This is a genomic window from Novosphingobium sp. KN65.2 (genome assembly GCF_001368935.1).
In the GTDB taxonomy this organism is placed as follows: Bacteria; Pseudomonadota; Alphaproteobacteria; order Sphingomonadales; family Sphingomonadaceae; genus Novosphingobium; species Novosphingobium mathurense.
The window spans coordinates 1-56,035 of sequence record NZ_CCBH010000002.1; the positions used below are offsets into that span (position 1 = coordinate 1).

Annotated in this window: 55 protein-coding genes (1 of these 55 cut by a window edge); 37 read left to right on the forward strand and 18 right to left on the reverse strand. The window is 62.9% G+C overall.

The window, feature by feature from the left end; translation table 11 throughout:
* Window positions 1-279: 279 nt before the first annotated feature.
* Genes SPHV1_RS00010 through SPHV1_RS00020 form a run of 3 tightly spaced genes read right to left on the reverse strand, consistent with a single transcriptional unit; the run spans window position 280 to window position 4,281 of the window.
* Entirely contained in the window at window positions 280-2,661 is a 2,382-nt protein-coding gene (locus tag SPHV1_RS00010) for a TonB-dependent receptor (protein WP_197277586.1), read from the reverse strand.
* Window positions 2,658-3,632 (reverse strand): FecR domain-containing protein, encoded by a 975-nt coding sequence (locus tag SPHV1_RS00015; protein ID WP_082430682.1) that lies wholly within the window; start codon window positions 3,630-3,632, stop codon window positions 2,658-2,660. The genes SPHV1_RS00010 and SPHV1_RS00015 overlap by 4 nt, the downstream gene beginning before the upstream one ends.
* Complete coding sequence (locus tag SPHV1_RS00020) at window positions 3,616-4,281, reverse strand: RNA polymerase sigma factor (protein ID WP_082430684.1); 666 nt, start codon at window positions 4,279-4,281, stop codon at window positions 3,616-3,618. Before SPHV1_RS00020 ends, SPHV1_RS00015 begins: the two co-directional genes overlap by 17 nt.
* Window positions 4,282-4,608: 327 nt before the next feature.
* Here SPHV1_RS00020 and SPHV1_RS00025 point away from each other — a divergent pair, with 327 nt between their 5' ends.
* On the forward strand, window positions 4,609-5,559 hold the full coding sequence (locus tag SPHV1_RS00025) for an endonuclease/exonuclease/phosphatase family protein (protein ID WP_054944107.1): 951 nt from the start codon (window positions 4,609-4,611) through the stop codon (window positions 5,557-5,559).
* A 270-nt stretch (window positions 5,560-5,829) separates the two neighbouring features.
* On the opposite strand, the gene SPHV1_RS00030 is transcribed toward SPHV1_RS00025, so the two are convergent.
* From SPHV1_RS00030 to SPHV1_RS00055, 6 genes are all read right to left on the reverse strand, one after another.
* Window positions 5,830-6,990: a glycosyltransferase gene (locus SPHV1_RS00030; protein WP_054944108.1), complete on the reverse strand. Its 1,161-nt coding sequence runs from the start codon at window positions 6,988-6,990 to the stop codon at window positions 5,830-5,832.
* 13 nt (window positions 6,991-7,003) lie between these two features.
* Window positions 7,004-7,522, reverse strand: coding sequence for a DUF2141 domain-containing protein (locus SPHV1_RS00035; RefSeq protein WP_054944109.1), 519 nt, complete (start codon window positions 7,520-7,522; stop codon window positions 7,004-7,006).
* Window positions 7,503-8,441, reverse strand: coding sequence for a hypothetical protein (locus SPHV1_RS00040; RefSeq protein ID WP_054944110.1), 939 nt, complete (start codon window positions 8,439-8,441; stop codon window positions 7,503-7,505). Before SPHV1_RS00040 ends, SPHV1_RS00035 begins: the two co-directional genes overlap by 20 nt.
* 47 nt (window positions 8,442-8,488) lie before the next feature.
* Window positions 8,489-9,640 carry a glycosyltransferase gene (locus SPHV1_RS00045; protein ID WP_082430686.1) on the reverse strand — a complete coding sequence of 384 codons (1,152 nt, stop codon included), beginning with the start codon at window positions 9,638-9,640 and terminating at the stop codon, window positions 8,489-8,491.
* A gap of 226 nt (window positions 9,641-9,866) precedes the next feature.
* Window positions 9,867-11,213, reverse strand: a complete 1,347-nt coding sequence (locus SPHV1_RS00050) for a chloride channel protein (protein WP_054944112.1) — start codon at window positions 11,211-11,213, stop codon at window positions 9,867-9,869.
* Between the two features lie 219 nt (window positions 11,214-11,432).
* On the reverse strand, window positions 11,433-12,035 hold the full coding sequence (locus SPHV1_RS00055; RefSeq protein WP_007014878.1) for a hypothetical protein: 603 nt from the start codon (window positions 12,033-12,035) through the stop codon (window positions 11,433-11,435).
* A 495-nt stretch (window positions 12,036-12,530) separates the two neighbouring features.
* Here SPHV1_RS00055 and SPHV1_RS00060 point away from each other — a divergent pair, with 495 nt between their 5' ends.
* The 3 genes from SPHV1_RS00060 to SPHV1_RS00070 all read left to right on the forward strand — a co-directional run bounded on the left by SPHV1_RS00060 (window position 12,531) and on the right by SPHV1_RS00070 (window position 16,256).
* A complete protein-coding gene (locus SPHV1_RS00060) occupies window positions 12,531-14,069 on the forward strand; it encodes a phospholipase D-like domain-containing protein (protein WP_054944190.1) in 1,539 nt (512 codons plus the stop codon).
* Window positions 14,066-14,674, forward strand: a complete 609-nt coding sequence (folE, locus tag SPHV1_RS00065; protein ID WP_054944113.1) for a GTP cyclohydrolase I FolE — start codon at window positions 14,066-14,068, stop codon at window positions 14,672-14,674. The genes SPHV1_RS00060 and folE overlap by 4 nt, the downstream gene beginning before the upstream one ends.
* 166 nt (window positions 14,675-14,840) lie before the next feature.
* On the forward strand, window positions 14,841-16,256 hold the full coding sequence (locus SPHV1_RS00070) for a hypothetical protein (RefSeq protein ID WP_231634326.1): 1,416 nt from the start codon (window positions 14,841-14,843) through the stop codon (window positions 16,254-16,256).
* A 6-nt stretch (window positions 16,257-16,262) separates the two neighbouring features.
* On the opposite strand, the gene SPHV1_RS00075 is transcribed toward SPHV1_RS00070, so the two are convergent.
* Together SPHV1_RS00075 and SPHV1_RS00080 are read right to left on the reverse strand one after the other, a co-directional pair.
* Window positions 16,263-16,943, reverse strand: a complete 681-nt coding sequence (locus SPHV1_RS00075) for an SDR family NAD(P)-dependent oxidoreductase (protein ID WP_054944114.1) — start codon at window positions 16,941-16,943, stop codon at window positions 16,263-16,265.
* A 199-nt stretch (window positions 16,944-17,142) separates the two neighbouring features.
* On the reverse strand, window positions 17,143-17,622 hold the full coding sequence (locus SPHV1_RS00080; protein WP_054944192.1) for a peroxiredoxin: 480 nt from the start codon (window positions 17,620-17,622) through the stop codon (window positions 17,143-17,145).
* A 179-nt stretch (window positions 17,623-17,801) separates the two neighbouring features.
* Between SPHV1_RS00080 and SPHV1_RS00085 the strand changes: the two genes are divergently transcribed.
* From SPHV1_RS00085 to trxA, 9 genes are all read left to right on the forward strand, one after another.
* Complete coding sequence (locus SPHV1_RS00085; protein ID WP_054944115.1) at window positions 17,802-18,332, forward strand: hypothetical protein; 531 nt, start codon at window positions 17,802-17,804, stop codon at window positions 18,330-18,332.
* A gap of 241 nt (window positions 18,333-18,573) precedes the next feature.
* Window positions 18,574-19,995, forward strand: coding sequence for an adenosylhomocysteinase (gene ahcY / locus SPHV1_RS00090; protein WP_054944116.1), 1,422 nt, complete (start codon window positions 18,574-18,576; stop codon window positions 19,993-19,995).
* A gap of 191 nt (window positions 19,996-20,186) precedes the next feature.
* Window positions 20,187-22,541 carry a PAS domain-containing sensor histidine kinase gene (locus tag SPHV1_RS00095; protein WP_054944117.1) on the forward strand — a complete coding sequence of 785 codons (2,355 nt, stop codon included), beginning with the start codon at window positions 20,187-20,189 and terminating at the stop codon, window positions 22,539-22,541.
* Window positions 22,538-22,984 carry a tRNA (adenosine(37)-N6)-threonylcarbamoyltransferase complex ATPase subunit type 1 TsaE gene (tsaE, locus tag SPHV1_RS00100; protein WP_054944118.1) on the forward strand — a complete coding sequence of 149 codons (447 nt, stop codon included), beginning with the start codon at window positions 22,538-22,540 and terminating at the stop codon, window positions 22,982-22,984. Before SPHV1_RS00095 ends, tsaE begins: the two co-directional genes overlap by 4 nt.
* A complete protein-coding gene (locus SPHV1_RS00105; protein WP_054944119.1) occupies window positions 22,981-23,976 on the forward strand; it encodes an aminoglycoside phosphotransferase family protein in 996 nt (331 codons plus the stop codon). The genes tsaE and SPHV1_RS00105 overlap by 4 nt, the downstream gene beginning before the upstream one ends.
* The gene (locus tag SPHV1_RS00110) at window positions 23,973-24,698 is read left to right on the forward strand and encodes a nucleotidyltransferase family protein (protein ID WP_054944120.1); all 726 of its coding nucleotides are present in this window, start codon (window positions 23,973-23,975) and stop codon (window positions 24,696-24,698) included. The genes SPHV1_RS00105 and SPHV1_RS00110 overlap by 4 nt, the downstream gene beginning before the upstream one ends.
* The gene (gene addB / locus SPHV1_RS00115) at window positions 24,691-27,687 is read left to right on the forward strand and encodes a double-strand break repair protein AddB (protein WP_054944121.1); all 2,997 of its coding nucleotides are present in this window, start codon (window positions 24,691-24,693) and stop codon (window positions 27,685-27,687) included. Before SPHV1_RS00110 ends, addB begins: the two co-directional genes overlap by 8 nt.
* On the forward strand, window positions 27,684-31,184 hold the full coding sequence (gene addA, locus SPHV1_RS00120; RefSeq protein WP_054944122.1) for a double-strand break repair helicase AddA: 3,501 nt from the start codon (window positions 27,684-27,686) through the stop codon (window positions 31,182-31,184). Before addB ends, addA begins: the two co-directional genes overlap by 4 nt.
* Window positions 31,185-31,260: 76 nt before the next feature.
* Window positions 31,261-31,581 (forward strand): thioredoxin, encoded by a 321-nt coding sequence (gene trxA, locus SPHV1_RS00125; protein ID WP_007014895.1) that lies wholly within the window; start codon window positions 31,261-31,263, stop codon window positions 31,579-31,581.
* Window positions 31,582-31,657: 76 nt separating this feature from the next.
* Here trxA and SPHV1_RS00130 read toward each other — a convergent pair whose 3' ends face one another.
* The 4 genes from SPHV1_RS00130 to SPHV1_RS00145 are packed head-to-tail and all read right to left on the reverse strand — an operon-like array spanning window position 31,658 to window position 35,432.
* Window positions 31,658-32,467, reverse strand: a complete 810-nt coding sequence (locus tag SPHV1_RS00130; protein WP_054944123.1) for an inositol monophosphatase family protein — start codon at window positions 32,465-32,467, stop codon at window positions 31,658-31,660.
* Complete coding sequence (locus tag SPHV1_RS00135; RefSeq protein ID WP_054944124.1) at window positions 32,464-33,087, reverse strand: glutathione S-transferase family protein; 624 nt, start codon at window positions 33,085-33,087, stop codon at window positions 32,464-32,466. The genes SPHV1_RS00130 and SPHV1_RS00135 overlap by 4 nt, the downstream gene beginning before the upstream one ends.
* Window positions 33,087-34,313: a bifunctional glutamate N-acetyltransferase/amino-acid acetyltransferase ArgJ gene (argJ, locus tag SPHV1_RS00140; RefSeq protein WP_054944125.1), complete on the reverse strand. Its 1,227-nt coding sequence runs from the start codon at window positions 34,311-34,313 to the stop codon at window positions 33,087-33,089. The genes SPHV1_RS00135 and argJ overlap by 1 nt, the downstream gene beginning before the upstream one ends.
* A 57-nt stretch (window positions 34,314-34,370) precedes the next feature.
* Window positions 34,371-35,432 (reverse strand): acyltransferase, encoded by a 1,062-nt coding sequence (locus tag SPHV1_RS00145; RefSeq protein ID WP_054944126.1) that lies wholly within the window; start codon window positions 35,430-35,432, stop codon window positions 34,371-34,373.
* Between the two features lie 196 nt (window positions 35,433-35,628).
* Here SPHV1_RS00145 and SPHV1_RS00150 point away from each other — a divergent pair, with 196 nt between their 5' ends.
* From SPHV1_RS00150 to SPHV1_RS00170, 5 genes are all read left to right on the forward strand, one after another.
* The gene (locus SPHV1_RS00150; RefSeq protein WP_231634329.1) at window positions 35,629-35,958 is read left to right on the forward strand and encodes a hypothetical protein; all 330 of its coding nucleotides are present in this window, start codon (window positions 35,629-35,631) and stop codon (window positions 35,956-35,958) included.
* Window positions 35,959-36,066: 108 nt separating this feature from the next.
* Window positions 36,067-38,805 (forward strand): preprotein translocase subunit SecA, encoded by a 2,739-nt coding sequence (gene secA / locus SPHV1_RS00155; RefSeq protein ID WP_054944127.1) that lies wholly within the window; start codon window positions 36,067-36,069, stop codon window positions 38,803-38,805.
* Window positions 38,806-39,026: 221 nt separating this feature from the next.
* Window positions 39,027-41,126 (forward strand): TonB-dependent siderophore receptor, encoded by a 2,100-nt coding sequence (locus SPHV1_RS00160; protein ID WP_054944128.1) that lies wholly within the window; start codon window positions 39,027-39,029, stop codon window positions 41,124-41,126.
* Window positions 41,126-41,704, forward strand: coding sequence for a hypothetical protein (locus SPHV1_RS00165; protein ID WP_054944129.1), 579 nt, complete (start codon window positions 41,126-41,128; stop codon window positions 41,702-41,704). The genes SPHV1_RS00160 and SPHV1_RS00165 overlap by 1 nt, the downstream gene beginning before the upstream one ends.
* Entirely contained in the window at window positions 41,701-43,008 is a 1,308-nt protein-coding gene (locus SPHV1_RS00170) for a PepSY domain-containing protein (protein ID WP_054944130.1), read from the forward strand. Before SPHV1_RS00165 ends, SPHV1_RS00170 begins: the two co-directional genes overlap by 4 nt.
* Window positions 43,009-43,223: 215 nt before the next feature.
* Here SPHV1_RS00170 and SPHV1_RS00175 read toward each other — a convergent pair whose 3' ends face one another.
* Window positions 43,224-43,658: a hypothetical protein gene (locus SPHV1_RS00175; RefSeq protein ID WP_156367163.1), complete on the reverse strand. Its 435-nt coding sequence runs from the start codon at window positions 43,656-43,658 to the stop codon at window positions 43,224-43,226.
* A gap of 70 nt (window positions 43,659-43,728) precedes the next feature.
* Window positions 43,729-44,724 (reverse strand): glycosyltransferase family 4 protein, encoded by a 996-nt coding sequence (locus SPHV1_RS00180; RefSeq protein WP_054944132.1) that lies wholly within the window; start codon window positions 44,722-44,724, stop codon window positions 43,729-43,731.
* 396 nt (window positions 44,725-45,120) lie between these two features.
* On the opposite strand from SPHV1_RS00180, the gene SPHV1_RS00185 reads away from it, so the two are divergent.
* The 19 genes from SPHV1_RS00185 (at window position 45,121) to SPHV1_RS00265 (ending at window position 55,461) form a co-directional block, all read left to right on the forward strand.
* Window positions 45,121-45,798: a hypothetical protein gene (locus tag SPHV1_RS00185; protein ID WP_054944133.1), complete on the forward strand. Its 678-nt coding sequence runs from the start codon at window positions 45,121-45,123 to the stop codon at window positions 45,796-45,798.
* Window positions 45,799-46,402: 604 nt separating this feature from the next.
* Window positions 46,403-46,666 (forward strand): hypothetical protein, encoded by a 264-nt coding sequence (locus SPHV1_RS00190; protein WP_156367164.1) that lies wholly within the window; start codon window positions 46,403-46,405, stop codon window positions 46,664-46,666.
* On the forward strand, window positions 46,663-47,382 hold the full coding sequence (locus SPHV1_RS00195; protein ID WP_156367165.1) for a methyltransferase: 720 nt from the start codon (window positions 46,663-46,665) through the stop codon (window positions 47,380-47,382). The genes SPHV1_RS00190 and SPHV1_RS00195 overlap by 4 nt, the downstream gene beginning before the upstream one ends.
* Window positions 47,379-47,576, forward strand: a complete 198-nt coding sequence (locus tag SPHV1_RS24725; RefSeq protein ID WP_156367166.1) for a hypothetical protein — start codon at window positions 47,379-47,381, stop codon at window positions 47,574-47,576. Before SPHV1_RS00195 ends, SPHV1_RS24725 begins: the two co-directional genes overlap by 4 nt.
* Window positions 47,577-47,579: 3 nt before the next feature.
* A complete protein-coding gene (locus tag SPHV1_RS24730; RefSeq protein WP_156367167.1) occupies window positions 47,580-48,209 on the forward strand; it encodes a hypothetical protein in 630 nt (209 codons plus the stop codon).
* A gap of 109 nt (window positions 48,210-48,318) precedes the next feature.
* The gene (locus SPHV1_RS00205; RefSeq protein ID WP_054944136.1) at window positions 48,319-49,131 is read left to right on the forward strand and encodes a hypothetical protein; all 813 of its coding nucleotides are present in this window, start codon (window positions 48,319-48,321) and stop codon (window positions 49,129-49,131) included.
* The gene (locus tag SPHV1_RS00210) at window positions 49,128-49,331 is read left to right on the forward strand and encodes a hypothetical protein (RefSeq protein ID WP_054944137.1); all 204 of its coding nucleotides are present in this window, start codon (window positions 49,128-49,130) and stop codon (window positions 49,329-49,331) included. The genes SPHV1_RS00205 and SPHV1_RS00210 overlap by 4 nt, the downstream gene beginning before the upstream one ends.
* Window positions 49,332-49,403: 72 nt before the next feature.
* Window positions 49,404-49,769, forward strand: a complete 366-nt coding sequence (locus tag SPHV1_RS00215) for a hypothetical protein (RefSeq protein WP_054944138.1) — start codon at window positions 49,404-49,406, stop codon at window positions 49,767-49,769.
* A gap of 327 nt (window positions 49,770-50,096) precedes the next feature.
* A complete protein-coding gene (locus SPHV1_RS00220; RefSeq protein WP_054944139.1) occupies window positions 50,097-50,342 on the forward strand; it encodes a hypothetical protein in 246 nt (81 codons plus the stop codon).
* A 3-nt stretch (window positions 50,343-50,345) separates the two neighbouring features.
* A complete protein-coding gene (locus SPHV1_RS24735; RefSeq protein WP_156367168.1) occupies window positions 50,346-50,519 on the forward strand; it encodes a hypothetical protein in 174 nt (57 codons plus the stop codon).
* Window positions 50,520-50,522: 3 nt separating this feature from the next.
* Window positions 50,523-50,648, forward strand: coding sequence for a hypothetical protein (locus SPHV1_RS25945; protein ID WP_255352242.1), 126 nt, complete (start codon window positions 50,523-50,525; stop codon window positions 50,646-50,648).
* A 2-nt stretch (window positions 50,649-50,650) separates the two neighbouring features.
* On the forward strand, window positions 50,651-50,920 hold the full coding sequence (locus tag SPHV1_RS00225; protein ID WP_054944140.1) for a hypothetical protein: 270 nt from the start codon (window positions 50,651-50,653) through the stop codon (window positions 50,918-50,920).
* A gap of 3 nt (window positions 50,921-50,923) precedes the next feature.
* Complete coding sequence (locus tag SPHV1_RS00230) at window positions 50,924-51,181, forward strand: hypothetical protein (RefSeq protein ID WP_054944141.1); 258 nt, start codon at window positions 50,924-50,926, stop codon at window positions 51,179-51,181.
* A gap of 88 nt (window positions 51,182-51,269) precedes the next feature.
* Window positions 51,270-51,953, forward strand: coding sequence for an antirestriction protein ArdA (locus tag SPHV1_RS00235; protein ID WP_054944142.1), 684 nt, complete (start codon window positions 51,270-51,272; stop codon window positions 51,951-51,953).
* 100 nt (window positions 51,954-52,053) lie between these two features.
* Window positions 52,054-52,353 (forward strand): hypothetical protein, encoded by a 300-nt coding sequence (locus SPHV1_RS00240; protein WP_054944143.1) that lies wholly within the window; start codon window positions 52,054-52,056, stop codon window positions 52,351-52,353.
* 116 nt (window positions 52,354-52,469) lie between these two features.
* Entirely contained in the window at window positions 52,470-53,726 is a 1,257-nt protein-coding gene (locus SPHV1_RS00245; RefSeq protein ID WP_054944144.1) for a hypothetical protein, read from the forward strand.
* A gap of 59 nt (window positions 53,727-53,785) precedes the next feature.
* Window positions 53,786-54,073 carry a hypothetical protein gene (locus SPHV1_RS00250; RefSeq protein WP_156367170.1) on the forward strand — a complete coding sequence of 96 codons (288 nt, stop codon included), beginning with the start codon at window positions 53,786-53,788 and terminating at the stop codon, window positions 54,071-54,073.
* The gene (locus SPHV1_RS00255; protein ID WP_054944146.1) at window positions 54,070-54,744 is read left to right on the forward strand and encodes an ATP-dependent DNA ligase; all 675 of its coding nucleotides are present in this window, start codon (window positions 54,070-54,072) and stop codon (window positions 54,742-54,744) included. Before SPHV1_RS00250 ends, SPHV1_RS00255 begins: the two co-directional genes overlap by 4 nt.
* A gap of 372 nt (window positions 54,745-55,116) precedes the next feature.
* Complete coding sequence (locus SPHV1_RS00265) at window positions 55,117-55,461, forward strand: hypothetical protein (RefSeq protein WP_054944148.1); 345 nt, start codon at window positions 55,117-55,119, stop codon at window positions 55,459-55,461.
* Window positions 55,462-55,749: 288 nt separating this feature from the next.
* Here SPHV1_RS00265 and SPHV1_RS00270 read toward each other — a convergent pair whose 3' ends face one another.
* Window positions 55,750-56,035, reverse strand: the end of a protein-coding gene (locus tag SPHV1_RS00270; protein WP_054944149.1) for a hypothetical protein. Its footprint extends 515 nt past the window's final position; only the last 286 of its 801 coding nucleotides appear in the window; the start codon falls outside the window, past its right edge — the gene reads right to left on this strand; its stop codon occupies window positions 55,750-55,752.

Consider the following 56,035-nt stretch of genomic DNA (forward strand, 5'->3'; position numbering starts at 1 on the left):
CGTTCCGGGCGCGCCACTTCACTGAAAAGATACGAGCGCCTCGCGCTGCAGCGTCCCTATGCCAATAGCCGCGGACCAGGACCCGCTTTCGGGCTGGTCTTTAAGACGGCGGACGAATGGGTATCCGATCGAGTCGGGTGGCGCTGCAAGTGATTGTGCGCGGCGAACATGGCAAAGCGGGAACTTTGAATTGTCCCCGCGAGCGGTCCGGCGAGCAGGTCGATTTTCTGTTCGAATCTTGGGCGGACGTAGTGAATCGACGCACCACGCAAGAGATCGTCAGAACCTGGCATCGATCCCGAGCCGGATTGTCCTTGGCCTCAGAGGCGTTCGCTGATCCCCGTTCGCTACGGAAAATGGATTGCCATAGGAGAAGCGATTGGCTCGGCTGTCCAACAGGTTTTCAATATCCAGTGAAAGGCCCCAGCGTCCAAAGTCAGCCTTTGCACCGATGGCCGTATCGAGATAATTTCCCTGCGGAATATCGAATGGAGCGCTGACACCCAGAACCGAGGTGCCGACGTAACCGACCGATCCATCCAGCGTGATTTTGGTAGTCCCGATCCATGGCTCATAACGACCGGAGAGCCGCCAGCCGCCATCGGCGACATTGGGCAGGGCTTCTTCTTCCTCGCCTTCGAAATTGGGTGATGGGCGATCAAGAACGCTGATCGTTTGAAAGCCGGATAGTTCCAGGCCAAGTTCCGATGAGGGCTTCCAGACGAGATCTGCCGAAATATAGTGCACATGCGCCGAGCCGAGATTGGCGACATAGGGAAAACCGGTGCTCGTCACGAGATCGGCTTGGACTCTGTTCCACCTTGAGTAGGCATAAGACAATCCGCCCGACAGCTGCGAACCGGCATTTTGCCCGAAGCGCGAACCGATTTCGAACGTCCGGATCTCGTCGGGCTGGAAGCGGGTGACTGCGGCCTGATCACCGCTTCCTGTCAGTTGCTGGGCGCCGGATCTAAATCCTTCCTGATAGCGGATGTAGCCAATCGTCCCTTTCCAAGGCTTCCAGGAAAGGGCAGCGGTCGGCAGAAAGCGCATCTCGGGACTGGGCGGTTCCACCACGGCCTGGTTCGATTCGATATTGAAGGCATCGGTTCGCCGAAATAGCGACAACCTTCCGCCCCCGTTGATGGAGAAGTTACGCCAGACACGAAGCGTTGCCTCGCCAAACAGGGCGGCGTCCAGGGTTTCCGAATGAATGTTGGCGATGGTTGCAGGCGCATCTGGGGGACCGAGAAACCGGTCTATTCGGTTGGTGTTGCGGGCGATCGAAAAGCCCGAAACCCAGTTCGAAATCCAATCCGATGACCCCGAGATTCGCGTTTCATGCGTTAGCAGCCTGACCAGCATGCTCTCTTCAAATATCGAGGGAATCTTGGCTACAGGCGATGTCGCGTCGAAAACCGTGTCGATCGTGTGATACGTGTAGGATGTGTTGGACACGAGCTTGGCAAAGCCCAGATCGGCCCGAAATGTCCCGAATGCGAGGCGATAGTCATTGTTGAAGGGTTGAGCGACAAGGGACCGACGCGTCAGCGTCGACGAGGGTGGACCATCGATGTACTGACTGTCCCGGCTCCCGGTATCCTGCGTGACGATACCGGCGTCGATGCTAAGGCCATCCCTGAACTCCATCCGCATGCTCGCCCTCAGTCCCGAGACGCTCGTGCGATTGATATCGGACAGGTTGCGTTCGACGTCGTCGATGTAGCCAGGACGCACAATGCGATATCCCACAATTCGAAGTGCAGCGTGCCTACCGATCGGGATGTTGGTAACCACGGCGCTGTCCCCGCCGACCTTACCGCCAGTCGCTCCCATCGCTGCCGTTCCGCTGAGGCTGAACTCGCCCGGTATGGGAAGATGCGGCACGACACGGATGACACCGCCCAGGGAACCCGCTCCATAAAGGGTCCCTTGAGGACCCTCGATCACTTCGACCTTCTCTATATCGTACAGTGCGAGGTCTGGATCGGGAGCGCTGTACGTGAGTCGGCTTTCACCGAAATACTGGCTGACTGTCGACTGCAATTGCCCATTGAAACTGCTGTCGGCAATGCCCCTGATGAAGATCTTGTTTCGCCCCGAACCCAGGTTGGTTGAAGTCAGGTTGGGAAGCTTGCGCAGCAATACTTCGCTGCCGCTGCCGCCGGCGTGAAGGCTTTGCGCTTCTGTGAATGAGGTGACATGGAATGTACCAGGGTAGTCGACCAGCGCGACATTCTGTTTGCTCGACGTGACAATGATCTCCGCCGACGGTGGCGCTTGAACGCCCGGACGCGGGGACGAAGGAGAAGTTGCGGCCCTTCCTCGATCAGGCGCCACCCGCTGTGGAGGATGGTTAGTCTGGCGAAGAACCCTGACCACGTTTCCGCGTGAAACCAGATAATCGTAGCCTGTGCCCTTAAGCAGCCGGCGTAACCCTTCGCGAAGGGAAAAGCGCCCTTTCAGACCGCCAACCCGGATCGACCGTAATGCCGGGTCACTGGTATCAATGGAAATGCGTGCCTGAGAGGCATATGACAGCAGGGCGACATTCAATGGCCCGGAAGGAACATCAAAGCTGATTTCGTCGGCCGCATACGCGGGGCAAGCTGCCGCTGCGCACACGATCGGCGCGCCCAGCAGAAGCCCCTTGCCGCTCACCGGGCTTCGACGGACCAACGTGCCCCGTCAGCGACGATTTTCGCATCGATCAGTACTTCCAGCCTCGCGCGCACCGCATCCCTGTCTCCATTGGTCTGGATCACGCCTGAAAAGCGCCTCGAGTCCATGCCAGGAGGAAGCTTGAGCGAAATCCCGGTTGATCGGTACAGATCGTCGGTGACCTGTGCCAAGGGAGTCTGATCATAGACCAGTTCGCCATCGGCCCAGCTCCCAATGGAGGCAACCGGGCTCTGCGAAATTTCGATCTTTCCCCGGCCGTCAGCGGCAAGGTTGTCACCGGCGCGAAGTTCGACGGTCCGGGCCGTGCCTTGATAGCGCACGGCGCCTTCCGCGACACCGACGCGGAGGTGTCGATCGGTGCGGACCACATTGAACACGGTGCCAATATCGACCAGACGCTGATCGCCGGCAACGACGGTGAAAGGGTCGGTCTCATCGTGCTTTACGGCAAACCGGGCTTCGCCTCGCGCAATCTCCACCAGTCTGGCGTCGTTTCTATCGAGAATAACCTCGGTATTGCCATTGAGGAGGATTTCGCTCCCGTCCGCGAGTGAAACGGTTCGAGTCTCTCCTACAGCAGTTGCGATCGCATAGGAGGTATCCCGGTTGGACAGCATTTGGACGGCAAAGACGCCAGCCACCGCCATCGAAGCTGCAATTGCACCCCAGCGCCAGTGGCTGCGGCGAGCAATGCCATCCCCTGGTTCATGAGCGTGCGCGTCTTCGTCCGGTGCCGGCTCGTGTTGATCGCTTGAAGGGAAAGTCGCCTTTTCGAGTGCGGACGACAGATACGCATCGCGGTTTGCAACGGCTTCATAGGCGTCGTTATGAGCAGGATCGGCGTTCAGCCACTCGGCGAATTCAACCCACGTATCCTCATCGGCATCCTTGAGCCGAAGGTGCCAAGCTATCGCTTGCTCCAGCATTGCGGGATCAGGAAAAGCCAACATCGTCCGCCTCCCTTAGCGAAAGTTGCGGAGATCCATCCAATTCTTCCTTCAGAAGCAGAAGCTTTCGATAAGCGCGCTGGAGGTGTTTTTCCACCGCGCTCAAGCTGAGGTTCAAGTTGTTGGCGATAGCCTTTTGCGAAACGCCGTCGAGACGATACATCTTCAAAATCTGCGCGGTTCGCTGTGGCATCGAAGCAATCGCCCTATTGACCCGCTCGAGTTCATCGCGCGCGATTGCGCTCTCTTCCGGCGAAGGGGCACTTTCCTTTTCAAGATCGGGTCCGATCCGACTGCGCGTCCAGTGATCGTCCCGTTCCTGCTGTCGGCGACGCCCTCGCCGGTGGTCGTGGAGGAGGTTGTTTGCCATCTGATAAAGATAGGCGCGCGGGTTGCTTATGGGGCCGGTACGGATATTCGCCAGTTTCACGTAAAGGTCCTGAAGCAAATCTTCGACTTCGGCGGGATTGCATTGGCGCGCCAGCATGAAGCGCAACAGATCCGATCGCATTTCGCCCAGCAGTTGCAGCAGGCCCGCCTCGCCTGTGCCCGACTCTTCGCATCCGCTTAACATACGAACTCCATAAGGGCGGGGCGGCCACTGGAGCAATGTATTAGGTGATGACTCGAGTTTTTGAACGGCTTTGGGCATCAGAAGTTCTTTGCGCGTGATTTGATCGAGGCTCGCTTCGTTGCGCCCGTATTCGCCAGCGCCGGCGCGGTGCCTCCCGTTGTGGAGAGCGGCAGGAACCCTGCTGCAGATCTGCCGATCCCATTGAAGCTGTCCATGCCTGATCTCCGCTGCTGCTTAGGCAGCTAGACGCCGGGGAGTGCGCAGAACCGCACATGCAAGGAAACTGTGCGGAAATCGCCAGAGAACGGCGTCTTGCGCCCACGATTTGCTGGGGACGCAAGCATTATGATCAGGTTCAGAACTCTTGCGCTATTCACCGCAGCGGCTCTTCTAGGCGCGTCAGTTATGTCCTCGCCCAGCTATGACATCGAACTGGATCACAGTGCCACTTGGCCGGGGCCGGCCGGCCCGCTGTCGATCTTGTCATATAATATCAAGGGATTGCCCTGGCCAATCGCCTTTGGTCGCAAGGAAGCCAATTCCGCTATCGGACAGCGTCTTGCTGCGATGAGGTCCAGCAATGCGCAGCCACGCATCGTTCTGTTGCAGGAAGCCTTCGGAGACATCTCCAATAAGCTCGCCAAGGTCGGCGGTTATCGATTTGTGGTCAATGGCCCTCAATTTGCGAGTTCCCATGAGGCTCAACCCTTGGGGCGCTCGTTTGCCAAGGGTGCGCAATGGATCAAGGGAGAAGGGGCCGGGAGCCTGATCGATAGCGGCCTCGCGATTCTTTCCGATTACCCCATCATCAAAGTCGAGCGCTACGCGTTTCCCGAAGGCGCATGCGCGGGTTACGATTGCCTTGCGGCGAAGGGCGTTATTGTGGCGTGGATAGATGTACCCGGCGCCGGGGAGCCAATCGCAATTGTCAACGCCCATCTGAATTCGCGCGGCGCTGCACACGTGACGAGCGAAAGGGCCGATCGGGCCTATTCCTGGCAAGTCGCCGCAGTTCGGGAATTCTTGTCTAAAGCGCTTCCGAACGACACCCCGGTCATCTTCGGCGGAGATTTCAATACGGGTGATGTGTCCATACGCGTAGCGTCGGTAGCGCAGCCGCTTCTCCATGGCGCCCAGGTCGATGGTCTCAGGACTGTTCTTGCCAAGGGAAATGTAGTGTCCGGTTCGCAAGATGAGGCGCGGCGGATCGTTGTCCGAAACAAGGACAAGATTCTTTTCCGTGGTGGAAGAAGGGTAGGGCTCCTGCCCGAACGGGCTTGGGTTCCGTTCCCGCTCGCCACGCAAGAGCCTCTTTCTGACCATGCGGGCTTCGTGATCGACTTTTCGTTCGAATGATGATGAAGCGAACCGTCCGCGATTATTCGGGACCTGATTCCGTCTGCGCGTGAAGCCATTGCAGGGATGAGGCCAGTACCGATCTGCGCCGGGATTCGCCATGAGCTACGCACCCGGCTGACGGACATTCTTGGGAATTCGCCTGGGCCAGGGATCGGCAAAGCCATGACCGGAGACATTCTCCGGCCAGGCCAACCGCCAGCAAGTTAGCCGCGAAGCGGTTGCCTGCCGAGGATCAAAGCCGGCATAGCCTTCGCCCTATTGCCGCGCTCAAGCGGCGCGTGAGAGTTCGCTCAAGTGCAATTCCCGATAGATTGCAAACAGGGCGGCGAAATGATCGTTCATTGCTTGCACCGTGCCGCCGTTCGAGCGCGTCGCAAAGCGGTCGGGCAAGGCGAGGATGGCACGAACCAGGTCCGCACGATCGGCAGCGCGATAGGACAGCCCCATCCTGTCCCTGGCGAAGTCAGCCGCGCCACCACGATTGGGTACGATCACTGGTATGCCGCTGGCGCTTGCCTCCGCTGCCGTCATGCAGAAGGTTTCGGCCTCGCAGCCGTGCAGGAGAGCATCGGCGCTTGCAAGGATGCAGGCAAATCTTTCCCGGTCGCATTCCGGGCGAAACAACCGGATATGGGGATTTCGGCAGATCGACCGCAGGATGTTTGTATCCTCTCGTCCTTCGCCGAAGATTGCGAGACCGATCGGGCGATGCCTGCCTGCGATCGTCACCGCTTCTACCAGCATCGGCAAGCGCTTTTCTGGCGCAAGTCTGCCGGCCGCGATGAGCAATGTCGCGTCGGGGGCCAGGTCGCATTGGGCAAGCAGGCTTGCGCGCAGATCTTCATTGCGTTTGCTCGCCGAAAAGCGGTGCGCTTCGACTCCCATCGGGACTGTTACGACATTGCCGACGCCGCCTGCCTTCAACCGCGAGGCCAGATCATCGCTGGCGCATACGACTGCGGCATAGCGCTGTCCCAGCTGGCGCAAGTGAGCCCAGTATTTCACGAATTTGCGGTCAATCGTCTCGCGAGTGACAAGAGGTTCCAACCACCGATAGGCATAGGCGGACAGAGGATCGGCGTGCATGACAATCGCCTTGGGCGTCTCCGGCCGCCAGTTCGCCACCATGAGCGGGCTGCGCCATGGTGAGGACGCCTCGACGAAATCCGGGGCCAAGATGTCGAGCGCGGCATGGAGCGCCGGTTCATCGTTGAAATACCAGTATTTCCGGTCAAGCGGGAAGCGTGGCGAGGCGATCGTCTGGATGCGGGCGCACGAGTTGAACTCGACAATCGCATTGTCGTCGCCAGGTGCGAGAATGGTAATATCATGCCCCATGCGTTCGGCGATCGCCAGCTTCTGGCCGACATAGGTTTTTACGCCACCGCCTCTGGGAGAATAGAAAGCGCAGACATCGACGATTTTCATCGGCGGTTTCCCATTATCGGATGGGGCGCATGCCGAGGCCGCGCCGATAATTCATGACAATCTCGACCGGCGTCGGGCCCGAGAGGGCTACCGAGCTTGCTGCGGTAGCGTCAGGTTTGCTCCATCCAAGCTTGGGGTTGCCTGCAAATCCGATGCCATCGACGCGCCAGTTGAACTTTCGGTTGCCGTCCCGGTCGTGCAGCAGACTTACCGCGTAGCGTCCTGGCGAGGGAACCCGCACACAGAGTTGGACCGCGCCCGAAGCAGGGACAGACGCTTCAACCCTGCGAAAGGTCTTGCCCGCCGAAATCAGGATATTGTCGTCTTCCAGGAAGTCCACGCGATTAGCCGGATAGACTTCAAGCTTGAGTTTGCCTTTGCGGTCCTTGAGCCCGGTGACATCGACCAGAAACGAGGGCCCGAGCTCATTGGCACGGCATCTGCCTTCCGCCGTTCCAAGGTCAGGGGTGGATGGGATGGTAGCGGCAACCAGCAGGGGACTGGCCGCAAGACTAAAAAGCAGGCGCTTCATTGCTTCTCCCTTTTGAAAGCAGGTCTGCCAACGCGAAGCTGAGGCCGACAACCACATGAGCCGAGAGGATCAGTCCCGCCATGAGCGCCATCAGTGCCGATATTTCGACTTCGCCGCCGAGTGCGAGCACGGCTATTCCGGCGAATACGACATCCTTGTTCGGCACGAAGGGCAGTCGAGAGATCAAAAGGCGGATGGTCACCAGAATGAGCCACCAGCCAAGGGCAACATCCGGCAACACCAGGTGCCACAAGGCAGCTGAAGTCACGGTCGTTGCAAGAATTCGCAAGATATGGACTGCGAAGATCATCTTGAGTTCCGTTTTCTCGAGCGAGAAAAGGGAACGGCGCAGCAGCATGACAGCCAGCGAGATCCCGATGACGAACGCGAGCGAACAAGCAATTGCTGTCAGATGGTCATGGAGTGGCAGCAGCCTCACGAAAGGGAACGCCACAGCCAGGAAGAAGAGAGTCGTTACATTGCCTGCAACAGCCGAAAGCACGGCCACGTCCTTGACGGCTCCGAACGGAGTGGTCACGAATTTCAGATTCTTGCGGGCCCAACCGTAGAAATAGACCTCGCCGATGTAGCCGACCAGCAGTTCGTTGTAGATGAGCTTGCGGATCAATGCGCCGAAGGCGCCGGCTCCAATCGCCCAAAGACGGTGAAAAATGAACCAGTCGCTTGCCGGTCCGATCAGATAGCTGATGACGAACAGGCCCCAGAAGGTCGGCGAAGTTGGCACAAGCGCAAGGATCTTCGCAAAATCGAGGTCGCTCACTTGGTAGATTGCTGCGCCGGCGACGACCAGCGAGAGGAGCGTCCCGAAAACGCTGCCAGAAGCCGGTCTCGTCTTACGATCCTGTGGTTCGAACGTGAACGTTCCACTCGGCGCAAGCGCTAGGGTTTGATCGGGCATTCCTTGGCCTTGATCGTTATTGAGGCCCGCTAGACTCCGCCCTCATTTTAAACCCGCACACTATTGGGCGAATTCTCCCGATGCCGACGATTGGCATTGCCGACCAGGGCCGCGAAGGCGGACAGATAGAGCTGCCCGGAGCTTTCCAATGTGAAGCTTGCGGCAAGGCGCTGCATGGCCGGCTGATCCGGTCGCAGATGCTTGGCCGCGTTCATCGCAAGGCCCAAAGCATCGGGATCGCCGGGGGGAACCACCACGCCAAACTGGCCATATCCGGTCAGCCACTCCATGCTGACGCAGCAGTTCGTTGCAGCGATCGGCAGGCCCGCGGCCAAGGCCTCCAGAATAACTGCGGGTGCTCCTTCATAATGGGACGAGAGCACGAAGACGTCCGCTTTTGCATAAAGGGAAAGAACGTTGTCCACGTGACCGACAAACTGGACTCGCGACTGCAGTCCCAAGGCACTTGCACGTTCGACCAGTCTGTCGCGCTCGGGGCCATCGCCAGCAATGACGAGCGTGTCGTCGGGCCAGGCGTGGCGCGCAAAGGCCTCCAGAAGCAGTATCTGGTTTTTCTGCGAAGCAAGCCGGCCGATCGTAAGGAAGCGGCAACCGACCTGCGAATGCCTGGCCAATCCCGAACCGAAAAGCTCATGCAGTTCGGTTTCGGAAAGCGCCGGGTCCGGAATGACGCTGACGCTGTGTTTCGGGAGAGCCAGTTCGCGTTCTATTTCGGCCCGCATTGGGTGTGCAATGCCAACGAAGCGCTCCAGGACGGCTCCTTGTGCTCTAAGCCACCATCGATAAAACGGTCGAACGAATGTCGGTAGGTCACTGCGCTTCAGATCGTTGCTGATCTTGACCAGAACGGGAGGACATCGGTCCCCGAGGAGAAGCTTCACGGCAACGCATACGACGGTGTAGGTATTGCCCGGACAGAAGATGGCGTCGACCTGTTCCTTCCGAAGGAACCGAAAGAACGACCAGATCATCCAGATGGTCTCCCATCGGTCGGTCGGAAAGGGTTCTCTCGTGAAACGATAGTCAAGGTCAGGGGCGGGGCCGATACAGGCTCCGCGGCTTCGGCCAAGGACGATGACAGGATCATGGCCAGAATCTTGCCAATATTCAGCAAGACGCAGCGCGACGCGCTCAACCCCTCCGGGTTCGAAGCTATGGATAGGAATGGCAATCCGCATACCGCTAAGACGCCGACCTAATCCAAAACCCGTAATGCCTTGCCGTGCATTTTAGGTGGTGGCTTCCAAACCGGATGCGGGCGCGTAATTTCGCCTCCTACGGTCGGTTTCCGTGCTTTCGAAATGACAGGCCGCACCTGCGGGGTGAGGACGGATCGATGGTTAGAAGGGTCAACGGCAGCGCATTGTGCGTATCTTTGTTCGATAATTGTCCTGAGCGGCCCTGTCAGGCCTGCTTGGCTGTGGAATCGCCCTGGTCGCTGCGCTGGACCACGAAGCCCTTCGACAGGCCGTGGTAAAGCTTCTCCCGGCACACCAGCTTACTGACTGCGTCGGCGATGATCGCTGTCATGAACAGGGGCAGGATCATGCCGCGGCTGGCCGTCGTTTCCATGAGAATGATGACTGCGGTCAGCGGCGCGCGCACGACGCCTACAAAGTAGCCGGTCATGCCAAGCAGCACGATGGCCGCCATCGGGTCGTCCGGGAACAGGAACGAGAGCAACTGGCCGAAGCCTGCGCCCACGGAAAGTGAAGGGGCGAAGATGCCCCCCGGTGCACCCGAAACGGCCGTCGCGGTGGTGACGAGAAACTTGGCGGGGCCGAACCAGATCGAGGAATCGCCCTGGCCTTCGACGAGCTGCTTGGTGGTCTCGTAACCGGTGCCCCAGGTTGACCCGCCGGTGAGCCAGCCGGCGATCGCAACGATCAGTCCGCAGACGAAAGCTGCAAGCACCGGGCGCTTGCGCACTGCGACGAACCAGGCGTGGCCGCTGCGGGCAAACGCGAGCAGGCAGCGGGAGAACAGGCCGCCGAGCGCACCGCCGAGAATGCCTGCGACCGGCGCGGCGAGGATGACCGAACTGACCGGCAGCGTCTCGCGCATGACGCCGAAGTAGATGTAGTCCCCGGCGATCCCGAGGCTGACAAGGCCCGAGGCGACGACTGCGGCCATCACCAGCACGGCAACGCGCTGCTCGAAGGCCGAGGCGAGTTCCTCGATCGCGAACGCGACCCCGGCCAGCGGCGTGTTGAACGCGGCGGCGACGCCTGCGGCGCCCCCGGCAATCAGGACTCCAGCGGTCATCGGTACGCGCAGGATCTTGTGGCAGGTGATCATGATTGCGGCGCTGACCTGCACCGTCGGTCCTTCGCGACCGACCGATCCGCCGACCAGCAGCATGACGACTGTCAGGACCAGTTTGGCCATCGCGGTCGGCAGCGAAAGCAGCTTGGAGTAGGCGAGATCGAGATCCTTGCCGGCGGCAATGACCTGCGGGATGCCCGAACCCTTGGCGGCAGGCGCCCAGGTGTTGGTGATCCAGACGACGCCGGCAAAGACGCTGGGGGTCAGGATCAGCGGCAGATAGGGGTAGCTGCGCGTGATCGAGAGGAAGATCTGCTGCGCTTTGTCGCCGCTCCAGGCGAAGACGATTGCCAGAAGGCCCAGGGAAATGGCACCGATGGCAGTGGCCGCTCGGCGGCGGGCAAGGTCGAAGGAGGTGTCAAAGCCGGGAACGGCTTTTGCGAAGTGTTTGAAATGCTCCTGAGGAGACAAGGCGCCGCAGCTCACTGTGTTGGATCTGGAAAATGCCGCGCGGGTACTACACGGCGGGATTCGCGGACCCTATTGGGCTAACACACAGGTCGACCGCAAGGATTTTCCCCGGAAATCTTGTCCCTGCACGAAATGGGGCGGACATAAGAACAGGGCCGGGAGCGCCATCGTCGTCCCGGCCCTGCTGCATGTGCCGAGGCAGGCTAATTCGTGCCTGCCGCAAGCCCGGAGCGATTACTCGCTTTCGGTGGAGGCGTTCTCGGCCTGCGCGCCTGCCGGGGCAGCGGCATCGGCACTGGCCTGCGCCGTGCCGGCTGCCGACTGCGTGGCGGCGGCAAAGTCAGCCGCGGTCATGCCGAGGGCAAGCGAGCTGTCAGCGGTCAGGCCGATCGAGGCCTTCTTGAGGGCGACAGCGGCGCCATCGCTGAGGGTCAGGGTTACGTCGTCACCCTCGACCTTGGTGACAGTGCCGAGCACGACGCCGTCGCTGCTCTTGATCGGAGCGTCGACGACAAGCGCGGCGTCCTTGGCTTCGGTCGACTGGGCGGCAGCGCCGTTAACGGCGGCTTCGAGCTGAGCTTTCGTCATGCCGATGGTCAGGCCCTTTGCGCGCATCGCAAAGGCGCTGGTCGGAAGACCGGCGCGTGCCGTACCGGTCGAAACCGTGATCACGTCGCCCTGGACGGCTTCAACGGTGCCAACTTCATTGCCTTCGGGGCCGAAAACCTTGGCTCCCACCGTCGGGGCGACGGCAGTAGCGGCTGCGTCCTGCGCCACCGCGGCGACGGGAGCCAGGCTCGCTGCAGCAATCGCGGCGGCGATGAGCGAATTCTTCATGTGTTACTCCTTCTCGTGCAGGACCGTCATGCGATCCCAATGCCGGCTCCCGGTCATGCGGGAGCGCGAAAGGGGTCCGGAAAGTTGCCGGACGACTGACCCGACCCGAAGGGCCAGGGGTCCGTTTCTGGCGAAATGATCGCTCAACGAAACGAACTGCGATGGTGCAATAGTTACACGCGCCAAGACGAATGGCGGCTGAATGAAATGAGATCAACCGCAGAAAGTGCCATTTTCTGACAAAAATCAGCCGGAATCCGCCATGCGGAGAGAAATTCTCGACGATCCGCGGGCGATTCGCGATGCCCGCTTCGTGAAGATGCGGCGATTTCCTGCCGTAGACTGCTAGCCGGACCTGATGGCCGAATCGGCGCCCCTCGTCGCAATTTGCGCCTTGGACGGTTCAGGGTGCCGCTGCATTGTATCCGTGGCGGGGGAACTAGCGGACATCTGGGGACTTGATCGTCGGAGCAGGGTAATCCAGCAAGGCGGATGATGAACGAACAGGGAGGCAAGGCGGTACAAGATGCCGAGGGCGAGGGGCCTTCCGTCTGGCGTTTCGCCATGGCCAAACGCGCCCATCTGGTTATCGATGCCGCCGATTATTTCGACGTCATCCGCGAAGCCATGGTCGATGCACGCCAGCGCATTTTCCTGATCGGCTGGGATTTCGATTCGCGCATCCTGCTGTCATCCGGTCGCCGCTGGTGGCAGCGCGGCCGCAAGATACGCTTCCCCGCGCGGCTCGGGTCTTTCATTCTGTGGCTGGTACGGCGCACGGATACCCTCGAGATCCTGCTGCTGAAGTGGAACTTCTCTCTCATCCGTTCGCTGTTTCGCGGGACGATGCTGATCGATCTGCTGCGCTGGGCAGTGCACAAGCGCATCGATTTCAAGTTCGATTCCGCCCATCCCATCGGCTGCAGCCATCACCAGAAGATCGTGGTGATCGACGATGTTCTTGCTGTCTGCGGGGGAATAGACATGACTTCCGACCGATGGGACACGCCCGAGCATCGGCCCCGGGATATCCGTCGGCGCCGGCCGACAGGAAGACTTTACGATCCCTGGCATGACGTGACGATGATCATGGAAGGGGAGATCGCGCACGCACTGGGTGAACTGGGGCGAGACCGCTGGGAGGCGGCGGGCGGCAAGCCCATACGTCCTTGCGCGCCGCAGGATGAATCGCCCTGGCCGGACAACCTCGACGCTGAGTTCGAGAACGTGGAGATCGGCATAGCGCGCACGCGCGCGAAATGGGGTGAGTGTTCGCAAATCGCCGAGATCGAGGAGCTGTTCATCGAGCAGATCCGGCGGGCCAGGCGCTTCGTCTATGTCGAGACACAGTACTTCGCGTCGAGGGCGATAGCCGAAGTCATCTGCGAACGGTTGATGGAAGACGATCCGCCCGAGTTCGTCGTGATCAATCCGCGCACGGCGGACGGGTGGCTCGAACAGTTCGCGATGGACACCGCGCGGGTCGAACTGGTGGAGACGCTCAACCAGGCCGATCATGCCGGCCGGTTCCACATCTACACACCCCTGGCTGCCGACGGGACGCCGATCTACGTCCATGCCAAGCTGATGATCGTCGACGATGAGATCATCCGTGTCGGATCGGCGAACATGAACAACCGTTCGATGGGGCTCGACAGCGAATGCGACGTCTTCATCGATGCCGGCAGGCCGGCCAATGCCCATGTCGGACCGGCGATCGAGCGTCTGCGGATCCGGCTGCTGGCCGAGCACTGCGGTATCGAGGAAGACATCGTGGCTGCCGAGTTGAAGCGGCATGGCTTCATGTCGGCGATGATCGATGCCTTCGCGCCCTTGGGCAAACATCTGGCGCCCTTGGCCTTGAAACATTTGTCGGATGCTGAAAGAGCGATTGGCGAGAGCGCTTTTCTCGATCCGGAACGTCCGGATGAAATGTTCGAGCCGATCGAGCGTCGTGGGCTGTTCCGTCGCAAGGGGCAACTCATGCGGATTCGATTGATGCAGAAATTGAAGATGAGGAGTTTGAAAGGATGAGCAGCCTGATCGGGCCCGACGAGGACGATCCCCTCGGCAAGCCTCCCGTCCCACAGGACGTGCAGGAAGCGATTCGCACCCTCATCCGTTGGGCAGGCGACGATCCGGAGCGCGAAGGACTTCTCGACACGCCCCAGCGCGTCGCGCGCGCATGGAAAGAATACTGCCTCGGGTATGCCGAGGATCCGGCCATTCACCTCTCGCGCATTTTCGAGGAAGTCGGCGGTTACGACGAGGTGGTGCTGCTCAAGGACATCCCATTCCAGTCGCATTGCGAGCACCACATGGCGCCGATCATCGGCAAGGCCGCGATCGCCTACCTGCCGCGCGACCACGTGGTCGGCATCTCCAAGCTGGCGCGCGTGCTGCACGGTTACGCCCGACGCCTGCAGATCCAGGAACGCCTGACCGCGGAAGTTGCGCAGTGCATCTGGGATCATCTCCAGCCGCACGGCGTCGCCGTCGTGATCGAGGCAAACCACGCCTGCATGTCCGCCCGTGGGGTGCGCACGCCGGGCGTGGGCATGATTACCAGCCGGATGATGGGCACTTTCCTTGAGGACGAGCGCAGCCGCAAGGAAGTGCTGAGCCTGATGGGCTACTGATCGCACGAGGCTGATCTTGCCCAGGATTCCTTGTGAGCCTGCGCACTGCCCACTTGCGTCGCGACCCGCGATCGGTTTCCCTGTCCGCGATTGATCCGACCGCGTCGGTCGGGGGCAGGGGATGCCGTTGCAGGGGAATTCGCAAAGCACTGGCAAAACGGCGGGCTTGCCTTGGCCTGCGCTTGCCGAATGGGCGCTGGTCCTTGCGCCCGCGATCCTCCTTGCCCTGCTCCTGAGCCGCAAGGTCTGGGACGTCGACATCTTCTGGCAGCTCAAGCTGGGCGAGATGATCCTGGCCCGCCATGGCCCGATTGCGCGCGAGCCCTTCGCGGCCTCCCATATTGGCGATTCGCTCCCCGCCCTGGCCTGGCTGGGGCAGGCGGTCATGGCCAAGGTCCGGCTGCTGGGCGGTTGGGACGCGCTGCGCGTGTTTGACGCCTTGTGCTGGGCCGGGGGCTTCTGGGCTGTCGCACTGGCTTGCCGTTGCAAGGGGGCTGCGCCCGGCGCGGTTCTGGTGGCACTGTGCCTGTCCGTGGTGGCGGCTCTGGCGACCGCGAGCATAAGACCGCAGAGTTTCTCGGTGCTGTGCTTCGGGCTGCTGCTGGCGCTGCTGCGCCTTGAACTGCGCCCGTGGTTGACCGTGGCGCTTGGGACGCCGCTGCTGGTGCTCTGGCAGAACCTGCACCCCTCGGTCAGTGTGGCTGCCGGGGCGCTCGGTGTCTACGCCGCCGCAGGCTGGGTCACATGGCGGCTCGAAGACGGAAAGCGACCGCCCGTTGCAGAGACCGTCCTGATACCGCTTGCGGTCCTCGCCATGTTCGCGACCCCGGACGGCGGCTCGATCCTCGCGCTTTCGGCCCGCAATGCGCAGGCGAGTCTGGATATCGGCGTCTCCGAATGGCTGCCCATGTGGCGGCCCGCCAACTGGCTCGATTCCCTGCCGATTCTCTATACCGCAGCGCTGACTCTATGGTTCGTGCTGCGAGGTCGCCAACGCGTGGATCTGCGCGAACTTGCCGTGGCCGTGGCGCTTTTCGTCATGACGCTCGTCACGATCCGGTTCGTGCTGTTTTGGGCGGTCGCGCTTGTGCCCTTGCTGTCGCGTGTCGTGTCATCACCGCGACCGGCTGCGATGCGTGTGCCGCGCTGGTCCGCAGTCTTGGCTCTGGCACTGGTTGCCCTGTTCGGACCGCAACTGCTCCCGACACGCTTCGACAAGAGCCTGCCGATGGCGGCCATTGAGCGATTGCGCCGGGAAAATGTGCGCGGCGTCATCTATGCCGATTTTCCCTATGGCGGGCCGATCATCGATGCCGGCTATCCGCAGTGGCGCGTCGCGTTCGACGGACGATACTATCGCTATACGCCGGAGGAATGGCACTTCAACGGCAAGGTTGAAGCCGGGAAGGTCGGCCTTGAAGCGATTGAACGCAGGTGGTCCGTGGCTGCGTTCCTGCTCAAGGTATCGCACAATACGCCGCTGGCGCGCGAGCTGTCCCGCGCGCCGGGCTGGCGCAGGATCTGGAACCGGGACGGGATCGTCGTTTACGTGCCTGCAGAAAGGCTGCGTTCCTCCCCGTAGGCAGGATCAGCCCCCGCGCGAAACGGGGATCAGCGCGCCCGTGATCGACCGTCCGGCATCGGATGCCAGGAATTCGATGACTTCGGCGATGGCTGCGGGCTGAACCCAGGTCGAGAAGTCGGCGTCGGGCATGTCGGCGCGGTTGGTGGGCGTGTCGATGATCGAGGGAAGGACCGCATTCACTGTCACGCTCGTGCCGGCCAGTTCCTCGGCAAGGGCCTCGGTCAGCTTGTGCACGCCGGATTTGGATGCGGCGTAGGACGCCATGCCCATGCCGGCCTTGAGCGCGCCGCCGGCGCCGATGTTGACGATCCGTCCGGCTGAAGACGTCTTGAGTGCGGGCAGGGCCAGCTTGGTGATCGTTGCATTGGTCATCAGGTTCATCGCGTGCATTTTCGCGAACGTGTCGAGCGAACCGCCCTCCAGCGTTTCCCAGGCGAACCCACCCGCGACATTGACGAGGACGTCGATCCCGCCGCTTGCCGCGATAACCTTGTCCAGCGCTGCCTTGGTGGCCGCGGTATCGGTCAGGTCGACGCCGCCGATGTCCAGCGCGCCGTCGATGGGCTGAGCCGCGGAAGGCGCGAAGTCGATGCGGGCGACCTTGTCACCTGTTGCGACGAAGGCCTGGGCGACCGCCTGGCCCAGAATACCGAAGCCGCCAGTGACGATTACCGAGCGTGCCATGATCTCTCCTCCATTGCCTGTTGCCGGGTAGCTAGTTGCGCGTCCGGCTGCTGGCAAGGCGGCTTCGGCCCGGCTTGCAAGGCATCGTCGCATAGATGATCCTGCCCGGATCACGGCGTGATGCGTGAGAAGCCGAAACGAAAAGGGCGGCCTTCGTCTGCCGAAGGCCGCCCCAAACGCGTCAATCGCTCTAAACGGTTCAGAGCTTGCCGAGCATGTATTCGGCCGAGCTTACCTCGAAGGTGCCGGGGGCCTCGACATTGAGCTGTTCGACGACGCCGTCATTGACGACCATCGAAAAGCGCTGGCCGCGGTTGCCAAGGCCGAAGCCCGTGCCGTCCATTACCAGATCGACGGCCTTGGCGAAGTCGCCGTTGCCGTCTGCCAGCATGGTGACGTCGTCGGAGCCCGAGGCCTTGCCCCACGCGCCCATCACGAAGGCGTCGTTGACGGCGGTGCAGACGATTTCGTCAACGCCCTTGGCCTTGAGTTCGCCGGCCTTTTCAACGAAGCCGGGCAGGTGCTTGGCCGAGCAGGTCGGGGTGAAGGCACCCGGGACCGAGAACAGCGCAACCTTCTTGCCGGCGAAGTAATCGGCGGTCTGGACCGGTTCGGGTCCGCTTTCGCCAGCCTTGATCAGCTTGACGTCAGGCAGCTTGTCTCCAACGGCGATGGTCATGGAATGCATCCTTTGTTCTGCAAGTGAATCGCAACGTGGCGAGATATAGGGCGCTGCGGCATTCCGGCAACGCCCATGAATGGTAAATTTCGATTTACGGCGACCGTTCAATCGCCGGTAAACGCGCGGGGTGATCCTCGGTCTCATGCAGGACTCGGCCTGCGGGGGGGACTGGGACAATGGGCACTTTCGGGAACACATTCAGGCAATCAGGCAAGGCGGAGCGCTTCGCGAGCGGCGAGCGCCGGTTGCTATGGGCTTCTCTGGTCGGAATTATCATCGCCATCTGCATCGGCCTGCCGACGCCGGCGAGCGCGGCGGGCAATGACGGCAGCGCGGAAAAACTGCGCCGAATGGACATCATGCTGATGGTCACCGGTCTGCGCTGCCGGACCACCGCCGACAACTTCACCGCAGACTACGGCGTCTTCACGCGTCGCCACATGAGCGAGCTGAACGAGGCCAGCGACGACCTCAAGGCCGACCTTGCGCGGCGCTATGGCGTGAAGGACGCGAACCGGGCGCTCGACCGCATGAGCGTGGTGATGGCCAACGAATACGGCGGCGGCCATCCTTGGCTATCCTGTGCGGAACTCAAGGATGTGACGCGCAGCCTGGCCAAGGTCCAGGGCCGCGAAACGCTGGTCGAGGCAGCCGGGCAGTTGCTTTCGCGGCAACCGGGGCCGGTCTTGGCCCTGGCGTCGCGCTAGGTTTCGGCCGACAAGTTCAGGCCGCCTGCGCGTCCGGCGGGGGTAGGGCGAAGGCGGCGGCCTTGTGGCCGCGGGAGGAACTGGCTCCACTCCCGCGGCCATATAAAGATATCTTTATATTTGCTTCTCGCGGACTGAAACGGTAGGTACGCCGCATTCAGGTTGCTGCATCTGCATGCCCCGGCGGCAGGCGCGCGGCACCCCGTAGAACCTAACCGAACCGTTTCAGGAGTACCTGTCCGTGGCCACCGCCCAGACCGCCGCACACGATTACGCCATCGCCGACATCGGCCTCGCCGAATATGGGCGCACCGAGATCGCGATTGCCGAAACCGAGATGCCGGGCCTCATGGCCCTGCGCGAGGAATTCGGCGAGAGCAAGCCGCTCAAGGGCGCGCGGATCACCGGCTCGCTGCACATGACGATCCAGACTGCGGTGCTGATCGAGACGCTGGTCGCGCTGGGTGCTGAAGTGCGCTGGGCCACCTGCAACATTTTCTCGACCCAGGACCACGCTGCCGCCGCGATCGCCGCGCAGGGCATCCCGGTCTACGCCATCAAGGGCGAAAGCCTTTCCGATTACTGGGACTACGTCGGCCGCATCTTCGACTGGTCGAGTGAGGGCAATCCGGACCTCACCTGCAACATGATCCTCGATGACGGCGGCGATGCCACCATGTTCGCACTGTGGGGCGCGCGCGTCGAAGCCGGCGAGCCGCTGTTCGAACCCTCGAACGCCGAGGAAATCGAGTTCGTCCGCGCGCTGGGCGCCTTCCTCAAGGCGAAGCCGGGCTACTTGTCGCGCACCGTCAACGCGATCAAGGGCGTTTCGGAAGAGACCACCACTGGCGTGCACCGTCTCTACCACCTCGCGAAGGACGGCAAACTGCCGTTCCCGGCGATCAACGTGAACGATTCGGTCACCAAGTCGAAGTTCGACAACCTCTACGGCTGTCGCGAATCGCTGGTCGACGCGATTCGCCGCGCGACCGACGTCATGCTTGCCGGCAAGGTTGCCTGCGTTGCCGGCTTCGGTGACGTCGGCAAGGGCTCGGCGGCATCGCTGCGCAATGGCGGCGCGCGCGTCATGGTCACCGAGATCGACCCGATCTGCGCCCTGCAGGCCGCCATGGAAGGCTATGAAGTCGTCACCATGGAGGAAGCGGTCAAGCGCTGCGACATCTTCGTGACCGCGACCGGCAACGAAGGCGTCATCACCGGCGCCCACATGGAGGCGATGAAGGACAAGGCCATCGTCTGCAACATCGGCCACTTCGACTCCGAAATCCAGATTTCGGCGCTCGACAACTACAACTGGCACGAGGTGAAGCCGGGCACCGACCTGGTGACCTTCCCGGACGGCAAGCAGATCCTCGTTCTCGCCAAGGGCCGCCTCGTGAACCTGGGCTGCGCTACCGGCCACCCCAGCTTCGTGATGTCTTCGAGCTTCACCAACCAGGTGCTGGCGCAGATCGAACTCTTCGCGAAGTCGGACGACTACGAGAACCGCGTCTACGTCCTGCCAAAGCACCTTGATGAAAAGGTTGCGGCGCTGCACCTCGACAAGCTCGGCGTGAAACTGACCAGGCTTTCCAAGCGCCAGGCCGACTACATCGGCGTGCCGCAGGAAGGCCCGTTCAAGCCGGACCACTACCGCTACTGATTGGCATTGCACCCCGGCCTTGCCCTTGTGGCGAGGCCGGCGTTGCCCGAGATCCGGTACTTGCAATTGCAGGTGCCGGATTTTTTTCGTTCTGCGCTCCCCGGATGGAGCGGCGCGGACGGGGGATTGCGTCCATTGCAGCGCAACCAACCCATTGTCATCACGGGCAAGGCGCACCATAGCCATCTGCGATGGACCAGGAGCGCCTCGTAACACTGCTGATCGGATTGCTGCTCGCGGCGTGGACGCTGGGGGCAGCCTGGGCGATCCTGTCGGCGCGCACGCGCCAGAAGCGGGCTGAAGGCTCGTTGCGCTCGGCGCGCAGGCTTGCGCGCATGGTTGAAGAATCGCCTGCGATTCCCTTGCTCGTGCGTTCCGACGGGCGGATCGAGGCCAGCCCGCGGCTGGCGCAGTGGCTCGGGCTCGATGCCGTGCCGCAGTTCCTTTCCGAACTCGATACCGCAGAGCGGGGTCTGCCTGCAGAGAAACTGGCTGAACTCACCGAAGCGGTGCGCCGCTGCCAGAAGACGGCGGCGCCGTTCCGGCTGGTCGCCACCCCGCGCAATTCGACCCGCAGTCTGGCGCTGCGCGGGCATCTAGCCGATCCTCAGGTCTCGCCGGGCGGTGCCGCGCTCGTGTGGGTCTTCGACTTTTCCGACAGCGAGAGCGAACTGGCCCGGCTGCGCGAGGAAGCGGCCCGGGCACGGGGGGACTTTACCGCGCTTGTCTCGTTGATCGAGGCGGCACCGATGCCGATGTGGTTCCGGCGGCCCGACGGCGAACTGCAGCTGGTCAATTCGGCCTATGTCGCGGCCGTGGGCGGCGAGAGTGCCGAATCGGTCGTCGCAGCCGGTGTCGAACTGGTCGAGACGGTCGACGGACACTCGCCCGCGAGCGTCGCGCAGGCCGCGCGAGAGAAGGGCGCCCCGATCGAGCGCATCGTATCGGCCACGATCAACGGCCAGCGCCGCGCGCTGCGTGTCAGCGACCTGCCGCTCGGGAGCGACGGCGTCGCCGGCTATGCCGTCGACATCGAGGATCTGGAGGAAATGTCGCGTTCGTTCCGCGCTTTCCGCGATGCCCAGCGTGCGATGCTCGACCAGCTTTCGGCCGGCGTGGCGCAGTTCGATGCCAAGCGGCGCCTGTCCTTCGCCAACCAGCCGTTCCAGCGCCTGTTCAAGTTCTCCGCCAAGATGATGCAGGACCCGCCGGCGTTCGAGCGCCTGCTCGATGCGGCGCGCGATGTCGGGCGCGTTCCCGAGGTTCGCGACTTTCCGGCCTGGCGGCGCGAGCGCGCGGCGTGGTTCGCTTCGGGCGATACGCAGGAGGAAGCGTGGGCGCTGGCCGACGGCACGCACTTGCGCATCGTGGCCCAGCCGGACCCGGACGGCGGCCTGCTGCTCATCGTCGAGGACCGCACCGAGCAGCTGCGCCTGTCGGCCGTGCGCGATACGCTGCTGCGGACCCGCACGGCGACGTTCGACAGCCTGTTCGAATCTATTGCGGTCTTCGCACCCGATGGCCGCATGCAGATCTGGAACCGCCGTTTCGCGGCCGACTGGGGTCTGGACAGCGATTTCCTTGACACGCACCCGCATGTCGAGGCGCTGCTCAAGAAGATCGCATCGCGCCTCAAGCGCGGGGCGGAAGCCGAACTCGTCGGCAACGTCGTGCGCGCGGCCACGCTCGACCGCACCCAGAAGGGTGGCCGGATCACGCTGGCCGATGGGCGCATCCTCGAATTTGCGGGGGTCCCGCTGCCCGATGGAAACGGCCTTCTCGCGGTGCTCGACATCACTGATTCGCAAAAGGCCGAGGACGCGCTGCGTGAAAGCAACGCGGCGCTGATGGAAGCCGATGCAATCAAGACGCGCTTCCTTGCCAACATGAGCTACGAACTGCGCACGCCGCTCACCTCGATCGGCGGCTTTGCCGAACTGCTGCAGGCAGGCCTTGGCGGCGATCTTTCCGACAGCGGACGCGAATATGTCTCGGACATTCTTGCGTCGGTCGACCAGCTTGGCGAACATATCGAAAGCCTTCTCGACCTCTCGCAGAGCGAGGCCGGGATGCTGCCGCTCAAGAAGGAAGAGATCGAGCTCATGCCCTTCGTCCGCAGCGTGGTCGAAGAGCGCGCCGGACGGCTGGAAAAGGCCGGGCTGGAGCTGGACCTCCAGGCCAAGGGCTTGCCGCGTCCGATCACCGGAGACCGCAAGCGGCTGGGCCGGGCCATCGGCCATCTGGTCGACAATGCCATCGCAGCGTCGAAACGCGGGCAGCGGATCCTCGTGCAGGTCGCTTCGCGCAAGACGCCTCAGGGCGAAGTCGCGCAGATCCTCGTGCAGGACAAGGGTTCGGGCCTCGACAGCCGCAGCCTGACGCGCGCGCTGGACGGGATGAAGGTGAGCGCCGATGGCAAGAGCGTGGAGCGGCGCCAGGGCCTCGGCCTGCCGCTGGCCCGCCAACTGGTCGAAGCGCATGGCGGCACGCTCAAGCTCGAATCGGAGCCGGGCCGGGGCACCAGCGCCATCGTCGAGCTGCCATGAGGATCGAACTGCCCGATCTCGCCGCGATGGACCGGCTGGGCCGTGCCATTGCGGTGAAGTTGCAGGTGGGCGATGTCATAGCCCTCGAAGGCGGGCTGGGCGCCGGCAAGACGACGCTGGCCCGCGCGGTAATCGCCGGCCTCGGACATACGGGTGAGGTGCCGTCGCCCAGCTTCGCGATCGTCGAACTCTACGAACCGCCCCTTGTGCGCCTGCCGCTGGTGCATGCCGACTTCTACCGCCTCGCGCATCCCTCCGAGGCCGAGGAGATCGGTCTGGACGACTATCGCGAGGGTGCTGCCATGATCGCGGAATGGCCCGATCATGCCGGCGGCTTCGCGCATGAGCCGGGCTGCCTCTCCGTCACGCTGGAAATTGCGGATGAAGGGCGGATCGCCATTGTCGAGGCGGGGGCTGATTGGCTAGGGCGAATGCCGATATGACGGACACTGCCGTGATGCTGCCTGCGGGCCTAGAATCCTTCCTCGAAACCGCCGGCTGGGCCGGCTCGCAAGTCGAGCCGCTTCCGGGCGACGCCTCGTTCCGCCGCTATTTCCGCATTCGCCGGGGCGATGAAACGGCGATGCTGATGGACGCCCCGCCGCCCAACGAGGACCCGGGCCCGTTCCTGCGCGCCGCGCACTGGCTCAATGCCAATGACATGCGCGCGCCGCGCATTCTGGCCGAGCAGGCCGAGCGCGGCCTCGTCCTGATCGAGGATTTCGGCGAGGCGCGCATGCGCGACTACCTCGACCAGTGGCCCGCGGACGAGACCGACACCTACAAGGGCGCCGTCGATGCGCTGGTGAAGCTGCACCGGCTGCCACCGGGGCCGTTCCTCGAATATTCGATGAGCGAGTACCAGCGCGAGGCGCGGCTCTTCGTCGACTGGTACTGCGCGGCGCGGGGCCTCAAGGTCGATGTGCCCGGCTTCATCGCGGCCTGGGACGCAACGCTGGGCGGCATGCTCCCGCGCCAGCATCCGGGCGTGACCGTGCTGCGCGACTATCACGCGGAAAACATCATGCTTCTGGGCGCGCTGGAAAAGCAGGGGCTGCTCGATTTCCAGGACGCGCTGGTCGGCCATCCCGCCTATGACCTCGTCTCGCTGCTGCAGGACGCGCGCCGCGATGTCTCGGCCGAGCTGGAAGCCCAGATGTTCGACCATTACACGCAGGCGAGCGGCGTGGATGCCGGCACTTTCCTCGCCGACTACGCAAGGCTGGGCGCGCAGCGCAACACCAAGATCGTCGGCATTTTCGTGCGCCTGTGGAAGCGTGACGGCAAGCCGCGCTACCTCGACATGATCCCGCGCGTCTGGGCACTGCTCGAGCGCGACCTTGCGCATCCCGCGCTGGCGCCGGTGGCGGAATGGTTCGATGCGAACATCCCAATGGATGTGCGGCAGGCCGGTGGAGGCAAGTTCGGACTATGAGCGCCAAACCCCTCGCAAGCGATACCGCGATGATCCTCGCGGCAGGGCTGGGCAAGCGCATGCGCCCGCTTACCGCGGCGCAACCCAAGCCACTGGTTCGTGTCGGCGGCAAGGCGCTGATCGATCATGCGCTGGAAAAGCTGGATAACGCGGGCGTCGCCAAGGCGGTCGTCAACGTCCACTATCTTGCCGATGCGCTCGAAGGCCACATGAAGGTGCGCAAGAGCGGGCCTGCGGTCACGATCTCGGACGAACGCGATGTCCTGCTCGAAACCGGTGGCGGCATGGTCAAGGCCGCGCCGATGCTGCCCGATCCGTTCTTCTGCCTCAACAGCGACAATGTCTGGCTCGATGGGCCCAGTGACGTGTTCGCCGAGCTTTCGCAGGCGTGGGATCCCGAACGAATGGATGCGCTCCTGCTGTTGGTGCCGCACCCGCGCGCGTTGAACTATCGTGGCGAGGGGGACTTCCACCTCGATCCGGCAGGCAAGGTCAGCCGCCGCGGCAAGGGCCGGGTCGCGCCGTTCATCTACACCGGCATCCAGATCGTCTCGCATCGCCTGCTGCGCGATGCGCCCGAAGGCCCGTTCTCGACCAATGTCCTGTGGTCGCGCGCGATCGAGGAAGGCCGTCTCTACGGCATTTCGCATACCGGCCTGTGGTTCGAGGTCGGTGAGCCGGGCGCCATCAAGCCCACCGAGGCATGGCTGCCCCGTGCCTGATCGCGCCGGGCCGCGCGTTTACTCGATTGCTGCGCACCGCGGGTTTGCCGATGCTCTCGTGGCGGGCCTCGCGCCGCGCTATGCGCAAGGGGAACTTGGCCTTGCCCGGTTGACGTTGCTCCTGCCCAGCCGCCGTGCGGTGCGAACCGTGACCGAGGCATTCGTGCGGCATTCGGGCGAGAGCGAGACGCCGGGGATGCTCCTGCCGCGCATGGCCGTGGTGGGCGACCTCGACCTTGACGAGACGCTCGGCCCCTTGCTCGATCCGCTGGGCGCTGCGGATATTCCGCCCGCCGCCGATCCGATGCGCCGCTGGCTGCGTCTTGCCCATTACCTGCGCGAAGTCGAAGGCGACGAGGCCGGGAAGGGTGCGGCGCTGCTGCGCCGGGCATGGGAACTGGGCAGCACGATGGACCGGCTGCTGGTCGAGGGGATTGCGCCGATTGACCTGATGTCTGAACGGGTCATCGGCATCGTCGGCGATCTTGCCGGGCACTGGACCGACAATACCCGCGCCTTCCTGAAGGTGCAGCAGCACTGGATCGCCGAACTGGCCGGGCGCGGGCAGATCGATGCGCCGGAACGCCGCAACCGGCTCTTCGAACATGCCGCGAACAGCTGGCGCACTGCGCCGCCGCAGCATCCGGTGGTTGCCGCAGGCGTTACCAGTGCCTCTCCGGCGCTGGCGAAGATGCTGCGTGTAGTGAGCGAACTGCCCGGCGGCTCGGTGATCCTGCCCGACCTCGATCTTGCGCTCGATGCGGGGGTTTGGGACGAACTGGGCACGGCCGGAAATCCGGTCGGGCCGGATGACCCGCCCTTCGGCCGCAGCGATGCGGTGACCCATCCGCAATATCACCTCAAACTGCTGCTCAACCGCATGGGGATCGCGCGCGACGAAGTGCAGCCCTGGCACCGGTCGGGCCACGGTGCGGCACCGCCAGAGCGCAGCAAGGTCATTTCCAATCTCTTCCTGCCGCCGCGCGCCTCGTCCGTCTGGGTCGATCTGCCCGCCGAGAAGCGCCGCCTCTCCGGTGTGCGACTGATGGAAAGCGCGCATCCGGGCGAAGAGGCTCAGGCGATTGCAGTGATGATCCGCGAGGCGCTGGAAACGCCCGAGCGCCGCGTCGCACTGATCACCCCGAACCGTGGGCTTGCCGGGCGCGTCGTTGCGCATCTGGAACGCTGGGGGATCGAGGCCGACGATACCGCCGGGCGGCCCTTGCCGCAGACCGCGGCGGGGCGGCTCCTGCTGCTGCTGGCCGAACTGGTTGCCGAACAGGGCGCGCCCGTGCCGCTCATCGCCCTGCTGACCCATCCCCTGGCCGGGGCCGGGGAAGGGCGCGCGCGCTGGCTGGAAAATGCCCGCAGGCTCGACCTGGCCTTGCGCGGTCCGCGACCGGGCGCAGGGCTGGCCCCCGTCGCCGTGCTCGCCGAACAAGCCAGGCTGGGCGAGTGGTGGGGAGGCGTTGCGGACATGCTCGCGCCGCTGTTCGCCTTTGGCGAGGCGGAGCCGCTCGAAGTGCTGCTCGGCGCATTCAGCCAAGTCGCCGAGACGCTTTGCGGCGATGCCTTGTGGACCGGGCCGGACGGCCGCGCACTCAGCGCCTTCGCAGAGGACTTGCGCGGCGCAGCGAGCGCGGCGGGTACCGTGCTCGATCCGCGCGAACTGCACGCGGTGCTGCGCGACGCGATGGACCGCGTCTCGGTGCGCCCGCCCTGGGGCGGGCATCCGCGCGTTGCGATCTATGGCCTGCTCGAAGCGCGCATGAGCCGCGCCGATCTGGTCATCTGCGGCGGGCTGGTGGAGGGTACCTGGCCCGCATCGCCCTCGCAGGATTCGCTGCTGCCACCCGCGGTGCTGCGCGCGCTGGGTGTGCCGGGTGCCGATTTCCGTATCGGCCTTGCCGCGCATGACCTTGCCGCAGCATTGGGCGCGCCCGAAGTGGTGCTGAGCTGGGCGCAGCGCGACGAAGGCGGACCGGTCATTCCTTCGCGCTTCGTGCTGCGCGTGAAAGCGATGCTCGGCGATCAGGCGGCGCGCCATGTCGAGAGCGAGGCACTGCGACTGGCGCGCAGGCTCGACGAAGCGGCGAGGGTGCCGCCCCATCCGCGCCCGCAGCCGATGCCCGATGCAGACCAGCGCAAGGTCGACATCTCGGTCACCGGTCTCGATCGCCTGCGCGGCGATCCCTACCAGTTCTATGCCAGCTCGATCCTCGGCCTGCGCACCCTCGATGCTCTGGATGCCGAGCCGAGCGCGGCCTGGAAGGGCGAGATCGCGCACAGGATACTCGAACTCTGGCACAAGGCAGGTGAGCCCAAGGGCGGTTTGCACACCATCGCCGGGCAAGTGCTCGACGAGGCGAATGCGCACCCGCTGATGCGGGCGCTGTGGTGGCCGCGCCTGGATGCCGCCCTCAAGACGTTCGATAGGATGGTCGCCGACCAGAAGGAGCAGGGCCGCGAAGTGCTCTGCGTCGAGGCTTGGGGCGGCATGCGCTATCGTGACGTGCGCATCCATGGCCGTGCCGACCGTATCGACCGCAAGGCCGATGGCACGCTTGCCGTGGTCGACTACAAGACCGGCGGCCCGCCAAAGCCATTGCAGGTCAAGGAAGGCTTTGCGCTGCAGCTCGGCCTGATTGCGATGATCGCCGAAGAAGGGGGCTTCAAGGGTATCGAGGGCAAGGCCAGCGGTTTCGAATACTGGTCGCTCGCGAAGATGCCGCGCACCGAGGACTTCGGCTATGCGGTGGAGCCGGTCACCGACGATCCGAAGAAGCAGGAGAAGATGGTCCTGCGCGAAGACTTCCTCGACGAGACCGAGGCCTACCTCAATGATGCGCTCGACAAGTGGATACTGGGCACCGATCCCTTCACCGCGCGGCTCAATCCCGAACTGGGCAGCTATGCCGACTATGACCAGCTGATGCGTCTGGATGAGTGGATCACGGCGCTGGGCGGCAACGGGGAGGACGCGGCATGAGCGGTCCGGCTTCCGTCCATCCGCTTCACGGCAACCAGATGCGCGCGGTCGATCCCGAGGAGACCGTGTGGCTTTCCGCGTCGGCGGGGACCGGCAAGACGCAGGTCCTTTCGTCACGCGTGCTGCGCCTTCTGCTGCAGCCGGGCGTCGAACCGTCGCAGATCCTGTGCCTGACCTTCACCAAGGCGGGCGCGACCGAAATGGCGGCGCGCATCAACGGCACGCTCGCCGAATGGGTGCGGCTTGAGGATACGCAGCTGTTCGCGAGGCTCGACGCGATCGGCGCGAAGACCGATCCCGAGACGATGGCCCGGGCGCGCACGCTGTTTGCCGCCGTGCTCGACTGCCCCGGCGGGGGCTTGCGCATCGATACGATCCACGCGTTCTCGCAGTGGCTGCTGGCGACGTTTCCGCTCGAGGCGCAACTGATCCCCGGATCGCGGCCCATGGAAGACCGTGAGCGCATCCTGCTCGCGCGGCAGGTGCTGGCCGACCTGCTGGTCTCGGCGCAGAGCCAGCCCTTCGGCGATCCGCAATTGCTGGGCGCGATCAGCGACCTTTCGCTCAAGCATGGGCCCGATGCGGTCGAGGCCTTCCTGCTGCGCTGCGCCTCGGCGCGCGAGGCGTGGTTCGGTCCCGGCGGCTGGCAGGAGCCGATGCGTGAGAACGTGCTGCGCCTGCTGGGCCTGCCCAGCGATGCGGACGGGGCCTTTCTGGCAGAGCTGTGCAACGACGAGCAGTTCGATGTGCGCTCTCTGCGCCGCTGCTGCGAGACGCTGGCGGCCTGGGATACCAAGGCCGGACGCGAAGGTTCCGAAGCCTCGGTCGTCTGGCTCTCCGCATCGCCGGAGAAGCGTGCCGCGACGATCGACGACCTCTACTTCGGCCTGTTCACCAAGACGACCGACGCGCCCAAGCAGCTGACGAACATCCTGAAGCGCGACCCCGACTACGAGGGCTACATCCTGCGTGTGCAGGAGAGCATCGCCCGGGTGCGCGAGACCAAGGCACTGCTCGACCTGACCGAGCGACTCGTGCCGGCGCTGCGGCTTGGCCGCGCTTTTGCGCTGGCATGGGACGAGGCCAAGCAGCGCGAAGGCCTGATCGATTTCGACGACCAGATCCGTCGCGCCGCCGATCTGCTGCGCAACCAGTCGCAGGCGGACTGGATCCGCTACAAGCTCGATCGCCGCTTCGACCACATCCTTGTCGACGAGGCGCAGGACACCAATGCCGCGCAGTGGGATATCATCCTCGCCATGGCCGAGGAGTTCTGGGCGGGCCTCGGTCAGCACGGCGACCTGATGCGCACGCTTTTCGTCGTTGGCGATTACAAGCAGGCGATCTTCCGCTTTCAGGGCACCAGCCCGGAAAACTTCCGGCGCGCGGCCGACAAGGTTCGTGCCAAGATGAACGCCGCGGCGCAGAACGCGGAATTGCTGCGCAGCAACTTCCGCCCGCGCCGTCTGCTCCAGCTCGGGCTCGACCGCAGTTTCCGCACCGCGCAGAAAGTCCTCGATTTCGTTGACGATGCAATCGGCGGGATCGGCCATGCCAATTTTGGTCTCGACGAAGCGCCCGAGCGTCATGATGGGCAGGATCGGCCCGGCTACGTCGCCCTTTGGAAGCCGGTCGGCGCCGCAGTTGCCGAGGATGACGACGATCCGCGCGACGATGGCGAAGATGAAGGTCAGGAGGGCTGGCTGTCCAAGCCGGACCGCCAGATGGCCGAAGGCATCGCCCGGCAGGTCCGGGCATGGCTCGATCCCATGGCTCCGGGCTTCACCCTGCAAAAGGGCAAGCCGCGCCGCGCCCATGCCGGGGACATCATGGTGCTGGTGCGCCAACGCAAGGAGCTGGCCGGGCTGATCGTCGGGCGGCTCCATGCCGCGGGGGTGCCCGTCGCCGGTGTCGACCGCCTGCGGCTGGGTGCGCCGCTGGCGGTGAAGGACCTCGTCGCCGCGCTGCGCTTCGCGGTCCAGCCCTTCGACGATCTCAACCTTGCCGGCCTGCTTGTCTCGCCGCTGGTGGGATGGAGCCAGGAGCAATTGCTGCGCCACGGCTATCGGGACAAGCATACCAGGCTCTGGTCGCACTTGCGCGCCTCGAGCGAACCTGAAGTCGCCGCCGTGCTGCAGCAATTGGGCGCGCTACTGGCGCTGGCCGACTTCGAGCCGCCGCAGCAATTGTTGCACTGGGTGCTGGTGGGGCCTTGGCAGGGGCGGCGCAAACTGGTCGCGCGCCTCGGCAGCGAGGCCAACGATCCCATCGACGAATTGCTTAACGCCGCGCAGGCCTATGTCGCGACCGATACGCCGAGCCTTGCGGGCTTCCTTGCCTGGTTCGACGCGGGCGACGGCGAATTGAAGCGCGAGGCGGACAGCGCTGCCGGACTGGTCCGCGTGATGACCGTCCACGGTTCAAAGGGCCTGCAGGCGCCAATCGTCATCCTCGCCGATGCCACCGGCAATCCCGAACGAAGTCGTGAGCGCGGCCTCGACCTGCCGGACCCGCGCGACGAGCATCGCAAGATCCCGTTGCCGCCGCTCCCTTCTGCGGCGAAGAAAATCGGGCGGATCAGGGACGAGATCGAGACCAACCGCGCGGCGGACGAGCAGGAACACTGGCGCCTGCTCTACGTCGCGATGACCCGCGCGGAAGAGGCGCTGTTCGTTGGCGGGGCGCTGGGCAAGAGCGACAAGGGCGTGCCTGCGCCCAAGAGCTGGTACGCCCGCCTGCGCGATCTCTTTCCGCCTGAGGCCGAGATCGTCGACCCGATATGGGGCGCCCGGTGCGAATGGGGCGAGTTGCCCGAGCCGGTCGCGCCGGACGCCGGCCCGGTCGAACTGCCCTTGCCAGAACCGCTGCCGGTCTGGCTGGAACGCGCGCCGCCAGCCGAACCGCGTCCACCAAGGCCGCTCGCGCCTTCGGCCCTGGGCGAGGAGGAAGCACCCGATCCGCCGTTCCCGCCGGGCGCGGGCCGCGATGCCGCGCGCCGCGGTACCCTGGTTCACAAGCTGCTCGAGCGTTTGCCCGAAGTGGCGGCGACGAAGCGCGAAGCGGCCGGGCGCGCCTGGCTTGCGCGCAATGCCGCCGATCTGGAAGAGACCCGGCGTGAATCCATGCTGGGCGATGCGCTGGGCGTTCTCGCCAATCCGGAATGGGCGCCGCTGTTTGCCGAGGGGAGCCTTGCCGAAGTGCCGGTGGCGGCCATCGTTGGCGGGCAGGTCGTTGCGGGGACGATCGACCGGCTGGTGGTCGAACCCGGGCGCGTCCGCCTTGTCGACTACAAGACATCGCGCCGTCCGCCCGAATCGCTGGAGGCCGTGCCCAAGGGCAACCTGAGGCAGATGGCCGCCTATGCAGCCGCGCTCGAAGTGGCCTTTCCGGGCCGCGCGGTGGAAGTGGCGCTGCTATACACCACTGCCCCGCGGCTCATCACCGTGCCTGCCGAAGTCCTTGCAGCGCACAAGCCGGACTTCATGCCACCCGAGTAAAGCTTCACCGCACAGGCGTTGTCACGCGCGGTTTCTTCCCTAGATTGCAGTCAAAGCCCATTTGAGGAGTTATTTCATGCCGACTATTGCCGTCACCGATGCCAGCTTCGAAGACGATGTCCTGAAGTCCGACAAGCCCGTTCTCGTGGACTTCTGGGCGGACTGGTGCGGTCCGTGCAAGATGATCGGTCCGGCTCTCGAGGAAATCAGCGATGAGCTGGGCGAGCAGGTGACCATCGCGAAGATGGACATCATGGCCAACACCGACACGCCGGCCAGCTTTGGCGTGAAGTCGATTCCCTACCTGGTGCTGTTCAAGAACGGCGAGAAGGTGGCCGACAAGCTCGGCGCCGCTCCCAAGAGCGCGCTCAAGGGTTGGATCGAAAGCAGCATCTGATCGATCTTTGCACGGGCGCCCCGGCGCCTGCGATGCCGAATGCCGAGCCCCTCTCACCTCCCAGGGTGGGAGGGGTTCAGCGTATCCGGGCGATGATTTCTGCGAATTCGTCCCACAGCCGGGACGATGACGCGCCCAGCAGTTCGCGGCGCTCGTATTCGTCGACGCGATAGGCGCTGCCGTCCGGCCGCGCGGCCTTGCCGCCTGCCTCGTTGAGGAACAGCACGCCTGCGGCATGGTCCCAGGGCAGGGTGCGGTTGAACACCGATATGTCGTTGGTACCGAGCACCAGGCGCGGATACTGCTCTGCCGCGCAGCGCGGAATGTCGACCATCCGGTAATGCGGGGCGATATGGTGCATGACCTTCTCGCGCGCGCCTTCGTCCATGAAGATCGTCGAGATTGCCGCGACGGGCGGCGTTTCTCCGCTCGTGCGCGCGGTCACGCGTTCGCCGTCGATCCAGGCGCCCGTACCGGTCCCGGCATGGCAGAAGCGCCCGGTCAGCGTGTCGAGAATCCAGCCGCCGATGGTCTCGCCCTTGTCGGCAAGCGCAACGAGAATGCCGAAGGGCGGTTTGCCCTGCGAGAAATTCATCGTGCCGTCGAGCGGATCGACGATCCAGCAGAGCCGGTCCTTGAGCCTTTCGAGCACCGTCTTGTCGGCATGAACGGCCTCTTCGCCCACGACATCGGCTTCCGGCAGAAGCGCGGCCAGCCTTTCGGTGAGGATCGCCTCGCTCTCATGATCGGCGACAGTAACGACGTCGTCCGCGGCCTTGGCGATGATCTCGTGCGAGGCAAGCGAGCGATAGCGCGGCGCGATGGCGCGATCCGAGGCATCGCGCATGATAGCCTCGACGGAGCGGGTGAGTTCGGGCGTGATCATGTCAGCGGGATCATTACCTGCTCGGCAAAGCCCGGACGCTCCCTGATGCGCTCGTACCATGCGGAAACTTTGGGGAACTCGGGCCTGTCGAACGGCAGCGAGAACCAGGTATAGGCGTAGACGCCCATGGGAATGTCACCGATGCCGAACTGGCCGCCCGAGAGCCAGGGCTTTTCGCCGAGATACCGCTCCATGACGGCAAGTTGCTGCGCACATCTGGCGATGTCGCGCGCGATGGCGGGCATGTCGCGGTCTTCCGGCTTGGTGCGGGCAAAGCTCAGGAAGGGCAGGCGCTGGGCGTCGGCATAAGTGATCTGCCAGTCCATCCAGCGGTCGGCGAGCGCGCGGTCGATGGGATCGTGCGCGTACCAGCGCGGGCCACCGTATTCTGCGGCCATGTAGCGCAGGATCGCGTTCGATTCCCAAAGGACCAGCTTGCCGTCCTCGATCGTCGGGATCAGGCGGTTCGGGTTCTTCTCGAGATAGTCGTCGGTGTAGCCGAACTGCCCGCCGATATCGTGGCGCACGTATTTCAGGCCGAGTTCCTCGGCGAACCACGCGACCTTCTTGACGTTGTGGGAGTTCAGCCGCCCCCAGATCGTGAAGACCGGACCGCTCATCAGCTGCGGTAATCCGCATTGATCGAGATGTAGCCGTGCGTCAGGTCGCAGGTCCACACGGTGGCCTGTCCTTCGCCCAGGCCAAGGTCGACCTCGATGGAGATGTCCTGTCCTTTCAGGTGTTCGGCAACCGGGGCTTCGTCGTAGTCGGCGAGGGGAAGTCCTTCGCGCGCGGCCCAGGTGCCGCCGAAGCCGATGGAGAGCTTGTCGCGGTCTGCCGGTTCGCCCGCCTTGCCTACGGCCATGACGACGCGGCCCCAGTTGGCGTCCTCACCGGCAATCGCGGTCTTGACCAGCGGCGAATTGGCGATGGCAAGGCCGACCTTGCGCGCGCTTTCGTCCGAGATGGCGCCCGAGACGGTCACGGCGATGAATTTCTGCGCGCCTTCGCCGTCACGCACGACGAGGTGGGCAAGTTGGCGGCACACGTCGTGGACGGCGGCCGCAAAGGCATCGGCACCGGCGCTCTCGAACGAGGCGAGCGGGGCATTGCCGGCCTTGCCGGTGGCAAAGGCCATGACCGTATCGCTGGTCGAGGTGTCGGAATCGACGGTGATGCAAGAGAATGTGCGCTGGTTCGCGGCGGAGAGGCACTCCTGCAGGAATGCCGGCTCAACGGTGGCATCGGTGAAGAGGTAGCCCAGCATGGTCGCCATGTCCGGCGCGATCATGCCCGAACCCTTGATGATGGCGCTGATCGTCACTGTCTTGCCATCGACGATCGCGGTGGCGGTCGCGCCCTTGGCGAAAGTATCGGTGGTGGCAATGGTGTTGGCGGCGTCCTCCCAGGTGCAGGGCTGCGCCGTCAGGGCCTTTTCGACGCCTTCGCGTGCCTTGTCCTTGGGCAGCGGCACGCCGATCACCCCGGTCGAAGACACGAAGACCTGTTCCGGCGGGCAGCCGAGGTGGGCGCTGACCTGCCCCATGATCTGCTCGACCGCCTCGCGGCCGCGGTATCCGGTGAAGGCGTTGGAATTGCCGGCATTGACGATCAGGGCGCGCGCCTTGCCCTGGCCTATGTTGGCGCGGCCCAGTTCCACCTCGCTGGAACAGCACAGGTTGCGGGTGAAGACCCCGGCGACGCTGGTGCCTTCGTCGAGCTCGACATACGTCAGGTCGCATCGGCCCCAGTCCTTGTACCCGGCGCGCACGACGCGCGCGGTCACGCCGGCGATCGGCGGCAGGGCGGGAAAGGGCGATGCGAGCGGTGAGACGGGATATGCCATGCCTGCAGCGCGTAACGCGTGCGCGCGCCGCGTCAAGCTTCGACGAGGGGCTGTCGATCACCCTTCATGCTGGCTGTGCGTCAGGTCCCCCGTTTTGGCGAGCTGATTCGCTGACGCGGGCCGGGTTTTCTGCCGGCGATCGATGGTGTGGCCCAAGGCTGCGGCGAGTATCAGGCTTGTTTCAAGGGCTGCGATGCCAGTGAGCGGCGACTGATCGAAATGGCCGAAGAGTTTGAGGACCGGAAGATGTACGGCGTAGAGTGGGAAGGATATGAGGCCGAGGGTGCTGAACATGCGTTCGGTTCTCTGGGGCGCGGATCTGCATGCGGCCAGCCAGAACAAGGCCGGCATGGCGACCAGAACGGTGAGGGCATCGCCCAAGGCCCGGCTCAGCCAGTCCCCTGTGAAAAACAAGGCGATCGGTACAAGCGATATCAAGGCGAACGGGACGAGCCAGTGGCCTTCGCAGCGAAAGCGCCCGGTTTGCCAGAGCCGCCCGAAGCAGATGCCGAGGGAGTAAGCGAAGGCAACGCGGGGTAGTCCGGCATACCAGTCGAGCGCATCCGGTCCGACCCTGTTGCTGCCCCAGCTGTAAATGACGAACGCTTCGGTAAGTCCGGAAAGGAGGACGAGGCATAGCAGGGCCCGAGTTGCAAGGCGTTGTAGCAACACTGCATGGACGATGTTCGCAAGAAGCTCGAAGAGCAGCGACCATTGCGGTCCGTTGAGCGGGAATGCCTCCAGATCGCGAATGCCGGTTAGCGGGATCATCGCGAGAGCCAGCATCAGCGTGAGCGCGATCTCGACACTGCCGGATCCGCGCGTTGCGAACATGACCAGCGCTCCGGCCACGGCGCCCAGGGCAGCCATCGGCCAGAGGCGGATGACCCGGGCGCGAATGAAGGCGGCGGGTGGCCAGCCTTTCCTTAGCCGGGGCTCCAGCGCCAGTGTGAGGACGAAGCCGCTGAGCAGAAAGAAGAAATCGACGAAGAGATATCCACGCGCGAAGATGTTCCTTACGTTGAAAATGTGTCCGAAGTGATAGCCCATGACGCTGATCGCGGCGATTCCGCGCAGTCCATCCAGCAGGATGAGGCGTTGTGGCGATGAAGCCGTCATGAGTCGCGTCCGCGCATGACCGTGACTATAGGTCAGGATGGTTAAATCGGCGTTGGCCGTGCTGGGCTGTCGTTTGTGCGCTTCCGATCGAAATCCGGGGAGGTGCTGCGGCGCGGTCCCGGAGGCAAGTCACAGGGCAATAGAAATAAAGCCGAGCGACGTTCGCAGGCAATGACGGCAGACAATTCACCATGTCGTGCGCTGCACGGTGGACTATTGCGATTACCGCCCCTATCTGGTCCGCATGGCGAACCGCCTGATCCTGACTTTGCTCGCACTTCTGACGGGCCTTGCCGCGCAGATCGGTCCGGCCGAGGCGCGTGCGTCGCAGGTGGCGAGCATGCAGGTCGGTACCCTGGCCGAGGCATCGGCGGTCAAGGCGCCGCGTGCGCCCGTGGCACTGGCACAACTGCCGGAGCCGGGCCTGCGCAATGCCCGCAGGCACGCGCCCGTGCTGGTTTCGGCAGAGCCGCTCGCCCTTGCCGCGCCCGCTGTTCTTGCCGGGATAGATCGCGCCCGCGAATAGCGCCGGGGCGCGCATTCTTTCGCTTTTTCGCGATATCCTGTCGCGCCTGCCATGAGCGTGGGCGCGCCTTCAGACCATACGCATTCACGTAAAACAGGGATTCCCGCCATGCTCGGCGCACTCGTCAAGTCGATTTTCGGTTCGTCCAACGAACGCTACGTCAAGTCACTCGAAAAGATCGTCCAGCAGATCAACGGCTTCGAGCCGACGCTGGAAGCCTGCACCGACGAGGAACTCGCCGCGCAGACGGTCAAGTTCCGCGAGATGCTGGCAGGCGGCGCAACGCTCGACGACATCCTGCCCGAAGCCTTCGCCACCGTGCGCGAGGCGTCCAAGCGCGTGTTTGGCATGCGCCATTTCGACGTGCAGATGATCGGCGGTATCGTCCTGCATCGCGGTGAGATCGCCGAGATGCGCACGGGCGAGGGCAAGACCCTTGTCGCGACCACCGCGACCTATCTCAACGCCCTGGAAGGCAAGGGCGTCCACATCGTTACGGTGAACGACTACCTGGCCCGCCGCGACGCGGAAATGATGGGGCAGTTGCACAACTTCCTCGGCCTGACCGTCGGCGTAATCGTGCCGAACCTCAACGAGTTCGAGCGCCGCGAGGCTTATGCTGCCGACATCACATACGGCACCAACAACGAGTTCGGCTTCGACTACCTGCGCGACAACATGAAGCACGAGCGCTCCCAGATGGTGCAGCGCCCCTTCAACTTCGCAATCGTCGACGAGGTCGACTCGATCCTCATCGACGAGGCGCGCACGCCGCTGATCATCTCGGGCCCCACCGACGACAAGTCGGAGCTGTACATCTCGGTCGACGCGATCGTGAAGCGGCTCGAGCCGGAAGATTACGATGCCGACGAGAAGACCAAGAACATCACCCTGACCGAGGACGGCGTCGAAAAGGCCGAGCGCATGCTCGAGGATGCCGGACTGCTGGTCGGGTCGAACCTCTACGACGTCGAGAACACGCAGGTGGTCCACCACCTCGACCAGGCTCTCAAGGCCGTGGTCATGTTCAAGCGCGACACCGACTATATCGTCAAGGACAACAAGGTCGTCATCATCGACGAGTTCACCGGCCGCATGATGGACGGCCGGCGCTGGTCGAACGGCCTGCACCAGGCGGTCGAGGCCAAGGAAGGCGTCAGGATCGAGCCGGAAAACCAGACGCTCGCCTCGATCACCTTCCAGAACTACTTCCGCATGTACCCCAAGCTTTCGGGCATGACCGGTACTGCCGCGACCGAGGCTGCGGAATTCTACGACATCTACAAGATGAACGTGGTCACCATTCCGACCAACCTGCCGGTCGCGCGCGTCGACGAGGAAGACGAGTTCTACAAGAACACGCTCGACAAGTTCGCCGCCATCGCCAAGCTGATCCGCGAGAAGAACGAGAAGGGCCAGCCGGTCCTCGTCGGCACCGTTTCGATCGAGAAGTCGGAGCTGCTCTCGGACTTCCTCAACAAGGAGGGCGTCAAACACTCGGTCCTCAATGCGCGCTTCCATGAGATGGAAGCCCACATCGTCGCCCAGGCCGGCCGCTACGGTGCGGTTACCATCGCCACCAACATGGCGGGTCGCGGCACCGACATCCAGCTCGGCGGTAACTACGAATTCCGCATCGACGACGAACTTTCCGACATTCCTGAAGGTCCCGAGCGCGAAGCGGCGATTGCGCGGATCAAGATGGAAGTCAGCGACGAGAAGGACCGAGTCATCGCTGCGGGCGGCCTGTGCGTCATTGGCACCGAGCGCCACGAAAGCCGCCGCATCGACAACCAGCTGCGCGGCCGTTCCGGCCGTCAGGGCGACCCGGGTCTCTCGAAGTTCTACCTCTGCCTCGAGGACGACCTGCTGCGCATCTTCGGTCCGGACACGCTGTTCGCCAAGATGATGAACAGCAACCTGGCCGATGGCGAGGCGATCGGTTCGAAGTGGTTGTCCAAGGCCATCGAGACAGCGCAGAAGAAGGTCGAGGCGCGCAACTACGAAGTGCGCAAGCAGGTCGTCGAATACGACAACGTAATGAACGATCAGCGCAAGGTGATCTACGAGCAGCGCTCGGACATCATGGACGCCGAGACGGTTGACGATGTCGTTGTCGAAATGCGGACCGATACCGTCAATGCGCTTGTCGCCGATGCCTGCCCGCAGGGTTCCTACCCGGAACACTGGGACATCGAGGGTCTGAAGGAAAAGGCCATGGACATCCTGGGCGTCGATGCGCCTATCGATGGCTGGATCGAGGAAGACGGCATCGAGCCGGAAATCGTCGAGGAGCGCCTTGCGGAACTGGCCGACGCCCGCATGCAGGCGAAGATGTCGAACGACGATCCGGCGATCTGGCGACAGGTTGAAAAGTCGATCCTGCTCGACCGCATCGACCATCACTGGAAGGATCACCTCGCAACGCTCGATGCGCTGCGCCAGGTTGTGTTCCTGCGCGCCTATGCGCAGAAGACGCCGCTCAACGAATACAAGCAGGAAGCTTTCGGCCTGTTCGAGCACATGCTCGAGACGATCCGCGAGGACGTGACCCGCATTCTCTCGGTCAGCGAACTGCGCATTCCCGAGCCGGCCCAGTTGCCCGAGCTGCCTGACTTCCTGACCGGGCACATCGATCCGCTCACGGGTCTGGAGAATTCCAACGACGGTGACGGTTCGGCCCAGCGCGCTGCCCTGTTCGGCTCGCTGGCGGGTAGCCCGCAGGCGACGGCAAGCCCGGGCGGTACCGGTGAGAATCCTTACGCCGACCTGCCGATCAGCCGCAATGCGCCTTGCCCCTGCGGATCGGGCAACAAGTACAAGCACTGCCACGGCGCACTGGTCTGAGGCCTCGGACCGCCGCGTAGCCCCAGGCGCCGCGCTGGCGTAGCAGAGAGAACGGGAGCCCCGGAGTGATCCTCCGGGGCTCTTTTTTTGTGTCCGCAAGGGCGCCGTTCCTGCGGGGTGCAAGCGATTGCCATTGATGCGCAACGATAAATTGCAAGGGTGGACTTGCTAATGAGAATGACTCGCGTTAACTGGGCACCGTTCAGTCAACAGGGGATTTCATGAAGACGATCCGGATTATGGCCGTATGCTGCACGGCATTGGTGTCGCTGCCTGCTATGGCAGAGGAAGCTGCGGATGTTCGCAGTGACATCATTGTCACGGGTGAGCGCGAGAACAGCGGTCTGGCCCTGAAGACGGATACCCCGGCGATCCAGACGCCGCAGCCGGTCACGGTGATCCCGGAAGAGCTCTATACCGCCCAGGGTGCGATTTCGGTGAGCGACACGCTGCGCTATGTCGCGGGTGTCCAGTCCAACCCTTATGGCCCCGACAGCCGCGTCGATGGCGGCTTCGTGCGTGGTATCAATGCCCTGCAGTTCCGCGATGGCATGCGTGACATCTACAGCTACTACGCCAGCATTCGCGCCGATCCGTACAACTTCTCGTCCGTGCAGGTGATCCGCGGCCCGGCATCGGTCCTGTTCGGTCAGGGCTCGCTCGGCGGCATCATCAACCTGGAATCGAAGAAGCCGCAGTTCGAGAGCGCGGGCGATGTTTCGCTGCTCTACGGTTCGCACGATCGCAAGGAAATGCTGGCCGACCTGACCGGGCCGATCTCGTCCACGCTCGCCGGGCGGGTGGTCGCGCGGGTTCGCGATTCCGGTACGCAGACGGACCACGTTCCCGACGACCGCGTCATGATCTCGCCGTCGCTGACCTGGCGCCCGGATGCCCGCACCGACCTGACGCTTATCGGCCTCTATCAGGAGGATGACGGCGGCTCGACCTCACAGTTCCTGCCGCTGGTCGGCACGATCCTGCCCAATCCCAACGGCAGGCTGAAGAACAGCCTGTTCGTCGGCAAGCCGGGATGGGACCGCTATGACGGCCGCCTGCTGCAGGGCACGGCCATGCTGGGCCACCGCTTCAGCGATGCCGTGAAGGTCAACCTCAAGACGCGCTACATCGATAGCGACCTGACCTATTTCTCGCATTACCCGAACAGCTATTCGAACCCGACCGATCCCTATCTCGATGAAGACCAGCGGCTGATCACGCTGATTGCCTCGGGCTCGAAGGCGCGGATGGAAATCTTCTCAACCGACAACAATGTGCAGTTCGACTTCAACACCGGCAGTGCTGTCGAGCACAAGCTGCTGGCCGGTGTCGACTACAGCTGGAACCGCGTTCGCAAGATCAGCGGCAGGGCTAGGGAAACTATCGATATCTACAATATCGACCGCGATGCCCTGAGCGATTTTGGCGGCGGTCTGCCGCCAGGGTCCGCGCTGTCCGAAGATACCAGGCAGGAGCAGTTGGGTCTCTATCTGCAGGACCAGGCCCGCTTTGCCGACCGGGTTTCCGTCGTCGTTGGCGTTCGCCGAGACAAGGTGACTTCGCGCAGCTTCGGTGTGAAGGCCATCGATGACAGTGCGACCTCGTTCCGCGCTGGCGTAATCGGTGAGCTGGTTTCCGGCGTCTCGCCGTTCTTCAGCTTTACCGAGAGTTTCGAGCCGATTGCCGGCACCACTGTCGACGGTGATGTCTACCGGCCCAAGCGCGGTCGCCAGTTCGAGGCGGGCGTGAAGTTCCATCCGGGCGAAGCGACTTTGCTGACGATTACCGCCTACCACATCAAGGAGCGCAATCGCCCGGTCTCGGTGGCCATCGACGATCCTGACAATCCCGGCAATGTCATTACCGGCATGAGGCAGATCGGCGAAGCCTTCTCCAAGGGTATCGAGGTCGAGGGAAGCACCGTACTGCCGGGCGAGTTCCAGATCCTTGCGAACTTCAGCTATAACAAGGCCGAAATGGCAGGGACCGGGCAGCAGCTCGACAACGTGCCCAAGTACAATGCATCGCTCTGGGCGACGGGGCCGTTCCAGCTCTCTGCGGACGTCTCGCTTCTGTTGGGAGGCGGTGTGCGCCACACCGGCGCGCAGCGCTCCTATGGCGCCGCCTTCCCCGATGGTCTTCGCACGCCCGGATACACATTGGTCGATGCGCTGGCCGAGGTGAACTGGCAGAACTGGTCTTTCCGGGTCAATGCCACCAACCTGCTGGGCAAGCGCTTCTACTCCTCCTGTCTCGCCCGAGGCGACTGCTTCATGGGTGAAGCGCGCAACGTGTTCGGAACGGTGAGCTACCACTTCTGATGATGGGTGACGCGGTCCTCTCTCTCGGCGCGGTGCTGGCAGTGACAGGCGTGGCGATGCTGCGCCGGTCATGGTCGCGTCGCACCCGCTCGCATGGTCTCAACCTCGCGGCCTGGGGCTCGCTGGCCTTGTCCACCGCGTTGGGCTGGGCGAGCGCCGGTGCGTGGGGGGCTGCGGTCGAGGCCATTGTAGCGATGGCGCTGGCTTTCGTACTTCTGGGATGGGCAGCCTGGACGTCGCCGCCGGGCAAGGCACTGGCATCGAACCGTCGGGTCGGCATGCTGCCCGAGAACGGGGCTCCGCTGGGTATCGGACGGCGCATCGTGACTTTCACCTTCGTTGCGATCCTCGCGCTGGCGTCATCGCTGGCGCTTGCGATGGCGGGGCGTCTGCTGGCACTTGTTGCCGGGGCAGGGGAGGCCAACGCCAACGCGATCAGCCTTTTCGTTACACCGCTGGCCTGGATGGGGCTCGCCTACGCTCTGATGATGACCGGTAACCGCCGCCGCCAGGTCGTCATGCTCGCCATCGCTGCGGTCGCGGCCGTTCCCGCCTATCTGATCGGAGCCATGACATGAGTGCCGCCATCGAACCGGGTACGGTCAAGCGCGCCCTTTCCGCCCATGCTGCCATCGGACTGGTGGCCGGGGCCTTGCTCTATCTCGTCTCGCTTACAGGCACGATCTGCGTGTTCGCCAAGGAACTGCAGCGGATTGAGCAATCGGCCGCGCCGGAAATGACGCATATCTCGCCCGATGCGGTCCAGCGCGGGGTGGAGGCGATGCTGGCCGCCGAGGCGGGCAAGCCGGCGACCGGTCATCTCTACGTGCACATGCCCAGCGCGGACCTGCCACGCGCGACGATCACCACGGACAACGGTGCGCGCCACCTCCATCCTGACGGTTCGCTGGCAGAGACGGAGGAGATCGCGTGGACCGACTTCCTCGTAGCGCTGCATTACAAGCTCAACTTGCCCAGCCTCATCGGTATTTCCATTGTCGGGGGGCTGGGTGTCATGATGCTGGCGCTTTCGTTGTCCGGTGTCGTGGCGCATCCGCGCATCTTCCGCGACGCCTTCCGCCTGCGCGCGCGGGACAAGGGCGGGGTGGGGCTCGCCGACTGGCATAACCGCCTGAGCGTGTGGACGCTGCCGTTCTCGATCGCCATCGCCCTGACTGGCGCTGCGATCGGTCTGGCGAGCCTGACAGCCTTTTCGGTCGCCAGTGCAAGCTACGGCGGCGATACCGAGGCCGTCTTCGCGACGATCTTCGGTGAGGAACCCACGCCCGACAAGGCGGCCGCGCCAGTGCCCGATGTGGCGAGCGCGCTGCGTTACATGGCCAGCGCCCAGCCGGACGTGGCCGTGGACTACGTCGTGCTAGAGGACCCGCAGACCGCAGGGCAGGCCATGCGGCTGATCGGCAAGCCCGAGCGGCGACTGATCTTCGGCGAGTACTACGGCTTCGACGCCGGGGGGCGGTTCACCGGCACCGTCGGGCTGGCCGATGGCGCGTTGGGTCAACAGGCCGCGGCATCGACATATGACCTGCACTTCGGCAACTTCGGCGGGCTCTGGGTGAAAATCGCCTATGTCGTCTTCGGAGCGGCGCTCACCGCGATCTGTGCAACGGGCACATATATTTGGCTCGGAAAGCGCCGCAGGCGTGGTCGCGACGAGCCGGTTCTGCGGGCCGGATGGGATGGCGTGGTCTGGGGAGCGCCACTCGCACTGGCCGCGACGTATATCGCGCGCCATGCCTGGGGTAACGAAGCGCCATTCGCTGCGATTTTTTGGATTATTTATCTTATCGTTTTTATAGCCTTCATCGTCTTGAAATATAACAAGGTTTCTTACTTCAAGAAGTCTACGTTAGCTTCCTGAGGTAAACGTAAACTGGTTGTTAACCATGATGAGCCGATAATTCTTAACCAGCGTGGAAGAACTATGACGCTCAAGAGCTGCGGTAGAACAAGCTCAAACCCCACAGTTTGCCATATCTCCACACAAAAATAGCCCGGCTTCCCCGCCGGGCTTTTTTTGTGTGCCGTAAGCAAATCCGCATTCCGGATTGCCGACCTGAAATGCCTGCGCCTGCTTCAGGGCTCGGGGCAGTTTTCGACGCACGTGCCCGTAGGCGCTGCGATCAGTCCGCCGCTCGTGCGGATCGTCGCGCCGCTGTCGGTCCGGTATGCAGGCGCATCGGTGCTCGTCAGGGCATCGACACCGCCAGGAACGGGGGCAACCTGACTTGGAACTGCGGCGCTGCTTCGTGAGTTGTGTCGCCGACTGCTGCTTGTTTCGATCCGGGCCGGCCGAACCTGACCGCCTTCGATGGCCTGCGCGGTTGCGTTCATGCTGCGCGAAATAGCGGAGCCCAGCGAGCGGCCCGCACCCGATTGCTGCGCCGTGCCGGAGAGGATCTGGGCCGTTTCGAAAGCGTCCTGCGCGGCAAGGGGCGACGCCGCGCCCAGGAGGATCAGCGCCCCGGCCAAACCAAGTCGACGCGCTTTGCCAAGTCGCATGCCAGTCATTGCCTCTGCTCCCTTCGCCTGTCCCGATACAGCGAGGCTGAACCTCCTGGGTGACCAAGGCAAGCCTGCTCTAGGCGGCGGCGCTGCGCAGCACTTCCAGGTACTGGCGGGCGATCACTGCGGGACGGAACTGCTGCAGGTGGCGCGAGACGGATTCGGGCGAGGGTGGCTCCCGCTCGCCAAGGGCTTCGATCAGGCGGGCGGCAAGGTCATCGGCATCGCCCCGCGCGAACGTCAGGGCGAAAGGGCCGACCGCTTCCGGGAGGCCCCCTGAGCGTGCAATGACCATCCGGCAACCGCAGGCGAGCCCTTCCAGCGCCACGATCCCGAAAGGTTCTTCGGTAATCGAGGGAACCACCATGATCGCGTGCCGCTGCATTTCGGAGACCAGCGCGTGGCCCCGCAGCGTTCCGGCAAGGGTAACGCGGTCGACAAGGCCCCGTCCGGTGATCTGCACTGCGATGGCGTCGCGCTCGTCCCCGTCTCCGACGATCGTGAGGTGCGCCTGCGGCTGGCGTGCGGCGATCTTCGCAAAGGCTTCGACGAGCAGCGACACGCCCTTGCGCGCATCGAGGCGGCCGACGAAAAGAATGCCTTCCCGCGGCGATCCGGGGGGCGGCAGGTGAAACGTCTCCTCGTCGTAGGGATTCATGATGACGGTGGCGCGGGCAAAGCGCGTCGCCATGTACCGGCTGGGCACGATGTTATCGACGCGTGCGCTCGCCCACCACTTGATCGCTGCCGCGATGCGCTCTTTCCGGTTCGTCCAGACGAAGGGATCGGGCGGGGCGGCCACGATCGGCCTTCGCGATAGCGCCTGGGGCAGAATGCGCCGCATCGACAGCGGTGCGGTCAGGATTATGTCGCTGTCGCGGCAAAGAGAGAGGTAGCGTGCGAAGCCGGGTCGCCGATGTACCGGATAGGGCAGATCGGCGCTGCCTTCGGTCTCGGTGACGACGGCGATGTCATGGCCCTCGCGATGAAACTGCATGGCCAGCACTTCCATCAGCTTTTCCATTCCGCCGACGGCTGGAGCGAAGCTGCGGCAATAGATCTGGATCTTCATGGATACCCGATCCCTTCATGCGATCGGCCAAGCGTCAGGAGGCCGGGCGCATCTTCGGGTATGGCAGTCGATGTTGCGGTGCAACAAGGCACATGGGTGTCATGCGGGCTGATAGCAGCCCGGCCTGATCTACTTCTTTCGGATTAGATGGGGCTACCCCGTTCGGCGAATCGGTCCGGCATTGCGAGAGGGCGATTCGTTTGCATCGGGCAAAAAAATAGCGGCCCTAAGGCCGCTTGTTTTTTCCCTTCGTGGAGGAAGGAAGAAAGTGGCTCCCCGAGTAGGAGAGCACAAATCACTGTATTTCAGTGATGTAGACAATTCCAAGGTCCAAATTCTGGTGACGCAATCCCTGCGAGTCGCGCGAAACGTGTCTAGCGTTGGGGAGCATGTGGAATGACGGCTCCACGCGTCCTGATTGGTTGCGAACGATCTGGCGTGATGCGCCGTGCCTTCCTCGCCAGAGGCTTCGATGCCTGGTCATGCGATCTCGAAGCGGCCGACGATGGCAGCAATCGACATATCCGCGGCGATCTGCGCGACCACTTCGAAGATGGCTGGGACTTGCTGGCCGTGATGCATCCGCCTTGCACGATCCTGTGCAACAGCGGTGTGAAGTGGCTCTACATCGGCGGGAAGAAGATCAACGGCCGAGACCCGGGCCGCTGGGCCGAACTCCATGAAGCATCGTCCTTCTACCGGACATGCCGGGATGCGCCGATCAAGCGCAAGGCGATCGAGAACCCCGTCATGCACCGCTATGCCATAGAACTCACCCGCCGCGGGCAGACGCAGTTCGTCCAGCCTTGGTGGTTCGGCGATCCCTTCTTCAAGGCGACAGGATTTGAACTGGTCGCACTGCCGGAATTGAAGCCGACCAACCAACTGACACCACCTCGGCCCGGGACTGAAGAGCACAAGGAATGGAGCCGGGTGCATCGCATGCCACCGGGACCGGATCGGGCGAAGCTGCGCAGCGAGACCTTCCCGGGCATGGCCGATGCCGCCGCTGAGCAGTGGGGCGCAGTGCTGGGTATGCCGGAGCAGATGGACTTGTTTGGAGAGGCCGCATGACTGGGCCCGTCATTTACAATGGCACCCCTATGACGCCGAAACCGGCTTTGCTGGCAGTTGGTCCTAGGCGGCCTTTTTGTGTCAGCTTCTGGCGTCCTGACGATGTGGAGGTAGTCGAGGCGATAAGCCCCGACATCATGTTTCGACAATGGAGCGTTCTCCGAATGGAAGGCGGCGCTGAAGCGCGGCGAGCCATGGTTTATGCGGGAGGACTGGACACCCTATTTCGAGTGGCTGGAGTCTCGGCTTTTCATGCCCGGGCGGTGGGCTGTGATACCCGATGCGCCGGGCGCGCCTTCCCAGCTAAACGACAGCTTACTTCCGCAGTGGCCATTCGGACCAGCCAAGGGGGCGCCGCTCTGGCACATGGACGGTCCGATCGATCGACTACTGCGCCTTTGCGACATATATCCTCGCGTCTGCTTGGGTTGGACTGGAACCGGCGAGGATGCGGCCGTGGGCTGCGAGGCTTGGTTCCGGCGCATGGACGAGATCGCACCGTACCTCGGCAATCGGCCGCCGGTACTTCATCACATGCGCGGCGTCTTGGTCGCGAGGGAATACGACTTCATCGACAGCGCAGATGCGACCAGCGGAGCGCAGAATGGATGGCGTTATGACACAAGCCTCGATTTCGGAGATCGCTGGGCAGGCCGCCGTGCCTATCTCGATCGGCTCGCTGCCGGTCATTTCCCCAAGCGAGTTCGCAGCCGCCTGTCGCGAAATCGTGATGCAGCACGATCGCGAGGAGTCGCATCGGCTCTTGGATCGCCTCGTGACCGAACTCTTGTCCAGTTTGGGTTATGGTGAAGGGATGGCGGTGTTTCTCCAAAATGTCGGCCAGATGCATGGAGTTAACGGCTTATGACCGGCCAGAACACCTCCTCCGCCGTCATGCAGCAGCGCAGCGAGCCGCACGACAGCCTCGACGACTTTCCATCACAGCCCTGGGCGGTCCGCGCGCTTTGCGACTTCATTTCCCGCCGCTTGACGACAGAACGGCTCGGGCAACTGACTTGTCGGGAGCCCTGTGTAAACCGCGGTCACATGCTTCGGCCGCTGCAAGAATATTTCGGTGACGTCGAAGCCTTCGATGTCCACGACTACGGGCTAGGTCTTCCGGTGGTGGACTACCTGTTCCCGATTCCGCTCGAGGTAGTCCACTGGACGTTCATGAACCCGCCGTTCCGCCTGGCGCAGGAGTTCATCGAGCGGGCTTTGGCGACGAGCAGCAAAGGTGTCGTGGTTATCTGCCGGACCGGCTTCCTCGAAGGTGAGGATCGGTATCGCGAATTGTTCTCGCGCCGGCCGCCGACCTTCGTTCTGCAATTCTCGGAACGGGTCGTGATGCTCAAGGGCCGACTGGTACGGTCAGGCGATCCGGATCCGAGCGAAGAAAACCCGAAGCGCAAGGCCGGAACGGCATCTTCATGTTCGGCCCTGATCTGGGCCCACGAAAGCGATGCCGTGAAACAGTTCGACTGGATCGGACCTTGCCGGCGCGAATTCGAGATCGAAGGCGACTATCCGGACACGCCTGATGGGCTGGCGAAGTTACACCGCCAGGCAGGGGTGTCTGCATGATCTCTAGGACCTTCACCTGTGACCGATGCGACAGGAAGGAGCCTGGCACGCCCGGTGTGCCCGATGGCTGGATCCAGCTCGAAAGCTCCAACAACACCGGGAAGCCGCCATGGCTCGGGCACATCTGCACCGCCTGTTCCGGTTCGTGGTCGGATTGGCTCTTCAGGCGGCGTCCGCAAGACAGGAAGGAGTAGGCCGTGATCACCACCACCTCTCGCGCTCAGATTTACCATCCGGAGAAGCGGGGATTCCTCTTCATCGATCACAGCGAGGCAGACGTTGGCCGTGAAGATCGTTGCTACCAATGGAAGGTTCCGGCGACATCTGGGCAGCGCTGGTCACGCAACGCGATCGAGCGATTCCTGAATGTACAGGTCCCGGCAGCATCGGAGCAGCTTCAGGCTCAGTTCGAAGGCTGCATTATGGTCCAGGCTCCGGTCTGCGCCTGTTGCGGTGATGTTGCCTTCCGCGAGCTGAGTTGCGTCAGCATGGGGCAGGGCCTCGTCGGTCGTGATTATCGCTGCAGCAAACACCGGGACCGAAACCCCTGCGCGATCGAGGGCTGCAAGCGTACCACTGATGCCAAGGGCCGGTTCGCCAATGATCAATGGCTCTGCTCCGATCATTGGCGTCGCTACGTCCCGCCCCATTCCCCGATGCGCCGGACCTATCACCGCTTCTTCCGTCTCGCGAAGCGTCAGGGCTGGACCAAAGACTTGCAACTCAGATTCTGGCGCTTCTGGGACGGCTTGGTGAAGCGGGCCCGGCGCCAGTCGACTGAAGGCCGCATCGATGAGAACGAAATCAATCGTATGTTTGGATGGTGACCGCATGCCTCCATTCGAGTTTCGCCATCTTTCAATCAGATAATGCTAATAGGATCGAACTGGTCTTGGCGAATCGATTCAGTGTGGCCGGGCATTTAGAGGTGATACTATGTTCAAGATCGACGGTGCTTATCTCTATGAACTAGGCGCTAAGGTGCGGCCGATCGGAGTGATGAAAGAAGAGGATTGCCGCAAGATTGACGTTTTTTTCCCGGTCAATGCAGCTCTCCAAGCTATCACAGATTTTCTCAATAATAGCGCCTTCAGTGAAAGCATCAGAAATTTACACCAATCGGCGCAGGATTTGTCCGAAGCTCTAGAAAATATGAATGCGGACCTAGAGAATACCAATAATTTCAAGGACCCAGTAACTAAGTGGGCGATCATCAATCTGAAAGCGAAATTCCGTCAATTTGAAGCAGTTCTTCTCGCAGAACTTCAGAACTCGCCGCTTTATCTTGTTGGAAATAAAGGTGGATTTGATGTACTGAGCATGACTAACAACGGCGCTGCGATGTTTCCTAAAAGTCTCCCTGTTAAAGTTCCACAGGCCATGGATGATGTTAGCGCTGGCGCAAGATGCCTGGCATTCGAGCTATTTACCGCCGCTGGCTTCCATTTTCACCGCGCGAATGAATCCGTACTGCGGCGTTATTTTGATGAAGTTGCAAGTGTTGATCAGCGTCCGAAGTCAAGAAACATTGGTGATTATCTCAGAAAGATGGCCGATCTCAAGGTCGGTGATCCCAAAGTAATTGAAGTTTTGAAGGGTCTTAAAGACCTACATCGAAATCCGCTGATGCACCCTGATGATAGCATCGAATCCGAAGACGAAGCGCTTAGCCTTTATGCCGCAATACGTGCGGCGATCGGGTACATGTTGGATCGCATTGCTGGCCCGACTGAGCCTGCGGTCACATGACTTACCTCGATCAGCACCACAAAATGACCGATGAGGAGCTGCTCGAATATGCCAAGCGGCTCTACGACCGTGTCGCCTTCTCACAGAGCACCGACATTCCCTTGATCGAACTGCGAAACGTCGTGCCGGTGCTTATCGACCGGCTGCGGGAGAAGGCGAAGGCCGAGCAGGCCGAACCGGGGTGTGTGGATAAATATTAACACCCGAAATTCTGGTTCTCGTAACCAAGCGATCCTAAATTCTCCTGGCGTTTCACCATTCAAGGGGGATTTATGTCTGTCGAAGGTATGTGGAAATTCCAGAGCGGCTCGGTTGGTGCCGAGAACGAATTGATCTGGGGAGGCATCGTTGTTCTCGAAAGTGGCCGTGTCTTTGGTGGCGATTCCGCCATGGCCTATCTCGGCACATACGAGGTAGATCGCGGCAAGATCCTCGCCAGGGTCCGAAGCTGGGTTTGGAACACCGATCTGCCGGGTGAAGAATTAGAGAATGTTTTTCGCATGCAGGGCGACGTCGAGCATGTTGCGGTGCTCGAAGGGGATGTAGGCGAAGGTGAGATCAATGGCATCTTGAAGTCAGAGTCTATGCCAGGTGTCGAGCTCGGCGCGCGAATGGTGAAAATCGCCGAACTGCCCTGATCAACAGCTCATCGAAGCGAGAAGCCGCTGCGCGTTGCGTGGCGGCTTTTTCTATGCCTGCGGCGATCAAATGACGATCAAGAACTGTCTCTTCTAACTAACGTAAACAGTATAACTGAAGTCACTCTGAAATAATGCGGTCCCTAAGCGCATATCATGACTGTCATCTATAGGTAGGACCCGCGTTTTTCTGCGGTATTCCGTCACTTTTTACTTGCATTGAAGCGCGCAACGTGTCTTTATCCACTCATCGGCGCCGCGCGATACAGCGGCAAACGAAAGGACAGGGGGCGGCGCAACAGTCGCCCCCATGAAAGGACAAGGACAGTGCGCAAGCTCGCAATCATCATTCCCGCAGTCATCGCCGCCGGCCTGGCATGGTCCGCCGTGGCGTCTGTCGTCTCTTCGAGCTGGGTAGGCATGGGCGCCGCCGATCGGTGGCAACTGGTCATGCTCTACAAGGGTGACGCCTATGTCATCGACCACGGCTTGACCGTCTCGGATTGCTTCGGCGCCATGCCGCTTAGTGATGCCGCCAAGGGCCTGTCGTTCCAGTGCGAGCGGGAGGCCTGAGCGATGCAAGCACCGTTCAAACGCAATCAGCGTGTCCGCTATGTCGGCACTTTGGCTTTGCTGGCCGGGAAGACTGGCACGTTTCGCCGGATGACGCGCAACGGCTGGTGCAGCGTCGACTTCGATGATTGCGGCCTTGCTAGTGTTGCCCCGTTCAACCTTGCCGCGGAGGCCTGAGCAATGGCCGCCCTAATCCCCTCACTCTTTGCCCTCGGCGCAGGCTTTGCCGTGGCCAGCTTGGCCCATGACTTGCCCCGCGCCCTCCGTTCCTACTGCGCCTTGTGCGCCATGCTCGAAAGGGCCTGACAATGTCTTACCAGTTGAAGCTAGACGAGATGCTCGAGGCGCTGCAGTCAGTTGCCCCCGATAAGGCCTTAACCTTTGAGCGTGCCTTGTGCGCGACAGGAAATGGCATGGCCTTCGCGCTGGCCACGCTCCTCGATATCGAGGCCGGGGAAACGACAATGCAGGGGATGGACTTTGGCGGTATCTGTTGCCCCTTCCGTCCGAAACATGAGGGCCAGCCGATGCCATGGCCAATCGACGGATACGACGATGCCGAAGCATGGGAGGCCTGAGCCATGCCCTACACCGAAGCGAACCTTGAAACCGCTATGTGCCTTTGGGAGGCCTACCTAGACGGCAGCTTGAGCGAAGAGGCCAAGGCGAAGGCCGAAGCCTACCGGGTGCGCATGGGCACGCCGTCACTTCGTCATGCGCTGATGTACGCAATAGAGCCATGCGAAAAGGCTTTTGAGGCTGGCGAGCAGCTTGAGGCCTACGATTGGGAGCATTGCCCCGAATTTCTTAGCGCGTGGATCATCAAGGAATTGAACTAGCCGAAACGGGGCTTCGGTCCCGTCGCACCGCAACGCCCGCGCGGTGCCTGATGATGGCAGGGCAGACGAAAGGAAAAGGAAAATGCTCATGACCGCAACCCAGACCGAAACGCGCATCTATGCCGCTTGCCTCGCCGCCTACAACAATGGCCGCTTGCATGGCGTCTGGATCGATTGCGACGGCAAATCAGGCGATGAACTGCGCCAGGCCATCAATGAGATGTTGGCCAAGTCACCTTGCCCCAACGTCCAACGCACACGCTGCACGTCTTGCGGACATATCCAAAGCGAGCATGTAGATTCGAGCATTGACGATGAATGCGACGAATGCGGCGGCGAACTCGGCGAACCTTTCGCCAGTGCGGAGGAATGGGCGATCCATGATCACGAAGGATTTGCCGGACTCATCTCGTCCGAATGGCCGGATCTGGATGAGGTGGCGGCAATCGCTGAAGTCTTGAACGATGACGACGAGGATAAACGGCGCGGTCTGTTCTGGCTTGTCGGTGGTCTCGGCTACAAGGTCGCCGAAGCAATCGAGCGGTGCGGGGATGTCCGCACCTATTCGAGCGACCGATGGAATCTTGCGGCCGATTACGCCGAAGAGTTGGCCAGCGAGACCATAGAGAACTTCGAAGAGCGCGCCGGGCAATGGCCATTCAATTGCATCGATTGGGAGCGCGCTGGCCGCGAATTGCTCCTCGGTGGCGATATTGCCGAAGTTGAAGCGGGTGATGACCGGTTCATCGTCACCAACGCCAGCGAGTTTTAATTCCCCGGCGAAACCGGCGCCCCTATCGCGGGTGCCGGTCCGGAGCGGCCCGCCTAGCCCTCCGCTGATGAGCCAAGGCACGAGGAAAGGAATAGGACACATGGCATTCATCAACACCCCCGATCTCCGCACCTTGCAGGATGCCGTTATGCGTGCCGATGCTGCCTTGCGTGGTGACAGCGACCGCGAAGCGGCGCGCCTTGCTCTAGTCAAGGCAACGGCCATTCTTGCCACCGTCTCCGATGGCATCGCAGACCCGGGATTGCGGGAGGAGGCGAACGCGAAATACGGCACCGATGATATTGAAATCGACGACGAGCCCGCAACGTCCGCAGGCGACCAAGGCACATGGGTTGCGGCTTGGGTGTGGATCGAAGAACCGGAGGGCGACGAGGAATAAAGGGCGCGGCGGCTTCGGCCGCCCGCCATCCCCGCGCCGGGTCTTCCCGGTTCGGCGGTGGCGCTTCGCCAACGGTCGCCGGTCCCGTCTGACCGGCAAATGAAAGGACTAGGGCAATGTTCAATCTCTTCGACGTCACAACCGGAATTGAAGCCGCTACCGGCAAACTTGCGGAGAAACCGCGCAGTGCGACCGCTCGCGAGGTGCGCGCCTATCTGCAATGGCTGGCCCAGCGCGACGGCATCGCCATTCCCGGCAATGCGGAATACACCGCAGCGGGAATCGAGGTGCGCGGCGAAATCGTCATCCCGATGCCCGGCTATGGCGTCCCCCAAGTTGTGATCTGTGAAATCGTCGACGATGACGGAAACGTCATCCGCACCTTACCCCTACCGGCGGACAAGCGGGGGAAGCTGCCGATGACGGCGAAGCAAGTGCAGGAATGGTCCGGATTGAAGCCGGTCCGCGCACCGCGCAAGGCCAAAGTGAAGGCGGCCCCTATCCCGGTTGCAGAACCTGAGGCGGCGCCGATGCCTGAAATTGGCACGGAGACGGCGCAGGAAGCGCAAGAGCCCGTCGTTATGGCATCGGAGGCGGTGGAAGCCGTCGACGCGCCCAGCGGGCCGGAACTCGCCTCTCCTGAACCGTCAAGCCAAACTTGCGAGTTGCCCGGCGTCGATCATTGCGGTGACGTCAACGAGATGACCACGGACCCTATCGCGAAAATCGAAGCCCGCCTTGCTGAACTCGAGGCGCGCGTCGATGCCCTACCGGCGCAATCGGACATCACCCCTATCGTGGAAGCGCAGCCAAAGCGCACCGCGGCCCACGAAAGGGCAATCCGCCGGGCATGGGCGGAGCGCAAGGCCAGGCGCGAAACGGCGGACTTGGACCGCCGCGCACTTGAGGCCGCCAACACAGCGTATCGCGAAGCGGAGGCCGAACGACTGCGAGTTGCCGATCTGGCGCGCGAGGCGAGGGCGGAGCGGGATGCGCTGCAATATTGCTTCGATCAGGTCGCGGCCAATTACCGCAAGGCCAAGACGCGCCGCCTCGCCAGTGCCCAACGCGCCCGCCGAATGATCGCCGCCGCGCGTGCCGCCACTCAGGCCCGGCAACAGGCCCATGACGTCACGCGATCCCAGCTGGCCAAGCTCCGCCGGGATATGGCGGACCCGTCGCAGCCGGAACGTGCCAGCGATGTTGCCCGGCTTATGCGGGAACGCGACGAGGCCCGGAACGCCAATGCCGCATTGCAGGCGAGGGCGGAGCGCTCCGAGCAGGCCGTCATTAACCTGGCGCAGCGCTTCGAAGGCATGGTTTCGAGGGTGGCGCGGGCCGAGGCGGCATTGCGTGCCAGCAAGGCGGCCTAAGCCCCTATCGTGGAAATCAGGGGCGGGTTAAGTCCTGCCCCCTATCGGAGGAATGAGAAATGCGGTGCGATCAGTGCAAGCATTGGGATGAGCCGAGAGAGTGGGATTTTGATTATGCCGGTATGCGTCGTTGCCTTGCCATCAAACAGGCGTGGGACGTCGAAAATGCCGCCTTCCCCCACGAAGGCAAAGACAAGTACGATTTCGAAGACTGGAGCGAAGTTCAACGGATAGAAGCTGAAGCGCTCAAGGCTGCCAAAGCTGTTGCGCAGGACGGAAGCAGCTATGCTGCCTCAATCCGTACAACCGGCGATTTCGGCTGCGTGCTATTCGAGCAAAAACCATGACCGCCCTCTGCCACCTCCTCGGCGACTGGCGCGGCACCCTCCCTACCGATGGTGCCATGATCGAACGGAAGTGGGACGGATGGCGCTGCCTGCGCTTCCACGGCATCGATGAGAAGCCGCACCTCTTCACCCGGCAGGGCCAGCCGATCCACGGCTGCGATCATATCGCGCGCCGCTTGGCCGCGATCGAGGAGGTGGCCGGAGAAAAGCTGTTCATCGACGGTGAGCTTGTGGTCGACGGCACCTTGGCGGCAACAAAGGCATGGGCCGAGGGTGGCTGGCGACGGGGCGGTGAACGCGGCGTCTTCCATGCCTTCGACGCCATGCCCTACCGGGAATGGCAGGCCGGAGGGTCCGATACCCCCCTGATCGAGCGCAAGGCCTGGCTGAAGGAGCTTCTCGAGGCCAGCGAGCCCGAAGACGATGGCTGGACCTGGGCGCCGGGCTCACGCGGTGCGCTGACCCCTACCGCCGTTCAGTTGGTAACTGACGAGTGGGCCTTCACCGAATCGGACGTCGTCGACATGGTGCGGCGGGTCTGGGCCGAGGACGGTGAGGGCGTCGTGATCAAGCGCGCCGAATCCCCCTACCGGCGTAGCAGGACGGATGCATGGCTGAAGGTGAAGGCCGAGAACATGCACAAGTGGGCGCGGCGCCCTATCGCGGCATAAGGAGGCGACAGTGCAGCACACCGATTTCGCGAACCAATTCATCAACCAGATGGCGGAAGCCTTTGGTATTTCATACGAGCAGTTGTCGAGGGACTTCATCCCAGGCCCACCGATCATTACCGCGCGGATGCTTCGGCTCGCAACTTCAGGTGATCGCCGACAATTCAAGCGCGCATGGACGCTTTACCTCAGGGCGAATGGCAGACACGCGCCGCGCAGCTACTTCTCGATGAAGGTAGGGCAGGCCAATGATCTGCGATGGCGGCAAACCGCAGCCGTATGCATGAAGCCAATATACGAGCGGTGGCTCGACGAAGCAGTGCAGGCTGGGCATCTAGCCCTACCCTCAACACCCAAGGAAAGGACTAGGACATGACGACAGAATATGAGCGCATCGAGATCAAGCAGAACCGCGGACCCACGCTCGAATTCAACGGCAAAGAGATTGCCAGCACCGAGTTCGAGACCCGCGGCCGCGATCCGATGCAGATCACTCTTGAGGTCTACGAGACGCCGGCGGGGGCCCTAGTAGCGATAAGCTCCTCAGTCCCCGCCGATCGGCCTGATGGCTTCGAAGATGTCCGTGCCCATGTTGTCCGCCCGACCGATGATGTCGGAGCCATGCAGCGAGAGGTCATGGAATTCTTTGGCTGGGCGGACAGAGCGAGATCGATGCTTCGCAAGGCGGGCTGGTCATTCAAGATGGAGATCGATTGAGTTCGCCGCCGCCGAGACTACCTAAACTGCCGAAAACCAACCCCCTACCGTAGGTATCTGAGACGAACCCTATCGGCGGAATTCGGGAAGGGTGCTGCGGCGGACCCCTCCGTTGACGCAGGAGGGCGGTCGTCTCGCTGTATGCATCAGCGCGAGACAGTGCTTAACCGATCCCATCACGCCGCAGCGCGCTGTCCCTACCACAGACGCCGGACACAAAAAAGCGGGGGCAGGGCCTGAACCCCACCCCCGCTCCCGGCGTCCACCCCGGCGCCGAGCCTGTGTCGCTCAGATGATTGAGCGGATCTGATATTCCTGCGCATAGGTGCGCGGCTTCACACCACCCCGCGCGAATGGTGCCCGGCCGAAGTAGCCGAGATAGGTTTTCTGTTGCCGGTAGACCGTGGATTCGGGATCGAAGCACCAGAACGATATGCCGCTGTTGCCCAGCGCTTCGGCCAGCGGTGCAAAGGTGGCGAAGTATTCCGCCTCGGTGAGCCAGGACAGCCGGAAGAGCAGGGTACGCAGGACGATGCCGTCGACCTTGCCGACGACGCCGTTGCGGCTGATTTCA

Coding starts and splice junctions, on each gene's coding strand:
- SPHV1_RS00015 (WP_082430682.1), bottom strand. CDS start 3,632: ATGTTGGCTTTTCCTGATCCCGCAATGCTGGAGCAAGCGATAGCTTGG.
- SPHV1_RS00020 (WP_082430684.1), bottom strand. CDS start 4,281: ATGCCCAAAGCCGTTCAAAAACTCGAGTCATCACCTAATACATTGCTC.
- SPHV1_RS00025 (WP_054944107.1), top strand. CDS start 4,609: ATGTCCTCGCCCAGCTATGACATCGAACTGGATCACAGTGCCACTTGG.
- SPHV1_RS00030 (WP_054944108.1), bottom strand. CDS start 6,990: ATGAAAATCGTCGATGTCTGCGCTTTCTATTCTCCCAGAGGCGGTGGC.
- SPHV1_RS00035 (WP_054944109.1), bottom strand. CDS start 7,522: ATGAAGCGCCTGCTTTTTAGTCTTGCGGCCAGTCCCCTGCTGGTTGCC.
- SPHV1_RS00040 (WP_054944110.1), bottom strand. CDS start 8,441: ATGCCCGATCAAACCCTAGCGCTTGCGCCGAGTGGAACGTTCACGTTC.
- SPHV1_RS00045 (WP_082430686.1), bottom strand. CDS start 9,640: ATGCGGATTGCCATTCCTATCCATAGCTTCGAACCCGGAGGGGTTGAG.
- SPHV1_RS00055 (WP_007014878.1), bottom strand. CDS start 12,035: ATGAAGAATTCGCTCATCGCCGCCGCGATTGCTGCAGCGAGCCTGGCT.
- SPHV1_RS00060 (WP_054944190.1), top strand. CDS start 12,531: ATGAACGAACAGGGAGGCAAGGCGGTACAAGATGCCGAGGGCGAGGGG.
- folE (WP_054944113.1), top strand. CDS start 14,066: ATGAGCAGCCTGATCGGGCCCGACGAGGACGATCCCCTCGGCAAGCCT.
- SPHV1_RS00075 (WP_054944114.1), bottom strand. CDS start 16,943: ATGGCACGCTCGGTAATCGTCACTGGCGGCTTCGGTATTCTGGGCCAG.
- SPHV1_RS00080 (WP_054944192.1), bottom strand. CDS start 17,622: ATGACCATCGCCGTTGGAGACAAGCTGCCTGACGTCAAGCTGATCAAG.
- SPHV1_RS00085 (WP_054944115.1), top strand. CDS start 17,802: ATGGGCACTTTCGGGAACACATTCAGGCAATCAGGCAAGGCGGAGCGC.
- SPHV1_RS00095 (WP_054944117.1), top strand. CDS start 20,187: ATGGACCAGGAGCGCCTCGTAACACTGCTGATCGGATTGCTGCTCGCG.
- tsaE (WP_054944118.1), top strand. CDS start 22,538: ATGAGGATCGAACTGCCCGATCTCGCCGCGATGGACCGGCTGGGCCGT.
- SPHV1_RS00105 (WP_054944119.1), top strand. CDS start 22,981: ATGACGGACACTGCCGTGATGCTGCCTGCGGGCCTAGAATCCTTCCTC.
- SPHV1_RS00110 (WP_054944120.1), top strand. CDS start 23,973: ATGAGCGCCAAACCCCTCGCAAGCGATACCGCGATGATCCTCGCGGCA.
- addA (WP_054944122.1), top strand. CDS start 27,684: ATGAGCGGTCCGGCTTCCGTCCATCCGCTTCACGGCAACCAGATGCGC.
- trxA (WP_007014895.1), top strand. CDS start 31,261: ATGCCGACTATTGCCGTCACCGATGCCAGCTTCGAAGACGATGTCCTG.
- SPHV1_RS00130 (WP_054944123.1), bottom strand. CDS start 32,467: ATGATCACGCCCGAACTCACCCGCTCCGTCGAGGCTATCATGCGCGAT.
- SPHV1_RS00135 (WP_054944124.1), bottom strand. CDS start 33,087: ATGAGCGGTCCGGTCTTCACGATCTGGGGGCGGCTGAACTCCCACAAC.
- argJ (WP_054944125.1), bottom strand. CDS start 34,313: ATGGCATATCCCGTCTCACCGCTCGCATCGCCCTTTCCCGCCCTGCCG.
- SPHV1_RS00145 (WP_054944126.1), bottom strand. CDS start 35,432: ATGACGGCTTCATCGCCACAACGCCTCATCCTGCTGGATGGACTGCGC.
- secA (WP_054944127.1), top strand. CDS start 36,067: ATGCTCGGCGCACTCGTCAAGTCGATTTTCGGTTCGTCCAACGAACGC.
- SPHV1_RS00160 (WP_054944128.1), top strand. CDS start 39,027: ATGAAGACGATCCGGATTATGGCCGTATGCTGCACGGCATTGGTGTCG.
- SPHV1_RS00165 (WP_054944129.1), top strand. CDS start 41,126: ATGATGGGTGACGCGGTCCTCTCTCTCGGCGCGGTGCTGGCAGTGACA.
- SPHV1_RS00170 (WP_054944130.1), top strand. CDS start 41,701: ATGAGTGCCGCCATCGAACCGGGTACGGTCAAGCGCGCCCTTTCCGCC.
- SPHV1_RS00175 (WP_156367163.1), bottom strand. CDS start 43,658: ATGACTGGCATGCGACTTGGCAAAGCGCGTCGACTTGGTTTGGCCGGG.
- SPHV1_RS00180 (WP_054944132.1), bottom strand. CDS start 44,724: ATGAAGATCCAGATCTATTGCCGCAGCTTCGCTCCAGCCGTCGGCGGA.
- SPHV1_RS00185 (WP_054944133.1), top strand. CDS start 45,121: ATGACGGCTCCACGCGTCCTGATTGGTTGCGAACGATCTGGCGTGATG.
- SPHV1_RS00190 (WP_156367164.1), top strand. CDS start 46,403: ATGGATGGCGTTATGACACAAGCCTCGATTTCGGAGATCGCTGGGCAG.
- SPHV1_RS00195 (WP_156367165.1), top strand. CDS start 46,663: ATGACCGGCCAGAACACCTCCTCCGCCGTCATGCAGCAGCGCAGCGAG.
- SPHV1_RS24725 (WP_156367166.1), top strand. CDS start 47,379: ATGATCTCTAGGACCTTCACCTGTGACCGATGCGACAGGAAGGAGCCT.
- SPHV1_RS00205 (WP_054944136.1), top strand. CDS start 48,319: ATGTTCAAGATCGACGGTGCTTATCTCTATGAACTAGGCGCTAAGGTG.
- SPHV1_RS00210 (WP_054944137.1), top strand. CDS start 49,128: ATGACTTACCTCGATCAGCACCACAAAATGACCGATGAGGAGCTGCTC.
- SPHV1_RS00215 (WP_054944138.1), top strand. CDS start 49,404: ATGTCTGTCGAAGGTATGTGGAAATTCCAGAGCGGCTCGGTTGGTGCC.
- SPHV1_RS24735 (WP_156367168.1), top strand. CDS start 50,346: ATGCAAGCACCGTTCAAACGCAATCAGCGTGTCCGCTATGTCGGCACT.
- SPHV1_RS25945 (WP_255352242.1), top strand. CDS start 50,523: ATGGCCGCCCTAATCCCCTCACTCTTTGCCCTCGGCGCAGGCTTTGCC.
- SPHV1_RS00225 (WP_054944140.1), top strand. CDS start 50,651: ATGTCTTACCAGTTGAAGCTAGACGAGATGCTCGAGGCGCTGCAGTCA.
- SPHV1_RS00230 (WP_054944141.1), top strand. CDS start 50,924: ATGCCCTACACCGAAGCGAACCTTGAAACCGCTATGTGCCTTTGGGAG.
- SPHV1_RS00235 (WP_054944142.1), top strand. CDS start 51,270: ATGACCGCAACCCAGACCGAAACGCGCATCTATGCCGCTTGCCTCGCC.
- SPHV1_RS00240 (WP_054944143.1), top strand. CDS start 52,054: ATGGCATTCATCAACACCCCCGATCTCCGCACCTTGCAGGATGCCGTT.
- SPHV1_RS00245 (WP_054944144.1), top strand. CDS start 52,470: ATGTTCAATCTCTTCGACGTCACAACCGGAATTGAAGCCGCTACCGGC.
- SPHV1_RS00250 (WP_156367170.1), top strand. CDS start 53,786: ATGCGGTGCGATCAGTGCAAGCATTGGGATGAGCCGAGAGAGTGGGAT.
- SPHV1_RS00255 (WP_054944146.1), top strand. CDS start 54,070: ATGACCGCCCTCTGCCACCTCCTCGGCGACTGGCGCGGCACCCTCCCT.
- SPHV1_RS00265 (WP_054944148.1), top strand. CDS start 55,117: ATGACGACAGAATATGAGCGCATCGAGATCAAGCAGAACCGCGGACCC.